This window comes from Capnocytophaga sp. G2 (genome assembly GCF_035282625.1).
In the GTDB taxonomy this organism is placed as follows: domain Bacteria; phylum Bacteroidota; class Bacteroidia; order Flavobacteriales; family Flavobacteriaceae; genus Capnocytophaga.
In genome coordinates, this window is record NZ_JAYKBU010000012.1 from 1 (window position 1) to 57,671 (window position 57,671).

The following is a 57,671-nucleotide window of genomic DNA, read 5'->3' on the forward strand; positions in this document are numbered from 1 at the left end:
TAAACCTTTTAGCGCAGATGGTACTGCAATATGTGGGAGAGTATGTCGCCGCCTTCTTTACAAGAACCGAATTATTCTTTTGAATAGTTCGGTTTTTTTATTAGTCATTATTAACTATGAATGAAATTCTTAAAGAAATTATCACTACTCCTATGCCTTATGGTAAGTACAGAGGAACTATGATTGCTGATCTTCCCTTATATTACTTGGAGTGGTTTAGCTCGCAAGGCTTCCCTAAAGGAAAGCTTGGCATGCTTTTGTCTACGACTTTTGAGATAAAAACTAATGGACTTCAGGAAATTATAGACAAACTTAAAACACTATGAAATATACCTTTTCCTTCTTTTTTATTTCTTTGCTGATAGCTTGTAATTCTACTTTTGAAAAGACTGAAGAGGTAAAGACTCAAGAACTACAAGAAAGCAAAAAAGATACCCTTGAAAATCCTTATTTCCAAATAAGGATTGCTGATAGTCTTCTTAAGGATAAGACTAAAAAGGAAGTACTTCTTGAGGTAGTAAAACGCTTTAAAGGAGAGGACTTGGATTTTGGTTATGTAATAGATGAGAGTAATACTTCCTATTTAAGTGCTACTGTGAAGGTAGGAAAATTCTTTGATGATGAGGCTTATTATGCCATTATTTATACGAATATGCAAGGAAATACTGACATAGATGTCTATAAATTAGAAAATTGCGTTGTAGAACATAAGATGGCAGCGAGGGATTATTATTTCCTTACGGATACGATTTTTGATGTCAATGGTGATGGAACTAAGGATTTTCTGGTAGAATACTATCCACTTTCAGGTTGTTGTAGGAGGGAGAGTTATGATATCTATTTATCTCCAGTAGCTAAGAAGAAACTTGTAACAAGCTATATTGTACTGATAAATCCTACTTTTTATCCTCAAGAAAAACTTGTTAGGGGTGTGGAATATGGGCATCCTGGTTGGGCAGGGTTATATAAATATTGTTGGCGCGGGGAGAAATTAGATACTCTGGAGTATATTTATCCCGACCCTATCAGTAAGGGACGAACTTTTATCAAAACTCAAATGTCGCATGATTCTTCTCAAAAAAGAAAGAGGATTTGCTTGCCATCACTCCCTGAAGAATACAAAACGGTAAAGGACTTAGACTGGTTTCTCCTTTATGACGAAGGGACATTTGATAGTGAGCAATGACGAATTATTAATTAACAGATGATTGGTAAAGGATAATTAACAATTGAATTTAGAAAAAATATTTAATTTTTTTGTATATTTGCCCTTGTTTAAAACTTTAGATAATGAAGCTGTTTAAACTTTTTTAGAGAAGTAAAAGTTCCCGAAAATTAGTAATTTTGTGTTTGAGAAAAAATACCAAAATTCAGGAACTTTGGGCAAAGATACAATAAATAAATAGATTATTTCCTTTTTAAGTGTAGGAAAAAGAGGATTTAAAAGTAATTTTGATTTAGCTTCAATATTTTTATTGATTCTCAAGAGATTAAAAACAGGGGTACAATGGAGAGAACTTCCAATTGAAAGCTATTTTGAAAAAGGTGAAATCTCTTGGCAAAATGTCTATTACTACTTCAATAAATGGAGTAAAGATGGTAGTTTTCAGCGAGTATGGTTGAATCTATTAAGTAAGAAGAAAAGAAAGTTAGATATGTCTTGCGTTCAATTGGATGGTACTCATACACATTGTCGGCAAAAAGGAGAATCTATAGGCTATCAAGCAAGAAAAAAAATCCGTAACCACAAATAGTATTTTTTTGTGTGATAATAAAGGGCAAATGATAGCAATGAGGAGTCCTAAAGCTGTAAATCACAATGACTTATATGAAATAGAAGAAGTACTAAAAGAAATCTTAGCTTTATTAGAAGAAGCAGGAATAGAGTACAAAGGTCTGTTTCTCAATGCTGATGCAGGATTTGATAGCAAATCTCTTAGAGATTTTTTAGAAAGCAAAGAAATTATAGCAAATATTAAACCTAATCCCCGAAATGGAAAGCAACCAGATGTTTATTTTGATGAAGAATTGTACAAAAATAGGTTTAAGATTGAACAAGCAAATGGTTGGCTTGACGGATATAAAGGTTTGATAATGAGATATGAGTATCTTGATGTAACTTGGATTGGAATGCTTTTATTAGGGTTTATCTCCAAGTTCCTCAAAAAAGTTTAAACACGTTTATTATTCACCGTTATTCCCTTAGCTATTGCTTTTTTGATAGTATTGGAAGGGTAGTAAGTAGTAGGCGTATAGCCATTGTCAAGGATTGCATATCGCTTGATAAGGCTATTTTTTATATCAAAAAGGTAGATATAGTATTCGTTAAGTGTAGCCTCTGAATAGCCAACAATAGCAAAGACATCGTTATCTTTCCAAAATACATCATGAGATACCTCAAGGGAACCTAAAAAGAGGATCATGGTGTGGTGGCGGAGCCTTCGATCGGTAAGGTTGATATTTTGGCTGTCATCCATGTTAAAAGAAAGTTCACCATCGGAGATCTCACACCCTTTGTACTCATTGACATAGCGCATCTTATCAGGAGAATAGAGGTTACAGATATCATCACCTACATCATCTGCTGCCTCAAAAGGGTGGTAATAGAGACTCTCCTTATCTTGCCCTGCATTGATAAGGGCATGCGCTTCTGTACGAGTAAGTCGCGCCTCATGAAGGTCAATGTGATAGAAGTCCAACCATGGCTTGATAAAGGATTGCAAAAGAGCTATATCCTGCTCATCAATTAAGGGAGCCTCATAAAAAGATCTCAAAAACTTTGCCTTTTCCTCTTTCCAAAAAGCCTTTAAGTAGCGTTCCCTCCAAAAGTCACTATCTCCCAGCCTGCTAAAAAGAGTAGGCTCCTCATTGACAGGCGCCTCCCTTTCAGGTCTACAACTGCTCAAAAGCACAAACAGTAATAGTATGAAGGACAATAGTTTTTTCATTCTTTACTTTTTACTTTTTAACGGGTTCTCCGTATAGGTCAAAATCGGTAGCCTCTGTAATTAAGATGTCGGCAAAGTCACCTATTTTCACATAATGCTTAGCAGCATCTATAAGGACTTCGTTATCCACATCGGGGGAGTCGTACTCGGTACGACCTACAAAGTACTGCCCCTCTTTGCGGTCAATAAGGCAACGGAAAGTCTTACCCACCTTGGCTTGGTTCAGCTCCCAAGAGATTTGGGACTGTATCTCCATAATCTCAGCGGCACGGCGTTGCTTTACCTCTTCAGGGACATTATCCTCTAACTCATAAGCGGCTGTATTTTCCTCATGGCTATAGGTAAAACAGCCCAAGCGTTCAAAACGCATCTGGCGGACAAACTCCTTAAGCAATTCAAAATCTTCTTCTGTTTCATTTGGATAACCCACGATGAGGGTAGTGCGGAGGGCAATTTCAGGTATTGCTTTGCGGAAATCCTGTAACAGGCGAGTAGTTCTCGCTTGGGTGGTGCCTCGCTTCATACTCTTAAGGATAGGGTCAGCGATGTGCTGAAGAGGAATATCCAAGTATTTGCATATTTTAGATTCCTCTTTCATCACCTCAAGTACATCTTTAGGAAAGCCTGTTGGGAAGGCGTAATGAATACGTATCCACTCAATACCTTCTACCTTTGCTAAGGCGCGCAATAAGTTAGCCAGCGTACGTTTGCCATAGAGGTCTAAGCCATAATAAGTGATATCTTGAGCTATGAGGATCAGCTCCTTTACTCCTTTCTTGGCAAGTTTTTCGGCTTCTATGATCAAGTCCTCTATGGGGGTACTTTTGTGCCTACCACGCATCAGAGGAATCGCACAGAAGCTACAAAGGCGATCACATCCCTCAGAGACCTTTAGATAAGCATAATTCTTTGGAGTAGTGGTCAGACGCTCACCTATAAGTTCATGCTTATAGTCGGCTCCTAATACCTTTAAAAGGACAGGGAGTTCAGTAGTACCGAAGTACTGATCTACATTTGGAATTTCCTTTTGCAAGTCAGGCTTATAACGTTCTGAGAGGCAACCCATCACGAAAACCTTATCTACAAGCCCTTCTTCTTTTTTTTGGATATATTCTAAAATAGTGTTAATACTTTCTTCTTTAGCATTATTGATAAAACCACAGGTATTAATCACTACGATATTTCCGGTTTCCTCATGTACTACTTCCTTGCCACTGGCTTTGAGTTGTCCCATAAGTACCTCACTATCATATATATTTTTGGAACATCCTAAGGTAACTACATTGATTCTATTTTGTTTAATGGATTTTGTCCGCATGATGGTTGTTGTCTGTTTTTAGGGTGCAAAAATACATCTTTTAAAAGAATAAAAGAAATATTTTGTTTGTAAGAGAAAAAAATCATACTTTTGCGTGTTTATACTTAAAAAATAAATATTATGAAAGTAGCCGTAGTAGGAGCCACGGGGCTCGTAGGTAATGTAATGCTGGAGGTTTTAGCAGAACGCAATTTTCCAGTAACAGAATTGATTCCTGTAGCTTCAGAAAAATCAGTAGGAAAGACAATCACTTTTAAAGGGAAAGATTATAAAGTAGTGGGGATGACTCAAGCCATCTCTCTCAAACCTGATGTAGCTCTGTTCTCTGCTGGAGGAGATACCTCTAAGGAATGGGCTCCTAAATTTGCTCAAGTGGGTACTGTTGTGGTGGATAACTCCTCCGCTTGGCGTATGGATCCTACCAAGAAATTGGTGATTCCAGAGATTAATGCTGATGTACTTACCCCTGAGGATAAGATTATCGCAAATCCAAATTGTTCTACTATTCAGATGCTTGTAGCTCTGTCACCCTTGCGCAAATATGGTATCAAACGTATTGTAGTCTCTACCTACCAATCCATCACAGGAACTGGTGTAAAAGCAGTTAACCAGTTGGAAAATGAATACAAGGGAATTCAAGGGGAGATGGCATATCATTATCCTATCCACCGCAACGCCATCCCTCACTGCGATGTATTCGAGGAGAATGGCTACACCAAAGAAGAAATGAAACTCGTGCGGGAAACTAAGAAAATTTTTGGAGATGATTCCATACGAGTCACTGCTACTGCCGTACGTATTCCTGTAGTAGGAGGTCATAGTGAGTCCATAAATGTAGAATTCGAACAAGAATATGACCTTTCCGAGGTACGTAAGCTCCTTAGTCAAGCCCCTGGAGTGGTCTTGCAGGACAATACCGATACCAACACCTACCCAATGCCTATCTATGCCCATGGCAAGGACGAGGTCTTTGTAGGTCGTGTGCGTCGTGATGAATCCCAACCTAAGACCCTTAACCTCTGGGTGGTTGCCGATAACCTTCGTAAAGGTGCCGCTACCAATACCATCCAGATTGCTGAGACACTCATCAAAAAGGGAATCCTTAAGTAATGCTCCCCTAACCCACAGAGGAGCGGATTTTAAATAATGAGCAATATTTGTAGGGGCGAATTGCTATTTGCCTTTACTTTCATCCTTTATTATTCAATCTATGAAACATATCTTCCTATTACTCTCCTTTTTTTTCTATATAGATATTGCAACGGCACAAATGGAGGTAGCAGCCGCTACTGTGTCTGATACAATTCCTGTGGATGAAAATTGGGTACCTAAGGATATCGAACAATCTTACCAAATAGAACCTGATCTTTATTTTACCTATCAAAAACCAAAGTTCTGGGATATTATCAATAAGGCACCACGCAATACACTTAATACACTGAAGGACTTTGTGGCTAAACCTTATTATCCGTATGGAATAGGTGCTTTAGCTGCTACAGGAGCTCTGATTCCTGCTGATCCGTGGCTGATTCGGGAAAGTCGTAGTTTGGGAGAGCGTATAGGATTGAATGAAGCACATACCTATAAGAAATTGGGCTTCCTCAAGATCATCCCTGCCGATGTGAATTCTGCTTTGTATTTTGTAGGCAATGGAACAACTTTTATTCTTATTAGTGGAGGTCTGGCTACTTATGGACTTATCACCAATGATTACAGGGCAAAGAGTACCGCTATGCAACTGATTGAGAGTATCCTTATTACAGGTGTTTTTGTGCAACCTCTTAAGCGACTTACCGGTAGGGAGAGTCCTTTTATTACTGCTAAGAATGGAAATTGGCATAGTTCTTGGACATTTGCTCCGAGTTTTGCTGCTTACCAAAAAGACACTCCTTGTTATGATGCTATGCCCTCTGGTCATCTTACGACCGCTATGGCAGCGATAACTGTATTGGCAGAGAATTATAAGGATTATAAGTGGATAAAACCTGTGAGTTATACGGCTCTTGCGCTGATGTCCTTTGAGATGATGCAGAGTAAGGTGCATTGGGCTTCAGATTATCCTTTAGCTATCTTTATGGGATACTTGATAGGAAAGAATATCGCTAAAACACGTATCTATGAATCGGACTACCGAAAGATGACCACCCAAAAATACCAATGGCGTTTTTCTAGTTCTACTTCTTGGGAGGGAACTCAACTTTATGGAGTAACTCTAACATGGTAAACTGTTGAAAAATAAAATTTCACGGAATTATAAAAAGCATTAATTTTGCACCCGCAAATTTGTAGATTAAATTTATTAATTAATGAAGAAGTATTTATTACCTTTATTAGTAGTTGCTCTTACGGCAACCCATTGTACAAAGGAAGGTGAAAAAGTGGTTGTACAAGAGAAAGTTACTCATGGTAGCACTATCCTTTCAGGTAACGGAACTCCGAGCACTTCTCAAGGAGAAAAGGGAGATTATTATTTAGACCTTAAGACTGCCAATCTCTATGGTCCTAAAACAACAGACTGGGGTAGCCCTGTACTGAATCTTAAGGGAATTGCTGGAAAAGATGGAAAAGACGGGCAGAATGGACAGCCTGGGACTAATGGAAAAGATGCTCCAGTTCCTCATATAAAAGATGGTTATTGGTATGTGGGAGATCAATCTACTGGTATAAAGGCACAAGGAGAGAAAGGACAGGAGGGGCGCCCAGGTCGTGATGGACAACCAGGAGCCAAAGGAAATGATGGGCAAAATGGACAGCCTGGGACTAATGGAAAAGATGCTCCAGTTCCTCATATAAAAGATGGTTATTGGTATGTGGGAGACCAACCTACTGGTATAAAGGCACAAGGAGAGAAAGGACAGGAGGGGCGCCCAGGTCGTGATGGACAACCGGGGCAACCAGGTACTAATGGACGTGATGGACAACCAGGGCAGGATGGATCTAAGATATTAGCCGGGGACCGTGCTCCTCAAGCTACTGATGGGGCGGTAGGAGATTATTTTATAGATAAAGCCGCTAAGATATTCTATGGACCCAAAACGACCTCAGGATGGCCTTCTACAGGGATTTCTTTGGTAGCTAACCAAGTTACTACAGCAGATTATGAACTTAGCAATAATGGAAAAACTTTGGTAAAATGGCTCAATGAAAAGACCCGTGTGATTGATATGAATACTGATCCTAAACTTAAAAATGTAGAGAAAATAGAGGCTAATGCTTTTAATGCTCAAACGAATAATTTGACATACCAACTTACAACAATTATCATAGGGGAACGTGTTCGAGAAATAGGAATGTATGCCTTTAGCCTTTGTAGGAAATTAAAGGAAGTAGAGTTTCCAGAAGGGATTACCAAAATTAATAGTGGTACTTTTGCAGAATGTTATAACTTATTCTCTATTACCCTTCCCGAGAGTCTTATAGAAATAGGTAATGGGGCTTTTTCTAGTTGTATCAAGCTCCCTACTATCATTTTTCCTAAAAAAGTTAATAAAATAGGGAATAATGCTTTCAAAAATTGTCCTAACTTACATTCAATTATTTTAGAGAATAGAACAGCTTTTGAGATTAAGCCTTTACAATTTGGGAATTCAGATACCTTACAAAATATCTTTGTTCCTAAAGGTACTGAAACTGCTTATAAAAATTCTATAGCAGATGCTAATTACAAAGCTAAAGTAAAAGGAATAGGAATATAGAACATAAGTTTTATAAAGTTTTAAATAGAAGAGGCTGTCTGAAAAACTTTCGGACAGCCTCTCTTACTATTTAAAAAATCCAAAAAAATGAAAAAGATTTACTCTTGCATACCTGCTTGTATGGCAGTGATAAGTACAGTATTGTAAATATCGGGTACAGTAGCCCCGCGGCTAAGGTCGTTTACAGGTTTTTTCAATCCTTGCAACATAGGTCCTATAGCAATAGAGTGTGTTTCTCTTTGTACGGCTTTGTAAGTGATATTTCCTGCGTTAAGGTCAGGGAAGATAAGTACAGTAGCTTGGCCAGCAACAGGTGAATCTGGCATCTTTTGTTTGGCAACGGTAGCATCTACTGCAGCATCGTATTGGATAGGGCCTTCTACGAGTAGGTCAGGGCGTTGTGCCTTTACCATTTCGGTGGCTTCACGGACTTTATCTACTTCTTCACCACTTCCTGAAGTACCAGAGGAATAGGATAGAAGGGCTACTTTAGGCTCTATACCGAAAGCCTTGGCGGAGTCAGCAGAGGTGATAGCGATTTCGGCTAATTGTTCCGCAGTAGGTTTAGGGACTACTGCACAGTCACCATAAACCAATACACGATCTGGTAAAATCATGAAAAATACAGAAGAGACTGTTTTTACGCCTTTCTTAGTCTTTACAAATTGTAAAGAAGGGCGAATAGTATGTGCGGTAGAGTTCACTGCACCGGAGACCATTCCGTCGGCTTCTCCCATGAATACCATCATAGTACCATAGTAGGAAGCATCAAGCATAAGTTCTTTAGCTTGTTCCTCTGTCATCCCTTTTTCCTTACGGATTTCATATAATTTTTTCCAATAGGACTCATAGTTAGGACTGTGTTTAGGAGAAACGATTTTGATACGGTTGGTATCCCATTTAAGTCCTAATTCTTTTACATGAGCGAGTACTTTGTCTTCATCTCCCAAAATAGTGAGAGTGGCGAGCCCATCTTGGGCAAGTTCAGCAGCGGCGCGGAGGATTCTCGCTTCCTCTCCTTCGGGAAGGACAATATGTTTTTGTAGCTTCCTAGCTGTTTCTACCATGTAATTTTGAAACTTCCTTGAAGCCTCTGAGGTTACATCTGTTTTGTTCATTTGGATAGTATTTTATTAAACTTTTTACTCCACAAAGTTACGAATTATATTTTGAAAAGGGTATCTTTTTCAAAGATTTTTAAATAAAGAAGAGGCTGTCCAAAAAAGGACAGCCTCTTTCTATATAGTGAAAATTTTATTTATCCTCGAGAAGTTTTATTTTTCTTAGCTTTAGAACCTACGCGGCTCATAGCACAACGGAATCCTATATAATCGGTGGCACTATACTGAGGTAAGAATCTACGTTGTGCGGGGTCAATCCAATAAGCACGGTCTCTCCAAGAACCACCTTTGATTACGCGTGCTTCATCATCAATAAGGGTAGTACGGTCATTGGAGGGGTCATATCTCTTTATAATTCCTCCATGTCCATCACTTAAAATCTTTTGATCAGGAGAGTTATACATAGTACGTGAAACGTTTGCTCTTTGGCTTGCATTAAGAGAATCTAAGCTACGTTCTCCTTTTTCAAGGGTAAGTTTCACATAATCTTTACTAGAAGCCCTATCTCCGTCGCGATAATTACGATTATCTGCATTCTGGAAGTTATAACGCAAGTAGGTCTCATTACCGTCAACAGGTACTTTAGCCAGTTGTCCTGGTAGGTTTCTCGCTACAATGCGTCCATTACTAAGAGTGTCATAAGTAATAGTTTGTGCATCTACCACTACGAGTTTTCCATCTTCACCTATCTTGTTTTTCATATAGACATTACCACGATAGTAGTTAAAGTCACTCATCTCGTCATCCACACGGGGACGATACACATCAGCTACCCATTCTGCCACATTTCCAGCCATATCATAGAGTCCGAAATCATTAGCAGGGAATGTTTTTACAGCAGTGGTGATATCACCTTTATCATCAGACCATCCAGCAAGTCCCCCGTAATCACCTTGTCCTTGTTTGAAGTTAGCTAACTGATCACCCATTACAGCACGTTTCCCCGTACGGGTATAGCGACCTGCCCAAGGATATTTTTTACGACCACGAATACTGTTATATTCACGGATACCACTTAAGGACTTAGCCGCATATTCCCATTCTGCTTCTGTAGGGAGTCGGTATTCAGGGAGCAATATACCTGAAGTTTGCTTTGCATAAGTAGTATTTCCTTCCTTGTCGGTAGCTTTCTTACCAGCAAATTCGGTTACTTTTCTACCATAGGAGTTTTCAGGAGTATTAAGGTAAGTGTCTGTGCTGAAGGTACTTTCAGCATCTACTTGGTAGCGAGATCCTTGTTGAATAAAACCATCTTTTTCAAGAATGGCTTCGTTTACACGGTTGGTACGCCAAGAACTGAATTGTGTTGCCTGTACCCAGTTCACTCCTACTACAGGATAATCGGCATAAGCAGGATGGCGAAGGTATTCGCTTACCATAGTTTCATTAGCACTTAGAGGGCTTCTCCATACTAAAGTATCAGGGAGAGCTCCTAAGTAAATATTCTTATAGTGACCTTCTTTGTCTTCAGGAGGAAATACTCGTTTAAGCCAATCAAGATACTCCATATACATCTTATTGGTAACTTCAGTTTCGTCCATATAGAAAGACTGTATGTGCTGTTGGCTTGGGGTATTATTCCAATCATGCATCACATCATCTTGTACTTTACCCATAGTGAAAGTACCTCCTTCAATGAATACCAATCCAGGACCTGTTACCTGTTCTTTAAAGTCAGTATTATATTGGAAACCACCTTCTTTAGAGTTGATTTTCCATCCGGTAGCACTGGAAGTATTCTTGTCTGTACCTTTCTTTCCACAACCTACTAGAAATGTTGCTACTAAGAGAGTGGCTAACATAGGTTTTTTAAAACTTCGTATATCCATTTCTAAATAAAATTTTCTAATTGTTCAATTTTGGCGCAAGTTACTACTTTTTTTTGATACAAAAAGTTTTTTTTAATTTTTTTTTCATTTGTTGATAACTTCTTTTTAAGTAGTCTTTTTTTTTGACAAACAATAATTTATGAAGAAATGTAAAATAAACAGCATAGAGATATTCTGTTTATATTAACACGAATTAACTTTTTATAACAAATTTTGAAATGTTAATTTTTCTTTTTTTAGGAAAAAAACAACTTTTTTCTTTAAAAATCTTTGCACCAAAAGGAGAAAATTAATTTTTTTCGGTAGTTCTTTTTTCTTCAGGAGGGTATTGTTTTAGGATTTCAGAAACAAACTTATGTATTTGTTCATCTTTATTGGCTCTTTCAGAGAGAATTCCTGCTCCTTTTCCTTGCCAGATAAGGTCTTTTTTCTTACCATCAATGATGTCAATAAGGAGCACACCTTCAGTAACAGCAGGTGATACTTGTACAGAATTCCCCCATACAGGTCCCCACCCCCATCCGATGCCTACACTTTGGTAGAGGTCTTGGCGTTCTCTTTCTCGAGTGAAGAAATTGATAAAGATATCTGGGTTCTCAGAAAGTGTATAGCCTTTTTTAATCATTTCAGCTTCAATACTTCTTAAGATACGTTTCTTATCCAAATCAGATATTTCAGCTTTATCGATTCCCTCTTTCAGGAAAGCAAAAGTTTTGTATTGGGGGAAGGAAGCCCTACTATCATAATCAGAACTTACCTGAACTCCTGCACAGGAGAAGAGAAGGAGGCTTATTAAGGTAATGCTTAAAATAGATTTCATTTTACAAAAATTTAGTTCCTCTAATAGCAACAAAAAACATACCAAAAGAGTTGTTTGTCAAAAAATGTTAATAATTATTTTATATAAAAAAGAAGCTTTCTGAATACTTCAGAAAGCCTCTCATAAATTTATGGGAAAAATACTATTTTATTTTGTTAGCATACTTATCATAATAGAAAACAGGAAGTGCTTTGCCATTGAACTTGAGTTGTTTTAGTTCTTTTTCGAACTCACTTGCCTTTCCTACAATGATAAATCGTAAGTTATTATATTTGATGTATTTGTTAGCGACACGCTTCACATCAGCAATTGTTACAGCCTCTATATTCTTGATATAGTTACTGTAGAAGTCAGCAGGGAGCTTCTGTGTTTCTCTTGTTACCGCTAAGTTAGCAATAGTGGAGGGGTATTGGGTGGACATAACAAAACGTCCGACTAATTGTCCTTTTACTTCTTCGAGTTTTTGAGCGGTAACATCCTCATTCTGAATACGTTTGATTTCTTTGAGGATCTCTACTACGGATTTAGCAGCGACTTCATTACGAACTCTTACTGAGACAAAGAAATTAGCTAAAGTGAATCGGTTAGTACCCATATAAGAGCGTGCTCCATAAGTATATCCATGCTGTTCACGTAAATTTATGTTAATATAACTACCATAGTCTCCTCCAAGAATATAGTTCATTACTTTTACAGCGAAGAAATCCTTATCACTCATTTTAAGAGGATAGAGGTTAAAGGCGCTAATTTCAGTTTGTACGGCACTGGGGACATCTACCAAGTTCACCTGAGTGTATTGTACATTATTAGGAGTAGGAGTAGTCATCTGCAAGGACTTAGCAGGAAGCCAATCGTGGAAATTTTTTATCACCAATTTTTCTACTTCATCTGTATTAACATCACCAACGACAACCATATAAGCACTCGAAGGAGAGAAATATGTTTTATAGAAGTTAGTAATATCTTTTAGAGTGATACTCTTAAGAGATTTCTCAGTGTAGAAACTTCCATAAGGATGTTTTTTACCATAAGTGAGAGCACTATTAAGGCGATAAATAATGCTTTGAGCACTATTTTCCTCTGCTTTTAGGGAAGCAATTGCTTTATCACGAGCCTTGTCTAATTCTGCTTGAGTAAAATTTGGATGGATAGCAGCATCTGCAAAGAGTTCCAATACACGAGGGAAATAGCGGGTTAGAGAATAAGTAGATCCTCCATCCATAGAGATATATACAGTGGCCCCTAAGCGATCGGTTTCCTCTACAAAGGCTTCCTTAGAAATATTCTTACTTCCTCCTCCCATAAGTTCAGAGGTAAGGTAGTACATACCTGGCTTGTTAGTTTCATCAATAGGAGGTCTGTCCAAGGTAAGACTTACAGAAACACGAGGAAGTTTGTGATCTTCCACTATCATAAGAGTAAGTCCATTAGGAAGTTTCTTGATATAAGGATCCCCTAAGTTGAAGGTAGGCATCTGAGTAGGTTCAGGCATTTTGTCACGGTCAATTTGAGCAGACAAAAGGAAAGGAATAAGCAAAGAAATGCTTGCTATAAGTATTTTTTTCATGGATATTATTTTTTAGTTTGACTTTTCTCAGGGAGATAATCGATCTCCAAACGTTGGTTAGGATTAAGATATTTCTGAGCCACGCGGCGAATATCTTCACGAGTTACTTTACGATATAAATCTAGCTCTTTATTGATAAGATTGGTATCTTTAAAAAAGGTATAATCTATAGCTAAAGAATAAGCAATACCTTGTACATTGGAGTTAGTAGCTATAAAGTTTGTCTCAAATTGGTTAAGGAGTTTTTCGTATTCCTTTTCTGAGATAAGTTCTGTTTGTAAGCGTTTGATTTCGTCATCCATGTCTTTGGTAAGTTGTTCCAAAGGAGCGTTCTGAGCTACAGCGGCAATCATTAGAATACCAATATCCTCATAATTGCAAGTATAGGAGATAAATTGGAGAACTTCTTTCTTTTCTTCTACCATTTTTTTATAGAGGCGAGCACTTTCTCCATTGGCGAGGAGGGCTTGGATAAAATCCATTACACGAGCATCCTGTTCAGTCATTTTAGGGGTACGCCAAGCTAATACTTTCGCAGGGGCAGTGATATTCGCATCATAATCGGTTACCTTTTTAGTCTGAGTGATGGGAGCATCCATAGGATAGTTACGCACAGGTTTCTCTACATGGTTCTGAATAGGAGCAAAATAGGTTTCTATCCAGTGTTTAGCTTGTTCTTTTTGGAAATCTCCAGCTACAACTAATACAGCATTGTTAGGGTTGTAATAGCGTTGGTTATAACGGATAAAATCATCTAACTTTGCAGAATTTAAATCCTCCATACTACCAATGGTAGGATGCTTATAGGGATGCTTATCAAAGAGGTGATTTTGTACTACAGGCATATAGATAATCTTCCCATAGGGTACATTGTCAGTGCCTTCACGTTTTTCTTCTTTCACTACTTCTTTTTGAGTATTTACCCCTATTTGGTTGATGACAGGATGTAGTAAGCGTTCAGATTCCATCCATAGGGCAAGTTGTAGATTATTGGAAGGAAGGGTCTCATAATAGTAGGTTTTGTCCACATCGGTAAAGGCATTGTTATCTCCTCCATGGGCGGAGACAATATCAAACCATTTGCTTCGTGGAATGTTTTTTGTTCCTTCAAAAAGAAGATGCTCGAAGAAGTGAGCAAAACCAGACTTTCCTGGTAGGTCGTCCTTAGCTCCCACATGATACATTACAGTAGTGGTGACCACTGGAGCAGAGTTGTCTTGATGTAAGATTACATGTAACCCATTGGGTAGATTGTATTCTTCAAAATTGATTTTTTGTGCTATAGTTACTCCTGTGGAGAGTAGTATTGCATTGAGTGTTATAAAATATTTTTTCATAAATGAAAGTGATAAAAAGTTACTGCAAAAGTAGGTTTTTTTCTTGATAAAAAGAACTTTTTTTCAAAAAAATTCTATATAATTATTGTATAGTAAAAATAAAAAAGGTCGCCCAACTGGGCGACCTTTTTTATTTCAGAACTCAAAATTATTTTATCAAATTGATTTCAACACGTCTGTTAAGTTCTCTACCTTTCTTAGTTTTGTTAGAAGCGATTGGTTTGTCTTGTCCGTAGCCTACGGATTCTAAACGATTAGCATCTATACCCCCTTGGATTAAGTATACCTTAACAGCATAGGCTCTGTTTTGAGAAAGTACTTGGTTCTTAGCTTTCTTACCAGTGCTATCAGTGTGCCCTTCTATACGGAAACGACTCTTAGGGAATTTGTTAAGAACACTAATAATTTGGTTCAATACATCAGCAGATTGGAACTTAATAGTAGCCTTACCAGTGTCAAACAAGATAGTCTTAGCATATTGGTTCAAGCGTTTTTGGTCATCATCGTTAGGTTCGGGACAACCATTGTTGCTTGCAGGACCAGCTTCGTTAGGACATTGGTCATCTTTGTCAAGTACACCGTCGCCATCGGTATCAGGCCAAGGACATCCACCGTTTTCAGCAGGACCAGCTACATCTGGACATTTGTCATCTTTATCAGGAACGCCATCACCATCAGTATCAGGACATCCGTTGAATTCTTTAAGACCAGGTACATCTGGACAAGCATCGTCCTTATCAGGAATACCATCCCCATCGGTATCAGGACATCCGTTGAATTCTTTAAGACCTTTCACTTCAGGACAAGCATCGTCTTTGTCAGGAATACCATCTCCATCGGTATCAGGACATCCGTTGAATTCTTTAAGACCTTTCACTTCAGGACAAGCATCCTTGTTATCAGGAATACCATCCTTATCAGTATCTTTGGCACCGAATTTGATAACGATACCAGCAGAATGTTGGAAGTAGTCAGTACCATCTTGTTGGAATCCGTGGTGGTAACCTGTTTGAAGGTTTACACCAAGATGTTCAGTGAACCAGAAGTTAATACCACCTCCAGCAAGAAGCTTAAGACCTCCGTCCTTGTCAGAAAAGTCACTTTCATAAGAGAAATAACCTCCACCTACTTTGATGTAAGGGTCAAACCAACCAGATTCAGTAGTGAAAAGTCTTCTAAGAGCATACTTAGCTTGTAGGTTAGCAGCCCAGAAGGATTTATCCTCACTTACTCCGTTAAATCCAGTTTTGATTTTGTTTAAGGAACCATCAATCTCAGCAGAAAATCCAGCACCAATGTAGCGAGCTACAGAAAGCTTAGAAATTGCAGGAAGGATGTTTAAGTCATTAGTACCTCCCCAATCTTTAAGAAAATCCCCAAATTCGTGAGGAGAACGAATATCAACAGAATTCACTCCAAACCCTATTGACCATTTGTTGTTTTCATCTTGCGCTTGCACTGAACTTACTGCAGAGATCAATGCTAAGGACGCTAATGAAATTTTAATTCTTTTCATACGTTTGAAATTTAATTTATATTTATAATCTTTTTAAAATTCGGGGCTAAGATACAATTTTTTTTGCTTTATACAAAATAAAAATCAAAACAAGTAAAAATTTAACAATTTAGAAACTCTTATTCTGATTTTTTAATATAAAACTCTACTTCTTTTAAAAATAATAAAGCTACTCTCTTTTCCTTAGAGAGGAACTTAAAAGAAAGTGCAAAGATATAGAAATATTTGCAATAATGAAAGGTAAAATAAATTTTTTTTTAAAGATAATACGTCATATTTGTAAGTGTTTGATTATTATGTAATTATATATTTGTAGTGTTTTTTGAGTAGTAGAAAAAATTATGAAAAATATAAATTTGTATACTTATAAAAAAAGATGTACTTTTGCGAGAAATTCTGTTAATTATTCATTTGCATGAAATTATCCCCTCTTGTAGAAAAACAATATACCAAGGAACAACTTTCGGCAAGCAGAGCACAGCGCTTAGCTCATGAACTTGCCTTTGCTCCTGTAGCCTTTCAGGTATCTCGGCTCATGGTGAAGTTTGGCATCTTAAAAGCCTTATCAGAACATACCGAAGGACTGACACAACAGGAACTCGCTCAACAAACACAGCTAAGTGGCTATGCCATACAGGTACTGTTGGAAGCATCCCTTTCTATAGGAACGGTAATTGTACAAGAAGATAAGTTCTTCCTTACTAAGGCAGGTTGGTTTCTTTTGAAGGATGAGGCAGTACGTATCAATATGGAATTCATTCATCAGGTATGTTATCAAGGGCTTTTCTATATGGAGGAAACCCTGCTGACAGGTAAGCCAGAAGGCTTAAAGGTATTTGGCGATTGGGATACTATTTACGAAGGACTTTCTCAGCTTCCGCAGGAAGCTAAGGAAAAGTGGTTTGCCTTTGACCATTATTACTCCGATAACTCTTTTAAGGAGGCATTAAAAATTGTTTTTTCTACTCCTGTTAAAAAGCTATTGGATGTGGGAGGGAATACCGGACGCTGGGCTCTTCAGTGTGTAGGGTATAACCCTGAAGTAGAGGTTACTATTATGGATTTACCTCAACAGCTTTCCCTTATGCGTGTAGCGACAAAAGGTAAAAAAGGAGCAGAGCGCATTAAGGAATACCCTGCTAATCTGTTAGATAAGAAAGAGGTTTTTCCCAAAGGATTTGAGGTGATATGGATGAGCCAATTTCTGGATTGTTTCTCCCCGGATGAAGCTACTAATATTCTTGAGCGTGCCTGCCATGCTATGACCGAGGATACTCGGTTATATATACTGGAGAGCTATTGGGATAGGCAACAGCATGAAACCGGAGCATACTGCCTTACTCAAATTAGCCTCTATTTCTCCGTAATGGCAAATGGAAATAGTAAGATGTACTATTCACAAGATATGATAGAATGTATAGAAAAAGCCGGTTTGAAAGTAGAGAAAATATATGACCACTTAGGAAAGGGGCATAGTATCTTTGTTTGTAAAAAGAACTAAAAATAATATTCAGGGACAGGAAAGGGGGATACTTGTTTGAAGTGTCCCCCTTTCTTGACTGAGGACTTTAGCTTATCTTTTCTCTTTTATAGGTATTAATATTCAGAAGTCTATAAATAGGAGAGAAATTTAGCATAATAGTAACAATTAGAACAATAGAAATTGCTCCTAATACGGAAGCTATAATATCATTGGAGATTACCTTAAATTCCCCTAAAATAGCTACAATAAGCACGAATAACAAGCGTACTCGCTTATCAGTTTTCCCTATATTCCTGTCCATAAGAAAAGCTGTTTTTATTTGAAAGGCAAAGATATGAAAAAACTTTATATAAAAAAATTATTCCTCCCAATCTATAGAAAGAATTTCTCCTGAGAGGGCAAATTGTACAGAGATGACTTCCTCTTCTTCGACATCTTCTCCATAATAAGGTGCAAAGTACATATCTACATCAGCCTCTTCCTCTTTGGGATACCAAAAATCAATAATATCTAACTCTAATTCACCAACGAAAGTTTCGATATCACAAGGAGTCTTTTTTGTTTTTTCCTTAAAGTGATTGAAATAGTCTGGGTGCTCTTTCAGATATTGTATAAGGGCTTTTCGTGCTTGCTCTTCTCTCTTGGGTAGGTTCTTTATAAAAGATTCAAAAGCATCTAAGCGCTCTTTTAAGAGGTTATCTCCTTTGTAAAACCAGAAAGATACCCAGATAATACTGTCTTTGTAAGGAATCTCTTGTTCCCAAAGAACATCATAAGAATCATCTTGGCTTACACCTTCCACAGAGCAAGTGTCTAAGGTACCGAAATAGGGGTGTATCAGTTTTGTTGTCATAGGATTACGTATTAGTTCATATCGCTATACCCCACCGCTTCCCCTATGAGAGTGGTGGAGGTACAATTGGTTATTTTTACATTGACAAAATCGCCTACCTTATATTGTTCCTTCGGGAATACGACCACTGTATTCTGGGTGTTGCGCCCCATCCACTCTTGGTCGGATTTCTTGGAATTGCCCTCTATGAGCACCTCTACGGTTTTGCCCACTTGGGCTTGGGTACGGTAGTGGCTGTGTTTTTGTTGGAGGTCAATAATTTCTGCAAGGCGACGTTTTTTTACTTCTTCGGGTACATCGTCCAGGATTTTACGGGCTGCCAAGGTGCCAGGGCGTTCGGAGTAGGCAAACATAAATCCAAAATCATATTTGACATACTCCATCAGGGAAAGAGTATCTTGATGATCTTCTTCGGTCTCGGTGGGAAATCCAGTAATCATATCCTGAGAGATAGCACAATCAGGAATGCGCTCACGAATTCCATCAATAAGAGCAAAATATTCCTCACGAGTATGTAAGCGGTTCATTGCCTTGAGAATACGATTGCTGCCACTCTGTACAGGTAGGTGTATATACTTACAGATATTGTGATGCTTTGCCATAGTATCAATTACGTCCAAAGTCATATCTTGAGGATTGGAAGTGGAAAAGCGGATACGCATTTTGGGAAATTCAGAAGCAACTATATCCAAGAGTTTAGCAAAATTCACAGCAGTAACTTTTTGGATGTCAGAAGCCTTTTCAAAATCTTTCTTTAGTCCACCCCCATACCATAGGTAGCTATCCACATTTTGTCCAAGCAAAGTAATTTCTTTATAACCACGCTGTTGTAATTCAGCTATTTCATTAATGATTGAATGAGGGTCTCGGCTACGCTCTCTACCACGGGTAAAAGGAACAATACAGAAAGTACACATATTATCACAACCCCTAGTAATGGAGACAAAAGCGGTTACTCCATTGCTATTGAGGCGAATAGGGGAAATGTCTGCATACGTTTCATCCTTAGAGAGCTGCACATTTACTGCATCACGACCATTGTCTACTTCTGTCAGGAGGTTAGGTAAATCCTTATAAGCGTCAGGTCCTACTACTAAGTCCACAATATGTTCCTCTTCCAAGAACTTATGTTTGAGTCGTTCAGCCATGCATCCTAGTACTCCAACCCTCATAGCAGGCTTATGTCGTTTTACAGTATTGAACTGCTCAAGGCGCTTACGGATGGTTTGTTCTGCTTTCTCCCTGACCGAACAGGTATTAATCAGTATTAAATCCGCTTCATGGAGCTTATCAGTAGTATTGAACCCTTCCTTGTGAAGAATAGAGGCAACGATTTCACTATCAGAGAAATTCATCTGACAGCCATAGCTTTCTATATAGAGCTTACGTGTATTTTTAGTATCGCTTTCAAGGGTAAGGGGAGCACCCTGCCGTGTTTCATCGATTACTTTTTCCATCAATCAGTCATTGTTTAAGGGTGCAAAAATAAGTTTTTTTTCGTTTAAAAATGAGTTTTTGGTTTGCTTTTTTCTTATATATTCTTTGTCCTTTGTCTCAATGGGTTTCTTAAGTTTAAGGCAGCATAAAATAGTAAGATAATATAAGAATTTGTACCGATCTCTACCGCGTATGTAAAATTCTCGTCAGCTAATAGGAGAGGATAATTTCTCATAATGAATTAATCTTTGAAAAGATCTCTTTCTATATCCTCCATTTCAATGATGTCCAAAGCTTCCTGTAGGGTAGGGCAGGCGACAAGTTCCTCAGGAAAGGTATCAGGGTCATAAAGAGGGGAGACCACTACAAAGGAGTGTTCTGTTTCGCTCCGGAACATTTCACTGAGGTAGAAAAGAGCATCAAGTTCTTCTTCTTCCAAGTGTTCTACCTCACTGAGGTTGATAACGATGTGGTAAGGACGCAAGGTAGGATCCTTTAGTAGGAGGTTGGCAGTTTCCAAGTTAATCTCCTCTCCACTAAGGCGAATGGTAGCGATAAGGTCTTTTTTGTGGATATGCATAAAAGTATATTTATTTGTTACCAATAATTCTGAGAATATCTCCAAACACACCGCGAGCAGTAACGGCAGCACCAGCACCTGCTCCTTGTATTACAATGGGGTTTTCTCCATAGGATTCAGTATAGATTTCAAAGATAGAATCGGCTCCTTTGACCTGCCCTAAGGCGCTGTTTTCGGGAACAGAAACCAACTGTACATTAAGGTGAGCTGTTTGGGTCTGTGAAAGATCTCCATGAAGATCTCCAACATAACGTAAGACAGTACCTTTGGGAGCATTGTCCTTAATTTTTTGATAGATAGGGTCAAATTCCTGTAAGCGAGAGAGGAACTCCTCACGACTTCCTGAGCGAAGTGTCTCAGGGATAAGATTCTCAATAGAGACCTCAGAGAATTCATTCTCCAAATCCAATTCACGAGCTAAAATCAAAAGCTTACGACCGACATCGTTACCACAGAGGTCTTCCCGAGGATCAGGTTCAGTATAACCACTGTCAATAGCTCTTTGGAGAATCTGGCTAAAAGGAGCATTACTTGCAGAATAGGTATTGAACAGGAAACTTAAAGTACCAGAGAAAATACCTTTTATACGGGTGATATTCTCTCCAGAATGATGAAGGAGCTTAATGGTATCAATAAGAGGTAACCCAGCGCCCACATTAGTTTCATATAGGTACTGTTTCTTGTATTGGGCAAGGGTTTCTCGTAGCTTTTTATAGAAAGTGTAATCAATAGTATTTGCAATTTTGTTGGCAGAGACTAAATCAAAGCCATTTTTCACTAAGGATAGATAGTGCTCCACGAATGTTTTGCTGGCAGTTACATCAATGGCAATAAGGTTTTCTAAATGATGTTGCTGAACCAAAGTGATGAATTGATTGAAAGCATACGGGTGTGCTTGTTCTGTGAAAAAGGCGTATTGCTTTGGAGTTATTCCTCTGTGATTAAATAAGAGCTCCTTGGAGCTGGCTATAGCAATGATTTGTAGATTGATATTTCTACGCTTGAGGATATCGGTACGCGCCTCAAATATCTGTTCAATAAGAGTATTCCCTACTGTTCCACGTCCGAAAATAGCTAAATTAATGCGTTTGGAGATTTCAAAGATTTCTCCGTGAATGACATTTACCGCTTTAGGTAAGTCCTTCTTGTAAATAACTACACTTACATTTTTCCCCGTAGCAGAATTATTAATCAAAAGAGGGGTTATTTGGTTGCGAATGAGAGCATTATAAGGTTTGTCAAAATCGGCTAAGTTCTGTCCTACAATGGAAATAACTCCTACATCTTCCACCACACGAACCTTACTAACATCCTGGTTATATACATCGGTCTCGAACTCTTTTTCAAGAGCTTGTTTTGCTTTTTGTGCCTCCTTATTGGCAACTAAAAAACCAATACCTCGCTCAGAAGAACCTTGAGAGATAATGCTTACACTAATTTTTGCTTCGGCAAGAGAGCGGAAGATACGAGCATCTACCCCTACCTTACCCAGGAGTCCTCGTCCTTCTAAGATCACCAAGGCATAATCTTCCAATACGGAAATAGCGCGAATTCCCCCTGTGGAAGTGCCCTCCTCGCAAATAAGGGTTCCTTGTTCCTGAGCTTTAAAGGTATTGAGAATACGCAGGGGAATCTTCTTCTCTAGGAGAGGAATGATGGTTTTGGCATGTAGGATTGAGGTGCCAAAGTTAGCCAATTCATTAGCTTCCTCAAAGGAGAGTTGTTGGATAATTTTAGCATCAGGAACCAATTCAGGATTAGCCGTGAAGATACCATCCACATGGGTATAGTTCTGTAGCTCCTCAGCATCCAAAAAATTAGCAAGTAGGGAAGCAGAATAATTACTACCATTACGTCCAAGAGTCGTAGTCTGACCATGTACATTGGCAGCAATAAAACCAGTTACTATAGGCACTACCTCTGAGGAGATTTGAGTGAAATACTGGATGGTATTCCTACGGGAGGTGTCCTCAATGAGTTGGGCATTGCCAAAGAAGCTATCGGTAGTATAGAAATACCTACTATCTACAAACTCTGCCTTAATACCTTGCTTTGTAAGGAGGTGGGTGATGAACTTAGCGGAAAGGACTTCACCTTGTGCTAAAGTATTATCTTTTATTTTCTCATTATAATCCCCAAGAAGGAAAACACCGTCAAAGATCTTTTGGAGAATAGAAAATTCCTCAGAGAAGTCAATATCCTCCCCAGCAGTCTGGTACTCTTTGAAAGCTTGAAAATCAGCAGATATGTCCCCTCCTTGGCTTGCTTTTTCTAGCATAGCCTCTAACTGGTCGGTAGCTTTATCACGTGCAGAAACAACCACTGCAATAGGTTGTCTTTGACCTACTTTTCCAGTGATGATAGAGAGTACAGTTCTGAGCCCTTCTCCATTAGCGAGGGATTTTCCTCCGAATTTGAGTATTTGCATAAACTTAGTTTTTCAGGATTATAAAGTGATAATAAAGTTTTATGTTTTTTTACTTTGTTTAAAGGTGCAAATATACAAAATTCTTTCATTTGCAAATAAAAAAGAAATAAATTTTTAGATAATAAATTTTTACAGATATTTTTTAGTTACTTGTTTATTTTCATTTTTTACTCAGCAAAAGTACAACATTTTAAAAGTGTTGTCAAGGAAAATAGTGATGAGAAGTGTCCATACCCTTAAAAAGGTATTATTTGGTAGGGGTAATTTCGTAATTCTTCTCTTTGAAAGCTTTTATGAGTCTTTGTACATGAGCGGATCCATTTGTTTCCACTGTAACAAGTACTTCTATATCACGGAATCTGGAAAGATTTTTGAATTGGTTATGAGCCAGTTTTACTATATTGGCACCTTCTTGGGCAATAATTTGAGTAATTTTGGTCAATTCACCAGGTCTGTCCTGAATACCTACGGAGAAGTTAAAGATTCTATCTCGGCTAACAAGTCCTTTGTTAATCATGGAAGAAATCATAAGCACATCTATATTACCACCGCTTACTACAGGGACTACTTTTTTATTTTTTTGATGTAATTTTTTAAGAGCTGCTACGGGTAAAATACCGGAATTTTCAGCAATGATTTTATGTTTTTCCACCAATAGGAGAAAGGCTTCCATCAACTCATAATCGGATATGGTAATAATCTCATCAATATATTCTTTGATATATTCAAAATTAATATCTCCAATTCTTTTTACAGCAGTACCATCAGCGATGGTATTGGCTTCAGGGAGCTCTACTACTTTATTTTCTTTAATTGCCTCTAAGGCAGAAGCTGCTCCACTAGGTTCCACCCCTATGATTCGGATAGAGGGTTTTATGAGTTTAGCAGCACAAGCTATACCAGAGATAAGCCCCCCTCCTCCTATGGGCACTAGGATAATATCAGTATCAGGAGCCTCTTCTAAGATTTCTAAGGCAATAGTTCCCTGCCCCTCTAATACATCTTCATCATTAAAAGGATGTACAAAAACATAGCCCTTTTGTGCTTCTAATTCTTTGGCTTTTTTATAAGCATCATCATAGACATCTCCGTATAGGACTACTTCAGCGCCATATTTTTTGGTAGATTCTACCTTTATAAGGGGAGTGGTTTGAGGCATAACGATAACAGCCTTTATACCTAGTTCTTTAGCAGCATAAGCTACTCCTTGTGCATGATTTCCTGCAGAAGAAGCGATGACCCCTCTTTTTTTCTCCTCTGGAGTAAGTTTTAGAATTTTGTTGTAGGCACCTCGTATTTTGAAAGAGCCTGTTTTTTGTAGATTCTCAGGCTTTATGAATACTTTATTTCCGGATTCTTCCGAAAAAATAGGACTGTAAATGAGCTTGGTGTTCAAAAGAACTTGTGACAAATGTTCTCTTGCAGAGATGAAATCTTCTAAAGTATGCATATATGAATTTTTAAAAGTATTTTTACAAAAAAGATAGGAAAAAACCCTTGCAAAGATACGAAAAATAATGATTAATTATTGATAATTAATCATTTTATATAAGAAGAATTAGATTTTTAAAAAAAGCATTTTTAAAAGATATTCATTGGTTTTTTTGTAGATATTTTTACTTCAAAATTGGATTTAAATAGTTATTAAAATAGTTAGAAAATAATTGTTAAGGAGTGTAATTTGTTCAGATATGAGTAATCAGTGGGAAATCCAAAATAAAATAATAAAAAAAAGACTATAAATAGAGGGAGCTTTCATCAAATAATTCCAAAGTGTAAGAGGTCATTTTTGTGAATTTTTCAAGAATATTTTTAACCCATTCTTGTTATTGAAATGTATTATTGTGATTTTCTTAAAAGTTCTTCTATAACAGCTATTTCATGAGATTCAAAGGCTTGGAATGTTCCACCCTGTAGCAGATATATTCTCTCACAATTTCGTAGGGTTTCCAATAGGTGAGATGCTACAAATACAATGTGGGTTTGTGCTAAAGTATAGAGTAACTGTTTGATATGTAGGGCAGATATTACATCCAAACCATTAAAGGGTTCATCAAAGATATAAAGAATATAAGGCTTTTGTAGTAGAGCATTGTAATACACCTTCTTGCGCATACCTGTGGATAGATTCTTGATAATCATATTTTTATCTATATCAAAGACATACTCTTTAGCTGGGGATATTCCTAAGAGCTTACTGTAAAAAGTATAAAACTCCCCTACAGTGAGATAATCATACAAGTAGGGTTCTGTAGGAGAGAAAGCAACTTGGTCAGAAGAAAGTACCTTTTCATTATAGAAGGTAGTTCCCTTATAAGGTTCCAACCCACTAAGACACTTGAAAAAGGTTGTTTTCCCTGCACCATTAGCTCCGACTACGCCATAGAGCCCTACTTTACTCAAGGAGAGCTGGATACAACCAAGAACTTGCTTATTTTGGTATTTCTTTTCCTGAAGATTTATCTGTAACATACTGATAGCTTTGAATATTCTGGATGGCTTTGTAATAAAGGTAAGGAAGGACTAACAAGGGGAGGATATACAGTACCCCAAAGAAGATGGTTACCATGGCAAGGGATTGAGCGAGAGGATGAGTAAAAAAAGCATATTTGGTGATGCCACCCACTATAGGAAACCCTAAGCATATAGGAAGTACCATAACATTATCTGTACCAAAAGCAATAAGATAAGTTAGCCAGATAGGGCAAAAGAATAGTATCGCATTTTTACTTCCTGTTATCAATTGATAGTGTAGATAATCTCCTCCTCGCTGGGCAGCTATACTCATATGGGCAGGGTATTCTCTCTCAAAGTAAGGTACACAGCATACGAAACCTGTAGCAATTAAGGCAAAAAGAGCTAAATTGGGATTTTTGTATACCGATGCAATAATAATAAGCCCTATAATGATAGGAAGAAAGAATAAGAGTTTGTATTTACGAAAAGTGCTATGCCACAGAGGATCAGCAAGAGAGAAAGGATAGGACAAAGTAAGGCTTCTCTGAGGGAGAAAGGCGATAACAATGATTCCGAAAAGATAGCCTGCTGCCACAAGAAAATCACTCTTATACACTGGGAGAAGTATAAAAGGTAGATTTTCTATAAGATACTCTCCTATAAGAATCCTTCTATACTGAGGATGACGCTTTAGTAAGAGCAGGTCTTCCCTGCTATTGTGATGGGAAAAGGTGGAGAGGAGGAAAAGAGCTAATACCCAACTCCATGAATTATAGTGCTGATATAAAGTATAAAGGGATCCTCCCAGAATCACTACGAGGATGGTTATAGTTAGGATGTCTCCTTTAGCGAAAAGTCTTCGGTAATAGATATAGACTAAATAGAGCGACATAATGATTAAGGTTAATAGATAAAGAGGACAGTTGACAGTTAAGGAGAAATAAGATTGGTAAAAAGAGTCTCACTATCTCTCTGTCTTTGTAAACTATTTTCTTGTCCACAATACAGGGCAAATATACATCATTATTCCCTAAATATGAAAATATTTGTAAAATTACTTCAGATTAGGATTTAGTCAGTTATCAGCGTAATCGAAAAACAACTACCTTAAGAGGTTCCTCTTCAAAGGGGCGCCTATAAGCAAGTAAGGAGAAAGCGAAGTAGTATTTAATGTTATAATATGTTAAAAAGTAGATTCTTTAAGAAAGAAACTGTACTTTTGCCCCAAATTACTTTGTAAAGGGGTCGACTGGTTTTGACAGCAAGCCTAAGCATGAAGTAAGCACGTCGAGCTATGAGACTAATGCTCGTTAATCTCTGTTTCAACACTTTAAATGGCGAAGATAACTACGCTCTTGCTGCCTAATCTGAATGATAGTAGGATTTCTGGCTAAGTCCCTACTAAGTAGGGAAGCGAGATGTCTCTGAAAGCCCTTGTTGATGGCTCGTCACTTAAGAGGCACCATTAAAATCAACATGGGACTTACCAATGGCTTCTTTTGGTAGGTTCAGCTCTTATAGAAGATAAGGAGATTGTGGGGTGTTTCCGCTCAGCAATATCACGAAAATCAAATGGAAACTAAGCGTGTAGAAAGCCTTGTGGTTACTTGTTTGGACGAGAGTTCGAATCTCTCCGACTCCACAGATTAAAATAAAAACCGTCCTACATAAGGGGCGGTTTCTATTTTTTTACACCAATATAGCTGAAGCACCAATACGGCTTACTCCAAGAGCTATATACTGTAAGGCTGTTTCTCTGTCACGAATACCTCCAGAGGCTTTCACTTTAGCACTTTCTCCAACGACTTCCTTCATAAGTCGTACATCACTTAGGGTAGCCCCTCCTGAGCCAAATCCCGTAGAGGTTTTTACAAAATCAGCTCCTGCTTCTATGGAGAGTTGGCAGGCAATGCGCTTTTCCTCATCAGTGAGGTAGCAGGTCTCTAAGATAACCTTCAGCACACGCTCTCCTACTTCCTGTTTTAGCTGGCGAATCTCCTCCAATACTTTCCCCTGTTGCCCAGACTTGAAATAGCCAATATTCATGACCATATCTATCTCATCCGCCCCTTCTTTTAGGGCTTGTGAGGTTTCATATAATTTTGCAGGAGTACTCATTGCTCCTAAAGGGAAACCTACTACGGTACATACTTTTATATCAGTATCTTTTAACAGTTCCTTAGCGAAGGGAACATAACCACTATTAACACATACAGAAAAGAATCCATAATGCTTAGCCTCTTGGCAGAGTTTTTCAATATCTGAAAAGGTGGCAGTTGCTTTTAGTAGTGTATAATCAATGTATTTTACAATATCCATAATGTTTGTGATTTCTTGAAGAAAAAGAAAGGTAATTTCACTGGCTGAAATTACCTTCTAATAAATTAAAATTTTACAAAAGAGAGTCCAAAGCATCGGTATAGGTTTTCTTAGGAGCGACCCCCACTTGGCGCCCTACTACTTCTCCATTCTTGAATACCAATACAGTAGGAATATTTCTCACCCCATATTTGGCAGCAAACTCTTGGTTGCTATCCACATCTATCTTACCTACAACTACTTTTCCTTCATATTCCTTGGCAACCTCTTCTATCACAGGACCAAGCATACGGCAAGGACCACACCAAGTAGCCCAAAAATCCACTAATACAGGTTTGTCACTCTTTAAAACTACTTCGTCAAAAGAAGCGTCAGTTATTTGTAATGCCATATCTTTATAACTTTTAAGATTAATGACTGCAAAGGTACAAAAATAATTGAAAGAATAATGTTTTTTTTGATAGATTTTTTCTATAGGAGTACAGGATTTTTTCAATGCTGATTGAGAACAAATTTTGCCATCTAAAGAAATTGATTTACCTTTGCACACTGATAAATAATTATGATACGGTCACTATTTCAAAAATATAATGTCCCTGGTCCGCGTTATACCAGTTATCCCACAGTTCCCTATTGGGAGAATTCTTCTTTTTCTTACGAGAAATGGGTTGCTTCTGTACAAACTTCTTTTTCTCAGAGCAATGCCTCTCAGGGAATTAGCTTATATATTCACCTGCCTTTTTGTGAGAGTCTTTGTACCTTCTGTGGTTGTCATAAACATATTACTAAGCGTCATGAAATGGAAGTTCCTTATATTGAAAATATACTTAAGGAATGGCAACTGTATTTGAATATTTTCCCTGGTAAGCCTCTTGTTAAGGAAATTCACTTAGGAGGGGGGACACCTACTTTCTTTTCTGCTGAACACTTACAATATCTTATTGAAAAAATCTTTGAAAAAGCTACCAGAACCTCTGACTTTCAGTTTAGTTTTGAAGGGCACCCTAATAATACTACCTACCAGCATTTGGAGACGCTTTACCGCTTAGGTTTTACTCGAGTAAGCTATGGGGTGCAGGATTATTCTCCTATAGTGCAAAGAGCTATCCACCGAATCCAACCTTTTGAGAATGTGGAACGTGTAACGCTTCAGGCACGAGCATTAGGTTATACTTCCATTAGCCATGACCTTATTTTTGGGCTTCCTTTCCAAGAAGAAACAGATGTGCGTCATACAATTGAATGTACAAATCGCCTGCGCCCTGATCGTATTTCTTTCTATAGCTATGCTCATGTGCCTTGGATAAAAGGAACAGGACAGCGTGGCTTTGATGAGAATGATCTGCCTACAGCTGACCAAAAACGACATTTATATGAGATTGGCAAAGAACAACTCTTGGACAATGGCTATATAGAGATTGGTATGGATCATTTCGCCTTGCCCTCAGACCAGATGTATGAATCCTTTGTCAATGGAACCTTACATCGTAACTTCATGGGGTATACTGCCTCCAAAACTCAGTTAATGATAGGATTAGGAATCTCTGCCATCAGTGATAGTTGGTATGGCTTTTCTCAAAATGTGAAGACTATAAAAGAATATGAACAGGTACTTACTCAGGATAGAATACCTGTTTATCGTGGACATATCCTCTCCGAGGAGGATCTTATTCTACGACGACACATCCTCAACCTTATGTGTCAGTTCTATACTTCATGGGAGGACAAATCTTTGCAATTTCCAGAGGCAGAAGAAGTAAAAGACCGTCTTCTTGAGATGGAAAAAGACGGACTTATTCATATCCTTGATAATGCTATAGAGATTACAGATGCAGGCAAACCTTTTGTTAGGAATATCTGCATGGCATTTGATTTGCGCTTACAGCGTAATGTGCCCACTACCCGTATTTTCAGTATGACTATCTAAATAATTCTTTGGCATCTACTGCAGTGCGTTGCTTTGCAGTGGCATATTGCCATTGATACTTAGAAAATCCAAAAATAGCAGCTATTACATTGGACGGGAAAGTGACCATAGCATCATTATAATCCGTAATAGATGCACTTAGGTAACGCCTGCCTGCGGAGAGTTGTTCCTCACACTCAGTGAAGGCTCGTTGTAGTTGGACAAATTGTGCACTTGCCTTTAGTTCAGGATAGGATTCTGCTCGTGCCATAATGTTCATAAGGGTTTTATCTCCCTCTTCTGATTGTAAGTAGGGATTCTCCTTATCTGTTACTACAGGTGTACGCAATTGGGTGATTTGAGCTATTGTCTCCTGTTCGTAGTTCATATACTCCTTAGTGGTAGTGATAAGGTTAGGAATTAGATCTGCTCGTTGGATAAAGAGTGAATCTAAAGAAGAAATAGCATTCTCTATCTGGTTACGACGCTTGGAGAGCCTATTGAAAGCTATTACTATATAAATGAGCAAGAGTATACTCACAGCTACTAAAATATATGTTATCATTGTTTTTACGATTTATTTTCTGTTTAATTCAAGGGTATCTATCATCTGTAACTGTTCTATAAGTTCTTCATATACATCTTCTACAAAAGTAAGGTCTATCTTTTGGAAGAGCATTGCTGCGGGAGAATAGTTTGCTTTGGAGAGTATATTTCCTCGATTGGTAGCAATGACTATATTATCGGAATTAATAGCGATATATACTTGCCCTTTATAACGCTCATTAAGTTTTTTGAGGCGTTCCATGAATGCAGGTGTTAGCACATAACGAGCTGTGATCTGATCGTCGCAGTATACCTCGAATAGTTTTTGAAACTCAGGGTCTTCCAAGCGAATTCTCTCTCCTCCTTGATTGAGATAAGTCCTAATTTCATTATCATTGATAGTTCCAAAAAAGCTTTTTACAGGATGAATTATAATCGGGTGTTCAAAGGTTTTGGGTGAACGTGCTACAAAGTAATTCCCATAGAAAGCTACATCATCAGGTTCTTTCTCTCCACGTATGGTAGGACGAAAAGTGACAGTAAGGTTACAGGATTGAAAAGGAATTCCATTATACCAACCTACAATTTGATCTCCTCCTGTTACGTTATATCGTTCTTGACGAAAAAGATAGGAGGATAGTAGGTCTCCTATCCCTATATGCCCATTCTCTATATACTGAAAATCAGGACTAATATAATGTACCAATTTTCCAAAAATATTCTTTTTTAATTGGGTATAGTCCTCAGTTCCTTCTAGTTTTTTCTTAGCATAACGGGACATCCCGAAGCTATATAGGAAGGTAATGATCACGAATCCTAATACAAAGTAGAGTACACTTTGTCCATTAGAGAAGCTTAACCTGCCAGTAATTCCTAAGAAAATCATTACAGCAATGAAAGCAAAAGCGATAATCACCTGTACTACAAACATATTCTTATTAGTGCTACGTCCTTTTTCCATGGAAGTGAGCATTGTTCCGAATGTGTCCTTAGCATAGGTACGGAACTCGGAGATAGGTTTAAGGATAATTGTTTCCTGGGTTGATATCTTTGGATTCTCTATACCAAAGGATTCATCCTTGTGATAGAGTTCATGCATAACCTCTTTGTATGCTCCCTCATCCGCTCCTGTAATTACTCGCTTGAGTTCAGCACTACCTGAACGATAATGCATAGGAAGGACGTATGTTTTGTTCTTAACAACAATATTTAAGTATGCAATAGGGTCAAGGTTTAACCGAGAACGTTTCCCAAAAGGAATTACAGTAAGGTAGTCATCTGCTTCATTAATAATACGGCATTCCTCTCCTTGTCCAATAAGGGAAAAGGCTTCCTCTATCTGTTCTTTTCTTTTGAGAATTTTCCAAACTTTTATAAGAGGGTAGCTTACCGAAATTAGTAATGCAATGGGGAGGAGCCATTTCACATACGAAGGGGCTTCACTCGCTTGCTGAGAGAGTAAAGGTAGTAGATATTTCACAACTAAGCATATAGCAACGATCAATAAAATAATCACTATAATAAGGTTGCGTAGGGTGATTCTTTTTTCTCTGCTTGCTTCATAGAGTACATATTCTTTAGCTTCTGTTAGGGTCATAATGATTGTTTTTAAAAATATAAAGATGAATCAAAACTTTGGTTTAAGGCTATATTTTAGGTAGAATTTCTCTATGATTTCCTCTACCTCATCGGTGGTATCTACTACTTTGAATATATCTATATCCTTAGCAGAAATATTGCCAAACTTATCTAAGAGTACTTCTTTAATCCAATTGATGAGTCCATTCCAAAATTCTGAACCTACTAAGATGATAGGGAAAGGCTCTATTTTGGTAGTCTGGATAAGGGTAATTGCTTCGAAAAGTTCATCCATAGTGCCGAAACCACCGGGAAAAACTACAAAAGCTTGGGAGTAGCGGACAAACATTACTTTACGGGCAAAGAAATAGTTAAATCGCAAGTTCTTATCTCGATCTATGTAAGGATTATCATGTTGTTCGAAGGGAAGTTCTATGTTAATCCCCACTGAAGCTCCTTCTCCTTGATAAGCTCCTTTATTAGCAGCTTCCATAATTCCAGGGCCTCCTCCAGTAATAATTCCAAACCCCATTTCCACAATACGCTGTGCTATTTCTGTTGCTAAATTATAGTACTTACTATCAGGCTTTATACGTGCTGAACCAAATACTGATACACAGGGACCTATCTCACTTAATCGTTCATAACCAGTTACAAACTCACTCATTATTTTAAAGATTCCCCAGGAATCATGTTGCTTAAGTGCTTGATTTTCTTGAAATTCTCTTCTTTTTGTCATTTCCTTTTCTTAAGAATTGTATAGGATACAAATTTATAACATTTTTTCTTAACAACCTGCTTTCTTTTCAATTATTTTTTACGTACATTTGCACTTGTTTTATTTTTGTACTTAATATATGGCTGTTATTGTTGAGAACTTGACAAAGAGTTACCCTCCACAGAAGGTAGTGGATCATATCTCCTTTGAACTTCATAAAGGAGAAGTAACAGGATTCTTAGGATTGAATGGAGCTGGTAAAACCACTACTATGAAAATGATGACAGGAGCACTTCTGCCTGATGAAGGAACTGTAAATATATTAGGATACTCTATTCTTACCCAGCGAGAACAAGCACAGAAACATATTGGTTACTTGCCAGAACATAATCCTTTGTACTTAGATATGTATATAAAGGAGTATTTGCAATATGTAGCGGATATTTATCATGCTCCCAAATCACGCATTGAGGATTGTATCGCACTTACTTCTTTAGAGAGTCATGCACATAAGAAAATATATACCCTTTCCAAAGGATATCGCCAACGTGTGGGCTTAGCCTCCACCTTATTACATGATCCAGATATATTAATCTTAGACGAACCTACCAATGGACTTGACCCTCAGCAGATTCTTGAAATACGACAGATTATTAAGGATTTAGGGAAAGATAAAGTGGTACTTCTCTCCTCTCACATTATGCAGGAAATACAGGCAGTATGCCAACGAGTACTTATTCTTCATAAAGGAAAAATTATCCTTGATGAGCAGATGAAGCATTTGCAGGACAAGGAACAAACTATCGAAATTCTCTTTGACTATCGTGTGGAAGAACAACTCCTACGCCGGATACCTCATATAAAAACAATTACCAATAATGAGGGATTTTTCTTTACGCTAACTTTTGATACACAGGAGGATATGAGGTCTAAACTCTTTGATTTTGCTTTAGAAAATGGATTAAAAATCCTACAAATGAACCATAAGCATACTGATTTGGAACAACTTTTTACGGAACTTACCAAAAACGATTAAAACATGCAGGATATCCTTCTTAAAATAGATGGTTTAACAAAAAATTACGGAAAACAGGTAGCTCTTTCTCAAGTGTCTTTAGAGGTGCCCCGGGGAAGTATCTTCGGGCTGTTAGGTCCCAATGGAGCAGGGAAAACAACTCTTATCCGTATGATTAATCAAATTATCTTTCCCGATAAGGGAGAGATCTTTATAGAAGGAGAACCCCTGACTCCTGCTCATATCAGTCAAATAGGTTATATGCCTGAGGAGAGAGGATTGTATAGAAATATGAATGTGGGTGAACAACTCCTCTATTTAGGGCAGCTCAAAGGACTTAGCAAATCGCAGGCAAATAAGCAATTGGATTTTTGGCTTAACCGCTTGGAGATCCCTCACTGGAAACATAAAAAGCTCCAAGAACTCTCTAAAGGAATGGCTCAAAAAGTACAGTTTATAGCCACTGTAATACATCAGCCTAAATTATTGATTTTTGATGAGGTTTTTAGTGGATTGGATCCCATCAATGCTGAGATTATTAAGGAGCAAGTGCTTTATTTACGACAGGAAGGAAGTACCATTCTTTTCTCCACCCATCGCATGGAATCAGTGGAAAGTCTCTGTGATTACATTGCCTTACTGAATCGCTCTAAGCTCCTTCTAAGCGGTGAACTTAGAAATATTAAAAGACAATTTCAAGAGGACAAATATGAAGTAGGTATTATCTCTAATCAAGGAAGTTCCTTTGAGGAATTAAGTCATTTGTATAAGATTTCTGCTGCACAATTTCCTTCCATTCATAATGAAAAAAAATGGCTCGTAGAACTCTCTACACAGCAAAACTCGAATGACTTACTTTATTATCTTTCCCAGAGAGGGAAAATAACTCACTTTAAACAACAAATTCCTTCTGTAGGTGATATTTTTATACAGACTATACAAAAAGAAAATAATAAATCCTAAGTATAATGAAATATAAATCTGTTAAGGTCATTTTATTACTATTCTCTTTAAGTATCCTTTTATTTAATTGTCAGTTCTTCAAGAACAAAGAGCAAAAAGAAGAGTTAACTACTTCTGAACATGTAGAAGATGAGAAAGAGGAAATCTTTACTGAAATTAGAAAGCATGTATATATAATCAAAAAGGAAGTTCATTATTATAAAGATCCTAAAGGAGAAACAGAAAAGGAATGGGTATATTATCTCGGAGATCGGTTGAATGTAACCGCTCAGTCAGCACACTTTTATAAAGTGGAGGATAATGAGACTCGCTTTGTCCGCAAGGAGGATACTGGAAATTATGAAGATATCATTTTAACAAAAAAAGAATTAGAAGCCTCAAGTACTTTTCTTATAGAAAATGATAAAGATGCTATGGATAAAGAAGTTACCAATTTCTCCCGATACTTCTCTGTCTCTCTTATCTCCCATGAAGAATATTTAACAGAATTAAAAAACAAATACGTATTCCTTACGGAGGATACCCTTGCCATTACTAAAAAAGATAAGATGCTTATTCTTCCTTGTAAAGATACATTGGTGAAACTTAAGGATATTGATCCTCAGGATGAATCCGTAGAGGATGATATGGATATGGCTATTTATGATTATATAGGAAAGGTGGACCTGCTTAACCAATATGTGATTCGTGGCTCTTATTTTGAAGCAGGAGATTATTTCTTCATAGATAAGGATACAGGAAAGAAAACTTCCTTAATAGGCAAACCTTTTCTCTCTCCTGATGGTAAGCATATTGTGTGTCTTAATATGGAAGAAATGGATGGGGTAGGTTATATATCTCTCTATGAGATGGTAGGTAAAACGACTTTCAAATTAAAAACTAAAGTAGAAGCGATTATCTCCTATTGGTTACCCTACGACTGGGGAAAAGAACCTATATTCTTTAGTAAAAAAGGCTATCTTTATGCTTCTATGAATCCTAGTGGATGTTATTATGACTCAGAAGGGGCAAATTCACAACGGAAGTATGTAAAAATAAGAATTAAGTAAGGGATATCTTCTATTTTTTATGAATTTATTCCAGTATCCCTTAGGATGAAGGAGAACCTCTCAGAATGGTTATATCTAAGAAATTAGGTGTAAAATGAAAAAATGTTGGAGGTATGAGTTCGGACACTTTTAATTTTCATCTTCAGTAATATATTCAAAATCCTCCCAGAAATTAGGATAGGACTTTTCTACTACTTTTGTTTCTGTAATGGTGATCGGTGCCTTTAGGCATAGAGGAGCAAAAGCCATTGCCATACGGTGGTCATTATGGGGGTTGATAGCTATATTGGGAGTTATCTCAGTACAGGGAGCTACCCAGATCTCACTATCAGAAATTTGCACTTCCCCTGAGAGTTTAGTAAGTTCTTCCTTAAGAGCTACTAAGCGGTTTGTCTCCTTGATATTAAGAGTTTTCAGCCCACTTAAGAAACATTCTACACCTAATCCAAAACAAGTAACAGCGATTGTCTGTGCAATATCTGGAGTGTCTATAAGATTATAGGAGAATATAGGAGGAATTTCTGTTTTCTTCTTAACAAGTTGGATTCTATCTTCAAGGAATAGGGTCTTTACGCCAAAAGTCTCATAAATATCTGCTAGAATACGATCGCCCTGAAGGCTGTCTTGCTTATAATGGAGTAGAGAAAGAGTCGTGCCTACTTCACTAAGGGCTATCAAGCTATAGAAATAGGAAGCTGAGCTCCAATCAGGTTCCACTATAATAGTTTTGGGGCTGATGGTAGGAGTATAAGGAACCTCAAGAGTATGTTCCTCAAAAGTTGCCTCTATCCCTAATTCATTGAGTAGAGAAAGGGTCATTCTAAGGTATGGAAAGGAGGTAATCTCTCCTTCCAAATGTAAGGAGAGTCCTTTAACAAAGGTAGGAGCAATCATAAGTAAAGCTGAGATAAATTGGCTGCTTATATCGGCTCTTATAGTAAGAGTTCCTCCTAATAAGGGTTTCCCTTCAATGCGTAGAGGAGGGTAACCTTCTCTCGCTAAGTAAGTAATAGAAGCTCCCAATTGGCGAAGAGCATCTACTAATATACCTATAGGACGTTCTTGCATACGTTCAGAGCCTGTGAGCGTTACCTTGCGCTTTGAAATAGCATAATAGGCAGTTAGAAAACGCATTACAGTACCTGCATCACCTATGTTTATAATCTCCTTTGAACTATGTAGACCTTCATACATAAGGGAAGAATCCTTAGAAAAGGAAGCGTTTTCTACTTGTAAAGAAGGTAAGATGCATTGGAGTAAAAGCAAGCGATTGGTCTCACTTTTTGAGCCTCCAATATTTAAAGTAAGATGATTCTTTATGTGTCTTTTTTTTAGAAAAAGATTCATGTATTGTGTTTTATATTTTAGAAAGTGCAAAAATACGAAAGTATCCTTAAATATTTTCTTAAGAATAATATTATTTGTGCAAATTCTGACTTTATTGTAAAGATATATCTTGTTTTTAAAAATCATAAAATAAAAATAAGTGAATATGTTCTCTCATTTCAGTATTTTTTTTTATCTTTACACCCACATAAGTAATACAAGAATAAGCATTAATGAAGTGGCTTGAAAAACTCTTTAAAGGCACTCCTAAGGGACAGGAAATGTCTTCTGGTAGAAAAGAAAAATATTCTAAACTTCCTATAGATGAAGCATTTGTGATGAACTTTAAGGAGAAGGGGGGAATTTTTCTCTATATAGATTCCATAGAAGAATTGGAAGAAGTTTTTCAAAAAATTCTTTTGGAGAATAATGCCAATGCTACTATTTTTACTCATAATGAAGATTTAGAAGAACTCTTTTATTCACAATATCCTTCCTATTTTACAGGAGATAGCCAGCAAGCAACACTTTTTTTAACAGATTGTGAATATCTGGTAGCCGATGAAGGCTCTGTATTATTCTCCTCAAGACAATTGGGACAAAAGCGGTTAGATGAACTTCCTCCGTCCCTTATTATTATTGCTAAGACTAGTCAAATTGTAGGTTCTCTTATTGATGCTATGGGGGGGCTTAATAGGAAAACTCATAGAGATCGACCTAATAACATTCGGTCGCTTCGTAGCTTTACTAAGCCCAAGGAGAAGGACTCTATTTTTTATGAAAATTGTTACAGAACTACTTACTTACTCCTCTTAGAGGATTTAAATCCTAACGAATGAATGAATTATTAAAGCGAAGTATTACAGGGATCCTTTATGTCTTTCTACTGCTTACAGCTATTATGCTTTCTAATGCAGAGGCTTTTGGTTTCCTGTTTCTTATTTTTGGGCTTATTTGCTTGTATGAATTCAAGAGGCTTATACGCCTTAGAGGGAGTGCTATTTTTTTAGTGTTCTTAGCACTATGGTGGTGCTTTAATTATTTGATCTCCAATAATGAATTCAATGGGAATTTCTTTATCTATCTACTCCTTTTAGCAGTAATTGCTACGGATATATATTTGGTATTCTATTTATATAAAAAAGAAGCTATTAGCTATAATGATACCCAAAAATTCTTTCTATCCCTATTGTACGTAGGAGGGGGATGTCTCTTTATTTCGTTAATTTACAAAATGGAAATTCATAACTATGAAGCATCAGTTTCCTCTTCTACATTTACTTTTTGGGAGATCTCACAATGGCAATTCTCTGAAGCTTTCTCTGAAGCACAGCATACCATGATTGCAATATTAGCTATTATATGGGCAAGTGATAGCTTTGCCTATCTTTCAGGACGGTTTTTGGGACGCACTAAACTTTTCCCCTCTGTCTCACCTAAGAAGACAGTAGAAGGATTTGTAGGAGGATTTATAGGGGCTTTGCTTGTAGCCACATGGCTTTCTCTCTATAGTAATAAAGATTTGTGGAAATGGCTTATAGTCGCTAGTGTACTTGTAATCACAGGTACTTTAGGTGATTTAGTAGAATCCAAATTCAAACGAGTAGCAGGCAAAAAGGACAGTGGCACTATCCTTCCTGGGCATGGAGGGTTACTGGATAGGTTAGATAGTCTCATTTTTGCTTCTCCTTTCGCTTATCTTGTTTTAGAGTTGGTCTTTTATGTCTAAGTTGAAGGAATTTTGTCATGGAGACTTTTAAAGGAATATTCTCTCACTATTATAATACAGATATAGGGTTGAATTTTTATTAGTTAGAACTATAAAAAGAGAAAAATAGACTCTTTTTTATTTGTGTATTTGAATATAAATGATTACCTTTGTAGGGTATTTGCAATACATTCAACGAATGTATAATAAGAATGATAATTAAATAGTTACAAAGATATTAAATTTATTGTTTATTACTATGGACGTAAAGAAAATTATGACCTCTTTGGAGGCGAAACACCCTGGGGAAAAAGAGTACCTACAGGCTGTACATGAAGTGTTGGAATCCGTACAGGAGGTCTATAACCAACACCCTGAATTTGCTAAGGCAAAAATCATTGAACGTATTGTAGAACCTGACCGTATTCATACTTTCCGTGTGGATTGGGTGGATGATAAAGGAGAAGTACAATCCAACCTTGGCTACCGTGTACAATTCAATGCTGCTATAGGACCTTACAAAGGAGGTATTCGCTTCCATAAGGCAGTGAACCCTTCTATGCTTAAGTTCTTGGGCTTTGAACAAACATTTAAGAATGCTCTTACTACACTTCCTATGGGAGGGGCTAAAGGAGGCTCTGACTTTGATCCAACAGGCAAGTCTGATGCTGAAATTATGCGCTTTTGCCAAGCATTTATGCTTGAATTATGGAAATATATAGGACCTGATACTGATGTGCCTGCAGGGGATGTGGGTGTTGGTGGTCGTGAAATAGGCTATATGTATGGTATATACAAAAAATTGGCACATGAGTACAATACAGGAGTGCTTACTGGTAAAGGTATCAATTGGGGAGGTTCTTTAATTCGTCCTGAAGCAACGGGTTATGGTGCTCTTTATTTTGTTGACCACATGCTTAAAAAACTTAAAAAATCTATTAAAGGGCAGCGCGTAGTAGTTTCTGGGTTTGGTAACGTAGCGTGGGGAGCTTCTCAAAAGGCAACTCAATTGGGAGCTAAGGTAATTGGACTCTCCGGCCCTGATGGCTGTGTGGAAGTACCTAATGGAATGACTCAGGAAATGATAAATTATCTATTGGAACTTCGTGCTTCTAATAAGAATATTGTAGAACCTTTCGCTAAAAAATTCTCTAAAGAAAGTAAGTTTACCAAAGGTAAAAAGGCATGGGTTATCCCTTGTGATATAGCTCTTCCTTGTGCTTTCCAAAATGAATTGGATGAAAATGATGCTAAGACTCTTATTAAGAATGGAGTGCAGTTGGTAGCAGAAGTATCCAATATGGGATGTACTCCTGAAGCTATTAAGACTTTCCAAGACGCTAAATTGCCTTTTGCTCCTGGTAAAGCTGTCAATGCAGGGGGGGTAGCCACTTCAGGATTGGAAATGACCCAAAATGCAGCACATCTCGCTTGGACTTCTGAGGAAGTAGATGCAAAACTACACCAAATCATGGAATCTATCCATAATGCATGTCTTAAATATGGTCAAGAAAAGGGCTATATTAATTATGTAAAAGGAGCGAATATTGCTGGATTTATGAAAGTAGCCACTGCAATGCTTGAACAAGGAATCATTTAATATGATTAGTGATTTTAATGGTTAATAAAAAGAGGCTCTCCGAAAAAGGAGAGCCTCTTTTCATAATGTCCAAAAGACAAAAGAGAGTTTTACAATCATTAATCCTATCTTGTCATTGACTATCTCATCGTACTAAGTATGGCAAGTGCTGCCTGTGCGTTGCCTTCGTCAAAGCGCCGTGCCCAAAAGGTATAAACCCAACGGACATACCCATCACTGGGGCTATTGCTATCGGCTAAGTCTCTTTCAAACTCGGGGATATCGTATTCCTTGAATACCTTTTTAAGCCCCTTTATATGGTCTTCTATATAGGAGGACTGGTTCATCACCTCAAGAATATCCTCATAGAGCTGTTTATTGTCCCCTTGTAACTCATAGACATTCAATAGGTCAGCTATTTGGCCATTGAGCGTACGGTGCATATAGGTATTTTCTCCTAACTGGCCGTTTTGATACATCGTCTCCATCACACTATCACCGAAGTAGTGCCAAAAGGTTAATAACTTTTGGTTGTCTCTGCCTATGTAGCGCTGGAGGTGACAGAGTGTAGGATGCTTTCTGCATAGGTTATCCTCACCATAGGATTCTATGGGGTAGAGATCGCTTCCCTCTTTGAGGAATCCCTGAAGATCATCTACTCTTTTGTAGATTTTATTTTTGAGTATTTTCTGCAAGGAATCCTGATTGAAAGCCGCAAAATCCCACTCAGGGGCTTTTCCTTCTTCGGGAGTGGTTTCAGAAGGCTTGTATTTGTGTTCTTCACGTGCATAGTCAATAATATCTTGGTCATAATTACTCTTATCAACCACTTGGGCTGAGGAGCGGTACAGGATATCATAATAGTCATAATCAGTATTAAGTTCTCCCTTGAAATAGAGATAGATACTCACCCCCAGTCCGTAAGATAAGGCAATGCCAAAGAGACCTAAGAGGCTCATACCCAAGAGCCGATGCCCTTTTCTGCTGAGAAAGCGCCCTAAGAGGAACAGTAGGACAGTTATGGGTAGCAAGGCAAAGAACATATAACTGGAATTGTCCCTGTCTCGGGCATCATCAAAAGAGGTAAAGAGCATCCAAAAGAGTGCCCCTATAGCCAAGACGCCTAAGAAAACTCCCTCAAAGAGGAGGATATCCTTCATCCATGGAGCTAAGGGCAATGGTTTTCTCCTGAGTAGTTGACATATTCCAGCCACAGCAGCCCCTATGAGCATACTTATTCCTATGAGCAATACTCCTGTGAGGAAGGCCGCAATGATGGAATAGTGGAAGCGATGACCAATGCATTCGTCTAAGAAGGAGAAAAAAGGCGGGTTCACAACCTTAGTTACAGCTGTAAACGGCTCTACACGCAATACTCCCCAAAGGAAAGAATCAAGCCAATAGACCCCTACTACAAGTAACAAAGTAACGATCAAAACTGTAATCTGCACCCAGATTACAGAAGGTAAGAAGTACTTTTTCATGAATGTTTAATTTTTAATCTTAAGTTGATGGGCGACTATTTTCTAATAACTGTGCTTATGAGTTCTTCCCATTCCTTTCCTTTCTTTCGCATAAGTATATTTTTTATAGGAGTTCCATTATTATCTAGCAGATTTATATTTGCTCCTGCTTCTAATAACAATTTTGCTATTTGAAAATTATTATTCTCAATGGCAATTAGTAAGGGAATTTCTTTGTAATCTGTTAGGGAACTTTGCATGCCATCTACATAAGCCCCTTTTTTCAACAAATAAGAAATGATTTTTTCATTATTCATCCTACAAGCCAATGCAAGAGGAGTAAGTAAGTCTTCTGTATATGGTTTGTTGATTTCTGCATTATTTTCCACTAAATAGGACACTATAGGGAGATGGTTGTTCTCAATGGCAACAAAAAGTGCATCATATATTAGATATTCATCCTGTTTTACTTCTTCTTTATTTGCCCCTTGCAAGAGAAGTTGTTTTACTTTCTCTAAGTTTCCCTCTTTGCAAGCTATGCCAAGCGAAGTATATTTGTATATTCCCTCTGTAAAATAAAAATCATTTATAGAGTGATTTTCCTTTTTCACATTTTGAGTGTCTATCTGAGTTGCTTTTTTTTCTGCATCTTGTGATTTTGGGCAAGCAGTAAGAAGTAATGAAAAACCTAAAAGAAAAAATTTTGTAATCATTGCTTTTTGGATGTTTATATAGGCTTTATAATCTGTATTGTATGCTTTTTACTTGTATTCAATAGGTAACTGTTTTGTTAAACAGATTAGCTTCTAAGGGAAAAACGGTATTTGTATTATGTATTAGTGATGATTTGTTCATTTCACTTAATATAATAATTCTGCCACAAAAATAATGCCATTAATGATTAGGGAAGCTAATATTTATTAGACAGCCTCTCTATTCTTTTTTATAGTTCTTTATCTTAGAATGTCCTAATAAGATCTAATGCTTTCTCTACACGGTCAATGAGATCAACCCCTTTGGAAGTTTGAGGAATAATTTCAGTATGAATTACTTCTTCGTTTTTTGTAAATACTAATGTATTATTCGTGTTTTTAAGAGCAAACCCTCCTTTCAAGGCAAGTGGTTTTCCCCAGCTATCTAAAGATAATCCATCTTCATCTGATGATTCCTTATAAATAGCTATCAAGATAGCATTCCAATGAAACCCTCTGAAAGAGTTCTTTCGCAACACTTCTATATCATAGGGTTGTAATCATTGTTCTTCTTGGTAATATAAGCCATTCTCAGCATACCAAAGAATAGATCCATATTTGATAAAATAGTAGCGCCAGTCCTTAGGTGTGCTCTCATTATTTAGAAAGGATTGAATACAATTCTCGAGATTTTCTATGCTAATATCACCATTAAGTTCTGCTAACAATTGTGCTATTATATCTTTAGTTTTCTCAAACTCTTTCCTATGTTGAGAAGGGTGTAGCATTTCTTGCCAAGTCCTATAGTTATGACTTGCTATAAGCCTATAGCGTTTGTCATTATATGTTTGACTATAATCTCCATAAGTGAGTAATGCTTTACTTACTAAAAGTAAATCTTTATCAAAAAGAGCTATAAATCTATTAAAATTTTCAGGTTTTTCTAAGCCAACTGCGGCTATAGAGCCAAACAAAGTCCAATGATCTTCTAGCTCAAAAAGCTTCTCTGTGAGTTGAGGATTTTCATTATACCATGCTATTTTCTCAATTTCTTCTCGTTTTTGTCGTGCATTGAAATCTTTGTCTTCTTCTGTTGGAGTACCTTTTAGGACAATTCTTTCCACTTCTTCCAAAAGAGCTTTCATACGATCCAAACGTATTTCGTCAGTAGAGTTCCATACCAAATTACGTATGATACGGATACGTCTTACAAAATCTATATCATTGATATCAGTACCTTTTGTTCTCCAAACTATAAAAGCATATAACATCAACATCTTATTGAACCCAAAATTGCCACGTGTACCTACTCCTGTATAATTCTGACAACAATCTTTAAAAAGGTTACATTTCCAATCATATACCTTCACTCTATTTGGCTGATAGTCTCTAGCAGACAGATAAGAGTTAAAGAATTCATCAATATCTATATCCTTCCAACAATCAAAGGCTCTTTCTAAAAAATCAATATTGTTTTTATTATCTCTATAGAAAGGAATCATCTCAAAGTAATCCTTTTGATTGCTCATATCATCATCACTCTTTATACGAATGAGGTCGGTAAGATAGTGGAAGTAATTAAGGAACTCCTCATCAATGATATTATTGCTACCCCTATAAAGCCAAAGCAGATTTGTCCAATCGATATCTATCTTACGATTAAAATTCTTATCTCCAATAGCCTCCATAAATTCTGCCTTGAAGTGTTCAAAATCAGTGAGTAGTTTGCCTCGTGAGTTCATTTTGATATAAATATCATCTGTAACTCCCATATCCTCTAATTCCTTAAAATAGAATGTAATTTTTCTATCTACTACAAGAGCTTTCCACAGATGAGGATAGTCCTTAAAAGTAAAATGTATGGCATCAAGCATTCGTAACATAGCATCAACAGTTGGATCATTATCCCAAGCGATGGCATACCATACTTCATTGCGTATTTGTTCAGACAAATACCTTTCTGTTGTAAAATCAGGAACAAAGACTAATAGCTGTTCACAAAATCGTCGAGCACTAATACGTGTTGCATAGCTAAACTTTCTCAAGGCTTCCCACTGATCGGGAGTAATATTCTCATGTTTGGCAGCATACCAGTGCAAAAGGAACAGAGTCGTAAGCCGTTGTTGCCCATCCAATGGTATCAATTTTTTCTTTTTATCTTCCTCTCCTGCTTCACTACCATAGATAAAATCTAAGTTAATCCCCTCAGAGTTTACCGCTTTGTATAAATCATCAAGAAAACGATTACGCTTCTTCTCTTCCCTTTCACGACCTTGTGCATAATCGCGCTGGATAATAGGAATTTCAATACCATCAAAGTCCTGCTGACAAATGTCTATAAAAGTATATTTTTGTTCCATTATGCTTGAGAATTTTTAGTATTTAGATAAGGAGTAAGCATTTTCCTAATTGCTTTCTCATAAGCCTTACGATCATCAGCCCCCCAAAAGTGCATATTAGTAGGATTTTCAGTATAGTATTTTAGGAAAACCATTCGGGTACAGTAAGGAATATAAGCTCCTTCCTTGTCCATTTCTATAATCTTACGACGTTTTACTTCAAAAACAGAGCTGTTCAATGCGGCATTATTGTTTGTATTTAGAAGGGCCATGTTAGAAAGGCTATCTAAATAATTGTCATTTTCTTTAGTTGATAGGAGCGTAAAGATCTCTTTTTGGAGTCTGTCAAACTGCACTCCTTCTATAGGATTTTTAGCTTCTAATTCTTCTATCCTATTTATAATCTGTCCTTCCTTTCCTATATTTGAAAGGGCTTCTTTGTGTATTTTTAGCCATTCTTTGCGTTTTTCAGTAGTATTGAGAGACACAGCATTTTGAGCATGAATGTGCTCTAAACTCCAAGTAATGTTTTTATCTTTGTATTTATCAAAGGGAAAACGCAGACTCTTATCTTTATTTTCCATTACAGAAAGTACATTGAACAATAATAAAACACGTTGTATAGGGGTTTTATCTTGATAAGAAAGAGTGTCCAAATCCGTATCTTTCAAGGTTTCTGTTATCTGAGAGTCAAGATAAGCTAACAATTCATCTTTTTTCTTTTCTTCCGTTTCTTTTAGCAAATGAATAAGTGTTTTGTCATTATTTTTATCTATCTTATCAGCGACTAAGAAGCCTACCTTATGAAAGATTTCTCGGTTCTCATACCACTCTCTAAGTCGTGAAAAGTAAGCGACAATTTCTTTCCATAATTCTTGTTTCTTTTCTCCTTGTTTTATTTTGTTATTAAAAAAGAAAAAGGTAGCATAATTATCTTTACTTTTACCTCCTGCCATTAGGTCGAAAAGCAAATCGATGCGATTGGGGTAATCTTCTGACTGATAATTGGTAAGGAAAGCCCAAAAAGAGGGTTGATGTAGTTCTTTTTGTATGTTATCCCATTCCGCGGCAATTTCTAATTGTTCTGCTGGGGTAAGGTTACTATTGCGACTGAGAAAGAGTGCACGTACTAACTCGGAATTGGTAAGAGGAATACGTCCAATATTAAGACGGGTAAAGAGTCCTACTCCACTAATATCTTCATCCACTTCGTACCATATCACTTTTACAAAGTTCTTTAACTGCCGATAGAAATCTATAGCTGTTCCCATTGAATCCTTTTCTGAATCATCAACCTTAAACCACTGACGAATTGTAGTATAGGCGTTGGCAATAAAAAAGAAATCAATATTTTCATTCTTTCTACCTAAATCAATTTCACGAAGAAAATCATAGGTTTCCTGTCGGGTTTCATAAGTAATCTGGTAGTTAATGGGAGTTTTGGGCAATATTTCTTTGATACAACTAAGTATCAAATAGATTGTTGTAAGTCGTTGCTGCCCATCTATGAGTTCGTAATTCCCTCCTTTTCTTCTCACTACAATAGGTTGAAGATAATAATTTTTTTCTCCATTTTCATAGATATCATCAAGCAGTTGTTTAACCTCTTCCTCTCTCCAACGATATCCTCGCTGGTAGTCAGGGACAAAAAAACAACCCTTAATATCTAATACTCCTTTGATATTAAATTCCATATTGTTATAAGTAATTAAAAAAGATAAAGACAAAAATACAAAAAAAATAAAATTTCCTTAATATATTTTCAATTATCAATCCACTGCCAGTTCAATCATCTAAGTTGCAAATAGTATCTAAGGCAGTTTACTTGCCTTCCTTTGCTTATGCCACAGGCTTATGGAAAAACTATAAACTCAGAGGGCTTATCTCCTTAGGGTTACCCATAATGCCTCATACTCGCTGACCACTAATTACCTGTATGGCTCGCTCCTAGCTTGTCTTCTTATAATTCCAAATAGCCCAACTATTAAGTAACACAGCGAATCCTACAAGATACAAAAGCTCTATGTGTAACTGCTCAAAACTACTGCCTTTGAGCACAATTAAGCGGACAGCATTCACAAAATGGGTTACCGGAATAGCATTACTCACCTGTCGGCTCCACGCGGGCATACTGTCTACACTGGTGAGGAAACCGCTCATCAGTAGGAATATCATTATAAAGAAATAGGCGATGAACATAGCCTGTAACTGTGAATCGGCATAGGTGGAGACCAGAAGTCCGAAGCCGAGAATCGCAATGAGATACATTGTGGCAAAGGCATACAAGGTGAGTAGATTTCCTGCTGGGAAGATGCCATAGACTACATACATCACCGTAAGCCCCAAGGTGAAGAGGATTAACCCTACTACCAAAAAGGGAATGAGCTTGCCTAAGATAAACTGCCACTTCTTGATAGGTGTTACATTTATCTGCTCGATAGTGCCTATCTCCTTTTCTTTGACTACATTGAGTGCTGAAAGAAAGCCCCCGATAATGGTGAGCAATATAGCCAAAATGCCCGGGACAATGTAGCGCGTGTATTGCATATAGGGGTTGTACCAATGGGTACTCTCCACCCCGATTTTGGCTACATTACCTATGCGCTGAGGTGTTTTTACATTTACATCGAGCTGAGTGTTGAAGTCGCGTATTACCGAAAGCAAATACGCCCCTCCTAACGACGACTTGCTCCCATTAATCGCATCGATAGAGACACCGAGAGGTTGCTTTCCTTCGCGTACGAGGTTGCGCTCAAAACCTTCGGGGACTTCTAAAACTACATCAGCTTTGCCGTCTTCTATCAGGGCGATACCTTCTTTGTAAGAGAAAGGAGCCTCTACGAGTTTAAAGTACCCTGAGGAAGTAATCTTCTGTATCAGTTGGTGAGAATAGGTACTTTGGTCGTGGTCGATATAAACGAGGTTAATGTTCTTCACATCAAAATTGGCAACTAAGGGCAATATAATGAGTTGGAAGATAGGTGCCACAAACATCATTGCCAAGATCGTCTTATCTCGGAATATCTGCTTAAATTCTTTTTGGAGTATAAAGCTTAATACTTTCATTTCTTCTTTATTGTAATCTAATTTTAAACTTCTTCATTGCAAGGCTTAAGAAAACTACTGCCATTGCGATGAGAATGAGCGTTTCTTTCCATACGTAAGTAAAATCCAACCCTTTGAGCATTACTTTCTTCACGATAGCATAGTAATAACTTGAGGGGAAGACTTTGGATATTCCCTGAAAGATAAGAGGCATATTCTCTATGGGGAACATAAAGCCGGTAAAGAAAGCCGTGGGGAGCATCATTCCCATCATAGCGATGAGCATAGCCGTTTGCTGTGAAGCAGTAACGGTGGATATGAGTAGCCCCAACGACAAACAGATGATGATAAACAAGGTGCTTTCGGCGTATAGCAACAGCAGATTGCCACGTATCGGGACATCGAGCATATAGACCGATAGCAGGAGTATCACGGTGAAGTTGATGAGCGAGAGAATAAGATAAGGCACGGCTTTGGCAATGAGTATCATTATAGGTTTGAAAGGCGATACCAAGAGGATTTCCATAGTACCTAACTCTTTTTCACGCACGACCGCTACCGAGGTGAGGGCAGTGCTCACTATCATAAAGACGAGCGCAATCACCCCAGGGACGAAGTTCATAGAGCCATTTTGCTCCTCGTTGTACAGCGTTCGGTTTTCAACGGTTATCTGGTAGGGTAGTTGCATAGTAGGGTTCAGCTCTTGCTGATAGCTCGCTACCATAGTTGAGAAGTAGTTTTGCACCGTTTTAGCCGTATTGGGGTCGCTGCCATCGGTGATGAGTTGTAGGGGGGTACCACTGGAGGTGTAGAGATCTTTGCCGAAATCGGGAGGGAAGATGAGCGCCGCTTTTATGCTGCCACGCTTGAATTGGTCTTCTACTTGATTGTAATGGTATAGAGGGTCTTTTAGCTTAAAATACGGACTTGCCTGCAAGCGGTGTGTGATTTCTTGACTATAAGTGTTGTTTGCCTCATCTAATACAGCGATACCGATATTCTTGACCTCGCTGCTGAGGGCTTGACCGAAAAGGATAATCTGCGCTATGGGGATACCAAAGAGTATCAATAGCGTGCGACGGTCGCGGAATACGTGATAGAATTCCTTGCGTATAAAGGCGATGAGCTGTTTCATATTAATAGGTGGGCGAATTGCCATTCGCCCCTACGGGGGTTATTCATTACGTTTTGCTTTACGGGCGAGTTGGTAGAACACCTCGTCCATTGAATGAGTGTTAAACTGTGATTTAAGTCGGGTGGGCGTATCCATTGCTTCCACTTTGCCGTCTACCATTATGCTGATGCGGTGACAGTATTCGGCTTCGTCCATATAGTGGGTGGTAACGAATACAGTAATGCCCTGCGCTGAGGCTTCGTATATCATATCCCAGAACTGACGGCGCGTTATGGGGTCTACGCCACCGGTAGGCTCATCGAGGAATACGATTTCGGGACGGTGGAAGATAGCGACCGAAAAGGCGAGCTTCTGCTTCCAGCCCAGCGGTAGCGAACCTACGAGTTTGTTGGCTTCTGCCTCCAAGCCTAGCTTGGCGATAAGCTGGGTACTGCGGGTTTTGATTTCCTTGCGACTCAAGCCATAGACACCTCCGTAGAAGGTGATGTTTTCCTGCACGGTGAGGTTGTCATACAACGAAAACTTCTGACTCATATAACCGATGTGCTTTTTTATCTGCTCTTGCTCTCGATAGACATCGAAGCCTGCTACTTGTGCCTCGCCTGAGGTGGGATAGGAGAGTCCACAGAAGATGCGTATAGCGGTGGTTTTCCCCGCGCCATTGGCACCGAGGAAGCCGAAGATTTCGCCTTTTTCAACGGTAAGGGAAATGTTGTTCACGGCTTTGAAATCGCCGAACTGTTTTGTTAGGTTATGACAGTGGATTGCGTTCATAGTGTTCCTCTCCCCCTGCCCCTCTCCCAAGGAGAGGGGAGCGCATGCCGCAAAAGCGATTTGCATTGCTTCTTAGGGGTGTTTATTTATTGAATTATTATGCTTTAATTTTCTTCCATTAGACGTATGAAACTGTCCTCGATGGTGGGGGTAATGGCTTCCCATTCGAGGTGGGGGAAGGTGGTTTTCAGCTGTTGCTCGAATATGGGAATGTTAGTATTTTCCTTGAGAGTAAGGTGTAGGTACTCGCCAAAGGGGTAACAGCTATCAATGTTGGGATGCTCGCGTAGGTGCTGGAGCAGAGCGTATAGGTCGGTAGCCTTGATAGCATAGAGTGCGGTGGGGTACTGGGCGATGATTTGCTCGGGGGTGCTGGTGGAAAGCACCTTGCCTGATTGTATTAAGGCTATGCGATCGCATAGGCTGGCTTCGTCCATATAAGGGGTGGAAACGAGTATGCTGATGCCTTGCTCCTTTAGTTTCCTCAGCATTTCCCAGAACTCTTTGCGTGAAACCACATCTACCCCCGTGGTGGGCTCGTCTAACAAAAGGACTTTGGGCTTGTGAATGAGGGCACAACATAGAGCTAACTTCTGTTTCATACCCCCTGAGAGCTTGCCCGCGCGACGGTTGCTGAACGGCTTTATCTGCTCATAAATATCTTTGATAAGGTCGTAATTCTCGGCGATAGTCGTACCAAAAACGGTAGCGAAGAAGGTGAGGTTCTCCTCGACAGTGAGATCTTGGTATAGAGAGAAGCGCCCAGGCATATAGCCCACGTGCTTGCGGATTTCTTTATAATCCTTGACGATATCCCAGCCCTCGATGCTTGCTGTGCCCTCATCAGGTAATAGGAGGGTAGTGAGCATACGAAAGACGGTGGTTTTGCCTGCCCCATCGGGACCTATGAGCCCAAAGAGTTCGCCTTTCTCGACTCCTAAAGAAAGGTACTGCACAGCTTGGGTATCGCCGTAGGACTTGCTGAGATTATGTATACTTATGCTTGTCATTTTATTAATTAGGTGTGAGCCACACAGGCTGTTTTGTTTTCTATTGTTAAAAAAGGTTGTACTTTTGCTACGAATTTAGATACTATACTTATATGCATTACTTATATCTCACTTTAGCGATTGTTTTAGAGGTCTTAGCTACTGCTCTTTTAGGTAAATCGGAAGGATTTTCCAAGTGGTTATTTGCCGTAGGCTCACTGTTGTCTTATGGCATTTGTTTTTATTTTTTATCCTTAGCCCTCAAGAATATTCCGCTGGGGGTAGCCTACGCTATCTGGTCGGGAGTAGGAATTGTACTGACAGCCATCGTGAGTATTCTTGTTTTCAAAAATAAAATAGACTTGCCTTTTGTATTGGGTTCCCTGCTTATCATCGCTGGCGTAGTGGTAATTAACCTCTTTTCAAAGGCAAATGGACACTGATTTTCCCCTTATTTTTTCTCTTTTCTTCTTGTTATCAAAATAAATACTACGCATATTACCAGTCCTACAAGAGCGGGTTTGGCTACTGACCAACCGCTTGCACCACTGCTTACTACGCTCCATAACAGTTTTAAAAGCGCTGCTAACACTATGGTGTAGAGCAATAAGCGCCATTTTCTCTTCCACGCTGAGACTATCAGCAGATAGAAAAAGAGCGGTATTGTTAGCGAGAAAAGTATCTTTTTTGCGTCCCACGCACCTTTGAGGTAGTCCATTTCGTAAGCTAAGAAGCTGAGCACCTTAGGATCGGTTTGTTGTGGAACGGAGAACCAAAACATACTGGTAAATAGGCAAAAGATACTCAATGACACTCCTGCATACGATTTTCTCAAAGCAAAATACACCATAGGCACGATAAAGAGCGGGCGCATATACCAGCTCAATATATTGTGATGTCGCACAAAAGTCCACTCAAAAAAGGAGTCATTAGTGAGAAAGACTACTATAAAAACTATGGTAAGCAGGGCGAAAATCGTTGCTATTACTTTGTCGTATTTCTTTAACATAGGGTTGTATTTGTTAGTAAGCTACAAAAAATGTGCTAAGAGTATGAGCTACAAGCTCTATTCTTGATAGACACGAGCCACAGGCTCGCGCCAGTGGGGGAGATTCTTTATACTTATCATATACTTAATATGCTAATAAAGTTAGCTCTTAATATTCCTCTGTTTCATCACAATCCGAGAGTTCATACGTGTAAACCCAGTAATCGGCTATCTGGTGAAACAGTTTATCATTTGTTTTGTCCCTTAATTGCATAAGTGCTTCGGCTACATCTTTCAGCTTCCAACCCTTGCTGTTTAGGGTAAACCACTCTTCTTTTAGCTTGTTTTGGGATAGATAATTATAGAACAATGCTTTTTTATCGGTATCTTCTCTAAGCCAATTGGGTATATTTTTAAGGTCTGTTATACGATTTATATCCTCTATTTCAAAGTTACAAGCATTATAACACAGCGCTGTATCGATATGATTCATAGAGGCAGGAAAGTCTCCTTCATATCCACTTCTTTCTATATCACCGAAAGGTATTATAGTTTCTCTATCGGTAAAATATACCAGTGGACTTGTGTGTTCCTTGCCATAACCGTATTCGTCCCAATAAGTAACTATCTTTTGTAAATCATCTTCACTGTAATGAATGTCTTTGCAAAATTGTTCAATTTCCTCAGTAAGCTCTTCTTCAATTTCTAACATATCCAAAATCATCAAAGTAACAAATTGTTTTTCATTGCTCGCCCTCTCGCTAAAATAACTCCATTCCAGCGACTCATCTACAAATATTTGTTTTCTGTCGCAAAAAAAATGGTGTAACAAGCCGGTATATTCTGCTCCTGTACCTAAGAACAAAGGTATTAAACAAGGCGGGTGAGGATACCAATATTCCCAAACAGGATTATAAGTATCTAAGATAGGTATCTTAATTTGATGAAGAATCAATTTCTGAAAGTCTTCTGTAAAATTTAATTCTTTTATTACTTGTTTTAGTGCATTCATCTTTTTTACTATTATAATGATGCTGTTTGCAGGTTAGTTTATGAGATTGCTTTTGAGGCAAAAGCAGAGGTCTTTGCCTTCGGGGTCTTTTTCTATGTAACAATCTTTTCGCAAGGGATAGTCCCACTCGCCGTTAAGGGTTTTTACTTTTTGGAAAGGGGGGACATATACCGTGCCTTTGTCCCAGAGGATTTGAATATATAGTACTCCGTTGCAATAAGCATAAGGCCCAGAAGGGTTTATTTCCTTTGAGGAATAACACATCTGAAAGTTCTTACGACCGTCGTAATCGCGTAGAGCTTGCGACCCCATAAACTTCTGAGTAAAGCATTCGTTATCCTCACCGAGCTCGTTTTTGTACAATTCGTAGAATGCAGGGCGATCTTCTTCGAACAAAGCATAATCGTCGGCACTTATGCGGTAATAGCGTTCATAGCCTGCTACCCAACTTACAAGTACTTTCATCAAATGGGTTTCGATCGCTTCGCAATAGCCCACAGAGAAAAAGTGTTCTCGGTCTACGAGCTCTTTGGTAAGCTTTATGTGTTCTATGAGTTTTAATTTCATCTTGTAGGTATAATTAGTTTTTCTTACTGATTTTGTGTGTTACTTAATTTTTATTGAATTACTTATAATAACGCTCCAATGCCTCTTTTGCCACTTCTACAATCTTATCGTTTACATCTTTTGCAAAATAGATAATACGACAGGGAACAAATACCATTATGAGTTTTTCTTCATACCAAAACATATAACAAACGTGCGACATTTCCATTATGGGGTCGAATACTATATAATCTTTATCCTTTAGAGAGTGTACAAACTTCATTAACGACTTATTGACAGATGAGAACGAAGATAATACATACACGTTGATGATGTGATCGAAAAAAAGTTCCGTATTGGTATACACATAAAGATTTGTCAGGCAATAATCCGCTTGTGGGTTGCGAACCAATATTTTATTCTGAGATAATACCGACGAGAGTGACCACATCAAAAGTCTATGTGTGGCCACAGCTTCTCCCTTCTCTCCTTTTTCTATGGTAAAGTGTCGCGAAGAATGGCAAAACTTCTGATGCGCTACGATATTTTGGATGGCAAGACTGTCTTTTGCCAAATGGGTATATTTTTCAAACTTGTCAAATTCTTGTATATTTCTAATACTGTCTACAGTTTGTGCTATCCCGCATACAGAGACAAAGAAGATGACAATACATATATAATAACGTTTCATATTGCTTGATATTTTAATTATGATTATGACAGAGTAAGGGATTGAATTCTTCTCGAGTAGATACTTTTATTCATCATCTAAAATAATTAACATTAAATGTGAGAGGAGTTAGCTCCGAACTTGCTCGCCCGACCTTTTAGCTTCGAAATTCAACCTCTGAGCTCCAATGTTTAACCTCCGAACTTATATCGGTTCATAGAACTCCAACCAATGTCCGTCCGGGTCTTCGAAGGTAAGCAATTTGCCGTAGGGTTCTTCCCTTATAGCTCCGATGAGCTTTACGCCTCTTTGTTTCAATGTATCGAAGAGTAGTTCTATGTCATCGGTTTCGAACATTATCCTTGTTTTCTGTGGGAGCACTTCACCTTTGCTTTCAGGTCTTTTCAATATGGCAAAAGACGTTTCGCCTACCTCAAACTCTACCCAATCGCCGTCGGTAAGTTTTATCCAGAAACCTATGTTGCGATAGAATTCTATCGACCGTTGCAAGTCGCTGACATAAATCCAACAAGCATATATCTTTTTGATTTTCATCGTAAGCGTTTTTAAATTACTCTTTTGTTTTCTGTGCCATTACTTTGGCAATCACGTACCATTTGCCCGATGCGTTTTTGAGCTCTTTTCGCCATTTGAAGGAAGTAGATGTTATCTCGGAGAATACATATCTCATCTCTTCGGTGGTATTTTCTGTCAGAATAATCTCATCGTCTGCCCTGCGAGCTGTCAGACGGATAGCCTCGCCCCTGCAACCGTAGAAAATGTCCCACGTCGAGCTTCGGGGGTTGAATATACGTAGCGTGGTGCCGTACTCGGCATCGGGCTGTTTGTTTTGCAAACGCTCCGAGCGTGAGGGGACAATAAAAACATCTTGTATCGCCGTACCTTCCAACACCCAAGAGAAAATCCATTCGCCTTTTACGCGTCTGGGTTCGTCGGCTTCCAGATGGTCTACCCATTCGATATTCCACTCGCCCACCAAAGCACCGAAAAAATCGTATTCTTCCGGTATGCGAGGGTCTTTTTTGTCATAATGTAATGCTTTGATAAATTCGTTCATAATTTATTGATAAATATGTGTTTTTCCAATACAAATAATAAAATGATTACTCACTCGTGTTAGCTCTGAACTAAACTAATTCACTTCTGAACTCACTCGTGTTAGCTTTTTACTGACTGATATTACCTATGAACTTACATTAGTTACCTTTTTACTAACAGATGTTACCTTCGAGCTCACTTGTGTTAGCTTTGAGGTAACTACTGTTACCTTCCAATCTAGAAAAGTGAGCTATAAACTAACTAAACTGAGTTTATAGCTCACATCTGTCAGTTGCCTACGGAGTGGGTGTAGACTCATTAGAGGCGGGGTTAGTGCCTTTGGAGCGTCTGCCTTGTAGTGCGAACCGTTTACCCAAATCTTCCTGAATGGATTTGGCATCTTGGTCGCCGAGTTTGGCAGCCATTTTAACACTCGCATAGTAGAGCAACGCCTGTGCATAAGCCTCGTGTCCTGAGAGCATCAGTGTGTCCGACAGGTTGTCGACCAACTGCTTGAGGCTGTTGTACACAGGTTGTAACGATTGGTTGAGGGTGAAATCCTTACCTAATTCCTCAGCTTCCATCATCGGGGGGATAAGTTTAGGATTAGATTTCACATACTCTGCCGTTTTGGAAACAAATGCCAATGTTTTGTCGCTCATCTTAGGCAGGCTCTTGCGGTCTTCCAACGTAAGGGTAACCAAATACGGAGCCAATAGCTCGCGAAGTTCTTTTAGCTTCTCTTGAAGCTTAGTGAGGGTCTCAGCAGGAACCTCCATACTAATCAAATTCTTCGGCATAACTTCAAAAATTAAAAATTATAGGACAAATGTAGGGATTTTTTGCGAATACTGTGTGCTTTTACAAAAGATTTTTAATACTGAATACTCAAGAAGACATTTTCGAATATAAAATATCTCTTTTAGGGACAATAAATAGCATTTCTTACTAATTAATCATTGAACAGCACTTCACCGTACATTCCTATCTTGAGATAGCTGTCGTTTTTAACCTTTATCTTGATGGCGTATACGAGGTTGGCGCGTTCGGATTTGGTTTGTATCGTTTTGGGGGTGAACTCGCTCTTTTGGGATATCCAGATTATTTCGCCTTGATAGGTGCGGTATTCGCCTTTTCCGGCATCGGTGCGCACGGTAACTTGCTGTCCTAACTTGATTTGGGATAGTTGGTCGCCGGTGATGTAGGCTTTTAGGGTTAGTACATCGGTATTAGCAATCTTATAGAGTGGCTTCCCGAACGTCTGCATTTCTCCTTTTAGGGCGTAGTTAGTAAGCACAGTGCCCGCAATGGGGTTGATAATTTCACCCTGATTAATTTGCTCTTGAACGGCTTCGGCATTCTTTTGCAGAGGAGCTTCTTGGCTGAGCACGTTGCGGTTCTGCGTGTTGATGTTGGTGAGACTGACCTTGAGTTGGTTTTCGGTTACGGCTATCTGCTTGCGAAGCTGGTCTACTAAAGCGGTGAGGTCGTCCAATTGCTTTTGTGTGGCAGCCCCACCACGTACTAAGTTTTGTGTACGCGTAAGCTCACGTTCCTGTTGGGCGAGTTGTGCGCGTTGTACTTCGAGTTGGCTCCGAATGAGTGCCACCTGGTCGGCAGGGTTTTGGGTTTTCTCTTTGAGTGAGGCAATAGTGGCTTCCACCTGTTCTTTCTGTATCTTGAGAAGGGCGACGTTTATCTGACCGACCTTTTGACCTTCGGTAAGAGTTTTGCCTTCTTCTACATCGTAGTCGATGAGTTGCCCCGTCTGTTGGGCAGAAACAATGACTTCGTCGGCTTCGAAGTTGCCAGAAGCGTCGAATTGGTTTTTATTATTGCAAGCTATTAAAGCTATCAATGTGGTAATAAGTGCTATCTTTTTCATTTTCCTATAATTAATTGATGATTTTCTTGAGCTTGGAGGAGTTGTATTTGGTGCAGGATAAGAGTTTGCTGGGCAAGATGCCAAGCATTGACTTTCTGCAAGTATTCGTGAGTGGTGATAACCCCGTTGTCTAACTGGACTTCAGCAGATTTAGCGACAGAGTGGCGCAAAGTTACCGATGCTTCATCTTGTTCTATCAGCTTTTGTAACTTTTTGAGTTGCTGGGACTGCTGAGTGAGTTCGAGTTTGGTGTTGAGTAAGAAGGCTTTACGGTCGGTTGCGAGACTCTCGCGGTTCAGACGCAAAATGTGTCTCTTGCTTGAAAGGTTGTATAGCGGACTTAGATTCCACTGCAAACGAAGCCCCGTGATGTAGTAGAAATCCGCTTGGTTGCTGAGCATATTGAGCGTGGGACGCCCGTAACCGCCTTGAAAAAAGGCACTGAGCTTGGGTAGAAACTCGGTGTTGAGCTGTTTTTCTTGTGCTTTGAACAATGATTCCTGTAGCTGAAATCCTTTGAGTTCAGGACGAAAAATTTCGGTGGATAGGGTTTGAGGCTGGGACTGGGGCGCAGGCTGTACTAGCTGGGAAGCGTTGGTGAGCTCTTTGCCTATGAAAGTAGACAGCATTTGCAAGTAGGTAGCTTGTGCGGCTTCGTACTCGGTGGTTTGCATTGTCACGCGGAGGATTTCGGCTTTCAGCTCGTTGACATTGCTGGGGAGGGTCGTGCCGTTTTTTAGGGCTACTTCTGCCTTCTTAAGTTGTGACTCTAGCGTTTCGATATTAAGGCGATTTTGAGATAGCTGCGCATTGATGAGGAGCACCCCAAAATATAGGTTGCTCACGCGTTGTTTTAGGGTGTACAATTGGGTTTCGACCGCTTGCATTTGGACAGCACTCTGGGCTTTGGCAATAGCCTTCTGACTGTGAATCGCACCACCCCCATAGAGCAGTTGGCTTACCTCGCCCACGACCTTG

General features: G+C 38.4%; 55 protein-coding genes, 1 other RNA gene and 1 pseudogene (1 of these 57 running past the window's edge). 17 read left to right on the forward strand and 40 right to left on the reverse strand.

The window, feature by feature from the left end; translation table 11 throughout:
- The first annotated feature begins 116 nt into the window (after positions 1–116).
- The 4 genes from VJJ03_RS07830 to VJJ03_RS07845 all read left to right on the forward strand — a co-directional run bounded on the left by VJJ03_RS07830 (position 117) and on the right by VJJ03_RS07845 (position 2,175).
- Complete coding sequence (locus tag VJJ03_RS07830) at positions 117–326, forward strand: DUF3820 family protein (protein WP_323974830.1); 210 nt, start codon at positions 117–119, stop codon at positions 324–326.
- Positions 323–1,186: a hypothetical protein gene (locus VJJ03_RS07835; protein ID WP_009401524.1), complete on the forward strand. Its 864-nt coding sequence runs from the start codon at positions 323–325 to the stop codon at positions 1,184–1,186. Before VJJ03_RS07830 ends, VJJ03_RS07835 begins: the two co-directional genes overlap by 4 nt.
- Before the next feature lie 289 nt (positions 1,187–1,475).
- The gene (locus VJJ03_RS07840; RefSeq protein ID WP_323974835.1) at positions 1,476–1,754 is read left to right on the forward strand and encodes a transposase; all 279 of its coding nucleotides are present in this window, start codon (positions 1,476–1,478) and stop codon (positions 1,752–1,754) included.
- Positions 1,755–1,782: 28 nt separating this feature from the next.
- On the forward strand, positions 1,783–2,175 hold the full coding sequence (locus VJJ03_RS07845; RefSeq protein ID WP_323974837.1) for a transposase: 393 nt from the start codon (positions 1,783–1,785) through the stop codon (positions 2,173–2,175).
- Here VJJ03_RS07845 and VJJ03_RS07850 read toward each other — a convergent pair.
- Together VJJ03_RS07850 and rimO are read right to left on the reverse strand one after the other, a co-directional pair.
- The gene (locus VJJ03_RS07850) at positions 2,172–2,948 is read right to left on the reverse strand and encodes a hypothetical protein (protein ID WP_009744607.1); all 777 of its coding nucleotides are present in this window, start codon (positions 2,946–2,948) and stop codon (positions 2,172–2,174) included. The two genes, VJJ03_RS07845 and VJJ03_RS07850, sit on opposite strands and share 4 nt — an antisense overlap.
- 10 nt (positions 2,949–2,958) lie before the next feature.
- A complete protein-coding gene (gene rimO / locus VJJ03_RS07855; protein ID WP_323974841.1) occupies positions 2,959–4,266 on the reverse strand; it encodes a 30S ribosomal protein S12 methylthiotransferase RimO in 1,308 nt (435 codons plus the stop codon).
- Between the two features lie 120 nt (positions 4,267–4,386).
- Here rimO and VJJ03_RS07860 point away from each other — a divergent pair, with 120 nt between their 5' ends.
- The 3 genes from VJJ03_RS07860 (at position 4,387) to VJJ03_RS07870 (ending at position 7,961) form a co-directional block, all read left to right on the forward strand.
- The gene (locus tag VJJ03_RS07860; protein WP_009744605.1) at positions 4,387–5,376 is read left to right on the forward strand and encodes an aspartate-semialdehyde dehydrogenase; all 990 of its coding nucleotides are present in this window, start codon (positions 4,387–4,389) and stop codon (positions 5,374–5,376) included.
- Between the two features lie 100 nt (positions 5,377–5,476).
- Entirely contained in the window at positions 5,477–6,490 is a 1,014-nt protein-coding gene (locus tag VJJ03_RS07865; protein ID WP_323974843.1) for a phosphatase PAP2 family protein, read from the forward strand.
- 82 nt (positions 6,491–6,572) lie between these two features.
- Positions 6,573–7,961, forward strand: a complete 1,389-nt coding sequence (locus tag VJJ03_RS07870) for a leucine-rich repeat protein (protein ID WP_323974845.1) — start codon at positions 6,573–6,575, stop codon at positions 7,959–7,961.
- A gap of 98 nt (positions 7,962–8,059) precedes the next feature.
- Here VJJ03_RS07870 and pta read toward each other — a convergent pair.
- From pta to VJJ03_RS07900, 6 genes and pseudogenes are all read right to left on the reverse strand, one after another.
- Positions 8,060–9,046, reverse strand: a pseudogene (pta, locus tag VJJ03_RS07875) (phosphate acetyltransferase); the annotation flags it as partial.
- A 173-nt stretch (positions 9,047–9,219) separates the two neighbouring features.
- Positions 9,220–10,884, reverse strand: a complete 1,665-nt coding sequence (gene gldJ / locus VJJ03_RS07880) for a gliding motility lipoprotein GldJ (protein WP_040358134.1) — start codon at positions 10,882–10,884, stop codon at positions 9,220–9,222.
- Between the two features lie 316 nt (positions 10,885–11,200).
- On the reverse strand, positions 11,201–11,731 hold the full coding sequence (locus tag VJJ03_RS07885) for a DUF4136 domain-containing protein (RefSeq protein ID WP_040357876.1): 531 nt from the start codon (positions 11,729–11,731) through the stop codon (positions 11,201–11,203).
- A 142-nt stretch (positions 11,732–11,873) separates the two neighbouring features.
- Positions 11,874–13,298, reverse strand: coding sequence for a pitrilysin family protein (locus VJJ03_RS07890; RefSeq protein WP_323974847.1), 1,425 nt, complete (start codon positions 13,296–13,298; stop codon positions 11,874–11,876).
- 5 nt (positions 13,299–13,303) lie between these two features.
- Positions 13,304–14,635: a pitrilysin family protein gene (locus VJJ03_RS07895; RefSeq protein WP_323974848.1), complete on the reverse strand. Its 1,332-nt coding sequence runs from the start codon at positions 14,633–14,635 to the stop codon at positions 13,304–13,306.
- Between the two features lie 148 nt (positions 14,636–14,783).
- Positions 14,784–16,151 carry an OmpA family protein gene (locus VJJ03_RS07900; RefSeq protein WP_323974851.1) on the reverse strand — a complete coding sequence of 456 codons (1,368 nt, stop codon included), beginning with the start codon at positions 16,149–16,151 and terminating at the stop codon, positions 14,784–14,786.
- Between the two features lie 415 nt (positions 16,152–16,566).
- Here VJJ03_RS07900 and VJJ03_RS07905 point away from each other — a divergent pair, with 415 nt between their 5' ends.
- Positions 16,567–17,652, forward strand: a complete 1,086-nt coding sequence (locus VJJ03_RS07905; protein WP_009744596.1) for a methyltransferase — start codon at positions 16,567–16,569, stop codon at positions 17,650–17,652.
- A gap of 67 nt (positions 17,653–17,719) precedes the next feature.
- Here VJJ03_RS07905 and VJJ03_RS07910 read toward each other — a convergent pair whose 3' ends face one another.
- The 8 genes from VJJ03_RS07910 to VJJ03_RS07945 form a co-directional block, all read right to left on the reverse strand.
- Entirely contained in the window at positions 17,720–17,935 is a 216-nt protein-coding gene (locus VJJ03_RS07910; RefSeq protein ID WP_009744595.1) for a DUF2892 domain-containing protein, read from the reverse strand.
- A 57-nt stretch (positions 17,936–17,992) separates the two neighbouring features.
- Positions 17,993–18,487, reverse strand: a complete 495-nt coding sequence (locus VJJ03_RS07915) for a hypothetical protein (protein ID WP_323974853.1) — start codon at positions 18,485–18,487, stop codon at positions 17,993–17,995.
- Between the two features lie 11 nt (positions 18,488–18,498).
- Positions 18,499–19,944, reverse strand: a complete 1,446-nt coding sequence (gene miaB / locus VJJ03_RS07920; protein ID WP_009744593.1) for a tRNA (N6-isopentenyl adenosine(37)-C2)-methylthiotransferase MiaB — start codon at positions 19,942–19,944, stop codon at positions 18,499–18,501.
- A gap of 221 nt (positions 19,945–20,165) precedes the next feature.
- Positions 20,166–20,504 carry a hypothetical protein gene (locus tag VJJ03_RS07925; protein WP_009744592.1) on the reverse strand — a complete coding sequence of 113 codons (339 nt, stop codon included), beginning with the start codon at positions 20,502–20,504 and terminating at the stop codon, positions 20,166–20,168.
- A 10-nt stretch (positions 20,505–20,514) separates the two neighbouring features.
- Entirely contained in the window at positions 20,515–22,932 is a 2,418-nt protein-coding gene (gene thrA, locus VJJ03_RS07930; RefSeq protein ID WP_323974857.1) for a bifunctional aspartate kinase/homoserine dehydrogenase I, read from the reverse strand.
- 247 nt (positions 22,933–23,179) lie between these two features.
- Positions 23,180–24,382 (reverse strand): threonine ammonia-lyase, encoded by a 1,203-nt coding sequence (gene ilvA / locus VJJ03_RS07935; RefSeq protein ID WP_009744590.1) that lies wholly within the window; start codon positions 24,380–24,382, stop codon positions 23,180–23,182.
- 389 nt (positions 24,383–24,771) lie between these two features.
- Positions 24,772–25,404, reverse strand: coding sequence for an ABC transporter ATP-binding protein (locus VJJ03_RS07940; protein WP_009744589.1), 633 nt, complete (start codon positions 25,402–25,404; stop codon positions 24,772–24,774).
- Positions 25,364–26,281: a hypothetical protein gene (locus VJJ03_RS07945; protein WP_009744588.1), complete on the reverse strand. Its 918-nt coding sequence runs from the start codon at positions 26,279–26,281 to the stop codon at positions 25,364–25,366. The genes VJJ03_RS07940 and VJJ03_RS07945 overlap by 41 nt, the downstream gene beginning before the upstream one ends.
- A 349-nt stretch (positions 26,282–26,630) precedes the next feature.
- On the opposite strand from VJJ03_RS07945, the gene ssrA reads away from it, so the two are divergent.
- Positions 26,631–27,034: a transfer-messenger RNA gene (gene ssrA, locus VJJ03_RS07950) on the forward strand.
- 44 nt (positions 27,035–27,078) lie between these two features.
- Here the strand turns inward: ssrA and deoC are convergent.
- On the reverse strand, positions 27,079–27,708 hold the full coding sequence (gene deoC, locus VJJ03_RS07955; RefSeq protein WP_323974859.1) for a deoxyribose-phosphate aldolase: 630 nt from the start codon (positions 27,706–27,708) through the stop codon (positions 27,079–27,081).
- Between the two features lie 73 nt (positions 27,709–27,781).
- Positions 27,782–28,099 (reverse strand): thioredoxin, encoded by a 318-nt coding sequence (gene trxA, locus VJJ03_RS07960; protein WP_323974861.1) that lies wholly within the window; start codon positions 28,097–28,099, stop codon positions 27,782–27,784.
- A gap of 171 nt (positions 28,100–28,270) precedes the next feature.
- Here trxA and hemN point away from each other — a divergent pair, with 171 nt between their 5' ends.
- Positions 28,271–29,635: an oxygen-independent coproporphyrinogen III oxidase gene (gene hemN, locus VJJ03_RS07965; RefSeq protein ID WP_323974863.1), complete on the forward strand. Its 1,365-nt coding sequence runs from the start codon at positions 28,271–28,273 to the stop codon at positions 29,633–29,635.
- On the opposite strand, the gene VJJ03_RS07970 is transcribed toward hemN, so the two are convergent.
- From VJJ03_RS07970 to VJJ03_RS07980, 3 genes are read right to left on the reverse strand one after another with little or no spacing between them, the layout of a single operon-like run.
- Complete coding sequence (locus VJJ03_RS07970) at positions 29,628–30,179, reverse strand: LemA family protein (protein WP_323974865.1); 552 nt, start codon at positions 30,177–30,179, stop codon at positions 29,628–29,630. The two genes, hemN and VJJ03_RS07970, sit on opposite strands and share 8 nt — an antisense overlap.
- A gap of 12 nt (positions 30,180–30,191) precedes the next feature.
- Positions 30,192–31,757, reverse strand: a complete 1,566-nt coding sequence (locus VJJ03_RS07975; protein ID WP_323974867.1) for a DUF3137 domain-containing protein — start codon at positions 31,755–31,757, stop codon at positions 30,192–30,194.
- A 30-nt stretch (positions 31,758–31,787) separates the two neighbouring features.
- Positions 31,788–32,477 carry a TIGR00730 family Rossman fold protein gene (locus VJJ03_RS07980; protein WP_009744582.1) on the reverse strand — a complete coding sequence of 230 codons (690 nt, stop codon included), beginning with the start codon at positions 32,475–32,477 and terminating at the stop codon, positions 31,788–31,790.
- A 118-nt stretch (positions 32,478–32,595) separates the two neighbouring features.
- On the opposite strand from VJJ03_RS07980, the gene VJJ03_RS07985 reads away from it, so the two are divergent.
- From VJJ03_RS07985 to VJJ03_RS07995, 3 genes are read left to right on the forward strand one after another with little or no spacing between them, the layout of a single operon-like run.
- On the forward strand, positions 32,596–33,492 hold the full coding sequence (locus tag VJJ03_RS07985) for an ATP-binding cassette domain-containing protein (protein WP_009744581.1): 897 nt from the start codon (positions 32,596–32,598) through the stop codon (positions 33,490–33,492).
- 3 nt (positions 33,493–33,495) lie between these two features.
- The gene (locus VJJ03_RS07990; protein ID WP_323974871.1) at positions 33,496–34,434 is read left to right on the forward strand and encodes an ATP-binding cassette domain-containing protein; all 939 of its coding nucleotides are present in this window, start codon (positions 33,496–33,498) and stop codon (positions 34,432–34,434) included.
- 5 nt (positions 34,435–34,439) lie between these two features.
- Positions 34,440–35,483, forward strand: a complete 1,044-nt coding sequence (locus VJJ03_RS07995) for a hypothetical protein (protein WP_323974873.1) — start codon at positions 34,440–34,442, stop codon at positions 35,481–35,483.
- Positions 35,484–35,612: 129 nt separating this feature from the next.
- Here VJJ03_RS07995 and VJJ03_RS08000 read toward each other — a convergent pair whose 3' ends face one another.
- Complete coding sequence (locus tag VJJ03_RS08000) at positions 35,613–36,830, reverse strand: 3-phosphoshikimate 1-carboxyvinyltransferase (RefSeq protein ID WP_323974875.1); 1,218 nt, start codon at positions 36,828–36,830, stop codon at positions 35,613–35,615.
- Between the two features lie 212 nt (positions 36,831–37,042).
- Here VJJ03_RS08000 and VJJ03_RS08005 point away from each other — a divergent pair, with 212 nt between their 5' ends.
- The 3 genes from VJJ03_RS08005 (at position 37,043) to gdhA (ending at position 40,117) form a co-directional block, all read left to right on the forward strand.
- Positions 37,043–37,648, forward strand: a complete 606-nt coding sequence (locus VJJ03_RS08005; protein ID WP_323974877.1) for an LUD domain-containing protein — start codon at positions 37,043–37,045, stop codon at positions 37,646–37,648.
- Positions 37,645–38,538: a phosphatidate cytidylyltransferase gene (locus VJJ03_RS08010; RefSeq protein ID WP_323974879.1), complete on the forward strand. Its 894-nt coding sequence runs from the start codon at positions 37,645–37,647 to the stop codon at positions 38,536–38,538. The genes VJJ03_RS08005 and VJJ03_RS08010 overlap by 4 nt, the downstream gene beginning before the upstream one ends.
- A gap of 238 nt (positions 38,539–38,776) precedes the next feature.
- Entirely contained in the window at positions 38,777–40,117 is a 1,341-nt protein-coding gene (gene gdhA, locus VJJ03_RS08015) for an NADP-specific glutamate dehydrogenase (RefSeq protein ID WP_323974881.1), read from the forward strand.
- Between the two features lie 119 nt (positions 40,118–40,236).
- Here the strand turns inward: gdhA and VJJ03_RS08020 are convergent, their stop codons facing one another.
- From VJJ03_RS08020 to VJJ03_RS08060, 9 genes are all read right to left on the reverse strand, one after another.
- Positions 40,237–41,580: a hypothetical protein gene (locus VJJ03_RS08020; RefSeq protein WP_323974883.1), complete on the reverse strand. Its 1,344-nt coding sequence runs from the start codon at positions 41,578–41,580 to the stop codon at positions 40,237–40,239.
- A gap of 35 nt (positions 41,581–41,615) precedes the next feature.
- Positions 41,616–42,272, reverse strand: a complete 657-nt coding sequence (locus tag VJJ03_RS08025) for an ankyrin repeat domain-containing protein (RefSeq protein WP_009744573.1) — start codon at positions 42,270–42,272, stop codon at positions 41,616–41,618.
- Positions 42,273–42,517: 245 nt separating this feature from the next.
- On the reverse strand, positions 42,518–42,790 hold the full coding sequence (locus tag VJJ03_RS08030; protein WP_009744572.1) for a hypothetical protein: 273 nt from the start codon (positions 42,788–42,790) through the stop codon (positions 42,518–42,520).
- Between the two features lie 21 nt (positions 42,791–42,811).
- On the reverse strand, positions 42,812–44,611 hold the full coding sequence (locus tag VJJ03_RS08035) for a DUF262 domain-containing protein (RefSeq protein ID WP_323974885.1): 1,800 nt from the start codon (positions 44,609–44,611) through the stop codon (positions 42,812–42,814).
- Positions 44,611–46,284 (reverse strand): DUF262 domain-containing protein, encoded by a 1,674-nt coding sequence (locus VJJ03_RS08040; RefSeq protein ID WP_323974887.1) that lies wholly within the window; start codon positions 46,282–46,284, stop codon positions 44,611–44,613. Before VJJ03_RS08040 ends, VJJ03_RS08035 begins: the two co-directional genes overlap by 1 nt.
- Before the next feature lie 253 nt (positions 46,285–46,537).
- Positions 46,538–47,656, reverse strand: coding sequence for an ABC transporter permease (locus VJJ03_RS08045; protein ID WP_323974889.1), 1,119 nt, complete (start codon positions 47,654–47,656; stop codon positions 46,538–46,540).
- Between the two features lie 7 nt (positions 47,657–47,663).
- Positions 47,664–48,794, reverse strand: a complete 1,131-nt coding sequence (locus VJJ03_RS08050; protein WP_323974891.1) for an ABC transporter permease — start codon at positions 48,792–48,794, stop codon at positions 47,664–47,666.
- A gap of 15 nt (positions 48,795–48,809) precedes the next feature.
- The gene (locus tag VJJ03_RS08055) at positions 48,810–49,544 is read right to left on the reverse strand and encodes an ABC transporter ATP-binding protein (protein ID WP_323974893.1); all 735 of its coding nucleotides are present in this window, start codon (positions 49,542–49,544) and stop codon (positions 48,810–48,812) included.
- A gap of 104 nt (positions 49,545–49,648) precedes the next feature.
- Positions 49,649–50,554 carry an ABC transporter ATP-binding protein gene (locus tag VJJ03_RS08060; RefSeq protein ID WP_323974895.1) on the reverse strand — a complete coding sequence of 302 codons (906 nt, stop codon included), beginning with the start codon at positions 50,552–50,554 and terminating at the stop codon, positions 49,649–49,651.
- Positions 50,555–50,646: 92 nt separating this feature from the next.
- Here VJJ03_RS08060 and VJJ03_RS08065 point away from each other — a divergent pair, with 92 nt between their 5' ends.
- Entirely contained in the window at positions 50,647–50,976 is a 330-nt protein-coding gene (locus tag VJJ03_RS08065) for a DMT family transporter (protein ID WP_009744566.1), read from the forward strand.
- Between the two features lie 8 nt (positions 50,977–50,984).
- On the opposite strand, the gene VJJ03_RS08070 is transcribed toward VJJ03_RS08065, so the two are convergent.
- From VJJ03_RS08070 to VJJ03_RS08110, 9 genes are all read right to left on the reverse strand, one after another.
- Complete coding sequence (locus VJJ03_RS08070; protein WP_323974897.1) at positions 50,985–51,542, reverse strand: hypothetical protein; 558 nt, start codon at positions 51,540–51,542, stop codon at positions 50,985–50,987.
- A 148-nt stretch (positions 51,543–51,690) separates the two neighbouring features.
- On the reverse strand, positions 51,691–52,533 hold the full coding sequence (locus tag VJJ03_RS08075) for a hypothetical protein (RefSeq protein ID WP_323974898.1): 843 nt from the start codon (positions 52,531–52,533) through the stop codon (positions 51,691–51,693).
- 33 nt (positions 52,534–52,566) lie between these two features.
- Positions 52,567–53,100 carry a hypothetical protein gene (locus VJJ03_RS08080; protein WP_323974900.1) on the reverse strand — a complete coding sequence of 178 codons (534 nt, stop codon included), beginning with the start codon at positions 53,098–53,100 and terminating at the stop codon, positions 52,567–52,569.
- Between the two features lie 58 nt (positions 53,101–53,158).
- Entirely contained in the window at positions 53,159–53,770 is a 612-nt protein-coding gene (locus tag VJJ03_RS08085) for a hypothetical protein (protein ID WP_323974902.1), read from the reverse strand.
- Between the two features lie 183 nt (positions 53,771–53,953).
- The gene (locus VJJ03_RS08090; protein ID WP_323974904.1) at positions 53,954–54,304 is read right to left on the reverse strand and encodes a VOC family protein; all 351 of its coding nucleotides are present in this window, start codon (positions 54,302–54,304) and stop codon (positions 53,954–53,956) included.
- Between the two features lie 16 nt (positions 54,305–54,320).
- The gene (locus VJJ03_RS08095; protein WP_323974906.1) at positions 54,321–54,827 is read right to left on the reverse strand and encodes a hypothetical protein; all 507 of its coding nucleotides are present in this window, start codon (positions 54,825–54,827) and stop codon (positions 54,321–54,323) included.
- A gap of 277 nt (positions 54,828–55,104) precedes the next feature.
- Positions 55,105–55,608, reverse strand: a complete 504-nt coding sequence (locus VJJ03_RS08100; RefSeq protein WP_323974908.1) for a hypothetical protein — start codon at positions 55,606–55,608, stop codon at positions 55,105–55,107.
- 152 nt (positions 55,609–55,760) lie between these two features.
- Positions 55,761–56,693: an HlyD family secretion protein gene (locus VJJ03_RS08105; protein WP_323974910.1), complete on the reverse strand. Its 933-nt coding sequence runs from the start codon at positions 56,691–56,693 to the stop codon at positions 55,761–55,763.
- Positions 56,690–57,671 carry the 3' portion of a TolC family protein gene (locus VJJ03_RS08110; RefSeq protein WP_323974912.1) on the reverse strand. It continues 311 nt past the right edge of the window, so the window shows 982 of its 1,293 coding nt (coding positions 312–1,293); its start codon lies beyond the right edge, outside the window; it ends in the stop codon at positions 56,690–56,692. The genes VJJ03_RS08105 and VJJ03_RS08110 overlap by 4 nt, the downstream gene beginning before the upstream one ends.

Coding starts and splice junctions, on each gene's coding strand:
- VJJ03_RS08000 (WP_323974875.1), bottom strand. CDS start 36,830: ATGAATCTTTTTCTAAAAAAAAGACACATAAAGAATCATCTTACTTTA.
- VJJ03_RS07885 (WP_040357876.1), bottom strand. CDS start 11,731: ATGAAATCTATTTTAAGCATTACCTTAATAAGCCTCCTTCTCTTCTCC.
- VJJ03_RS07925 (WP_009744592.1), bottom strand. CDS start 20,504: ATGCATATCCACAAAAAAGACCTTATCGCTACCATTCGCCTTAGTGGA.
- VJJ03_RS07830 (WP_323974830.1), top strand. CDS start 117: ATGAATGAAATTCTTAAAGAAATTATCACTACTCCTATGCCTTATGGT.
- VJJ03_RS08090 (WP_323974904.1), bottom strand. CDS start 54,304: ATGAAAATCAAAAAGATATATGCTTGTTGGATTTATGTCAGCGACTTG.
- VJJ03_RS07850 (WP_009744607.1), bottom strand. CDS start 2,948: ATGAAAAAACTATTGTCCTTCATACTATTACTGTTTGTGCTTTTGAGC.
- VJJ03_RS08060 (WP_323974895.1), bottom strand. CDS start 50,554: ATGACAAGCATAAGTATACATAATCTCAGCAAGTCCTACGGCGATACC.
- VJJ03_RS07870 (WP_323974845.1), top strand. CDS start 6,573: ATGAAGAAGTATTTATTACCTTTATTAGTAGTTGCTCTTACGGCAACC.
- VJJ03_RS07845 (WP_323974837.1), top strand. CDS start 1,783: ATGATAGCAATGAGGAGTCCTAAAGCTGTAAATCACAATGACTTATAT.
- VJJ03_RS08045 (WP_323974889.1), bottom strand. CDS start 47,656: ATGAAAGTATTAAGCTTTATACTCCAAAAAGAATTTAAGCAGATATTC.
- VJJ03_RS07990 (WP_323974871.1), top strand. CDS start 33,496: ATGCAGGATATCCTTCTTAAAATAGATGGTTTAACAAAAAATTACGGA.
- VJJ03_RS07970 (WP_323974865.1), bottom strand. CDS start 30,179: ATGATAACATATATTTTAGTAGCTGTGAGTATACTCTTGCTCATTTAT.
- thrA (WP_323974857.1), bottom strand. CDS start 22,932: ATGCAAATACTCAAATTCGGAGGAAAATCCCTCGCTAATGGAGAAGGG.
- VJJ03_RS08055 (WP_323974893.1), bottom strand. CDS start 49,544: ATGAACGCAATCCACTGTCATAACCTAACAAAACAGTTCGGCGATTTC.
- VJJ03_RS08075 (WP_323974898.1), bottom strand. CDS start 52,533: ATGAATGCACTAAAACAAGTAATAAAAGAATTAAATTTTACAGAAGAC.
- VJJ03_RS07945 (WP_009744588.1), bottom strand. CDS start 26,281: ATGTCGCTCTATTTAGTCTATATCTATTACCGAAGACTTTTCGCTAAA.
- VJJ03_RS08010 (WP_323974879.1), top strand. CDS start 37,645: ATGAATGAATTATTAAAGCGAAGTATTACAGGGATCCTTTATGTCTTT.
- VJJ03_RS07895 (WP_323974848.1), bottom strand. CDS start 14,635: ATGAAAAAATATTTTATAACACTCAATGCAATACTACTCTCCACAGGA.
- VJJ03_RS08085 (WP_323974902.1), bottom strand. CDS start 53,770: ATGAAACGTTATTATATATGTATTGTCATCTTCTTTGTCTCTGTATGC.
- deoC (WP_323974859.1), bottom strand. CDS start 27,708: ATGGATATTGTAAAATACATTGATTATACACTACTAAAAGCAACTGCC.
- VJJ03_RS08070 (WP_323974897.1), bottom strand. CDS start 51,542: ATGTTAAAGAAATACGACAAAGTAATAGCAACGATTTTCGCCCTGCTT.
- VJJ03_RS07985 (WP_009744581.1), top strand. CDS start 32,596: ATGGCTGTTATTGTTGAGAACTTGACAAAGAGTTACCCTCCACAGAAG.
- rimO (WP_323974841.1), bottom strand. CDS start 4,266: ATGCGGACAAAATCCATTAAACAAAATAGAATCAATGTAGTTACCTTA.
- ilvA (WP_009744590.1), bottom strand. CDS start 24,382: ATGCATACTTTAGAAGATTTCATCTCTGCAAGAGAACATTTGTCACAA.
- VJJ03_RS07980 (WP_009744582.1), bottom strand. CDS start 32,477: ATGACAAAAAGAAGAGAATTTCAAGAAAATCAAGCACTTAAGCAACAT.
- hemN (WP_323974863.1), top strand. CDS start 28,271: ATGATACGGTCACTATTTCAAAAATATAATGTCCCTGGTCCGCGTTAT.
- gdhA (WP_323974881.1), top strand. CDS start 38,777: ATGGACGTAAAGAAAATTATGACCTCTTTGGAGGCGAAACACCCTGGG.
- VJJ03_RS07915 (WP_323974853.1), bottom strand. CDS start 18,487: ATGACAACAAAACTGATACACCCCTATTTCGGTACCTTAGACACTTGC.
- VJJ03_RS08080 (WP_323974900.1), bottom strand. CDS start 53,100: ATGAAATTAAAACTCATAGAACACATAAAGCTTACCAAAGAGCTCGTA.
- VJJ03_RS08040 (WP_323974887.1), bottom strand. CDS start 46,284: ATGGAATTTAATATCAAAGGAGTATTAGATATTAAGGGTTGTTTTTTT.
- VJJ03_RS08095 (WP_323974906.1), bottom strand. CDS start 54,827: ATGAACGAATTTATCAAAGCATTACATTATGACAAAAAAGACCCTCGC.
- VJJ03_RS07900 (WP_323974851.1), bottom strand. CDS start 16,151: ATGAAAAGAATTAAAATTTCATTAGCGTCCTTAGCATTGATCTCTGCA.
- VJJ03_RS08025 (WP_009744573.1), bottom strand. CDS start 42,272: ATGATTACAAAATTTTTTCTTTTAGGTTTTTCATTACTTCTTACTGCT.
- gldJ (WP_040358134.1), bottom strand. CDS start 10,884: ATGTTAGCCACTCTCTTAGTAGCAACATTTCTAGTAGGTTGTGGAAAG.
- VJJ03_RS07905 (WP_009744596.1), top strand. CDS start 16,567: ATGAAATTATCCCCTCTTGTAGAAAAACAATATACCAAGGAACAACTT.
- VJJ03_RS07890 (WP_323974847.1), bottom strand. CDS start 13,298: ATGAAAAAAATACTTATAGCAAGCATTTCTTTGCTTATTCCTTTCCTT.
- VJJ03_RS08005 (WP_323974877.1), top strand. CDS start 37,043: ATGAAGTGGCTTGAAAAACTCTTTAAAGGCACTCCTAAGGGACAGGAA.
- VJJ03_RS07975 (WP_323974867.1), bottom strand. CDS start 31,757: ATGACCCTAACAGAAGCTAAAGAATATGTACTCTATGAAGCAAGCAGA.
- VJJ03_RS07995 (WP_323974873.1), top strand. CDS start 34,440: ATGAAATATAAATCTGTTAAGGTCATTTTATTACTATTCTCTTTAAGT.
- trxA (WP_323974861.1), bottom strand. CDS start 28,099: ATGGCATTACAAATAACTGACGCTTCTTTTGACGAAGTAGTTTTAAAG.
- VJJ03_RS08100 (WP_323974908.1), bottom strand. CDS start 55,608: ATGCCGAAGAATTTGATTAGTATGGAGGTTCCTGCTGAGACCCTCACT.
- VJJ03_RS08020 (WP_323974883.1), bottom strand. CDS start 41,580: ATGAAAAAGTACTTCTTACCTTCTGTAATCTGGGTGCAGATTACAGTT.
- VJJ03_RS07865 (WP_323974843.1), top strand. CDS start 5,477: ATGAAACATATCTTCCTATTACTCTCCTTTTTTTTCTATATAGATATT.
- VJJ03_RS07835 (WP_009401524.1), top strand. CDS start 323: ATGAAATATACCTTTTCCTTCTTTTTTATTTCTTTGCTGATAGCTTGT.
- VJJ03_RS08065 (WP_009744566.1), top strand. CDS start 50,647: ATGCATTACTTATATCTCACTTTAGCGATTGTTTTAGAGGTCTTAGCT.
- VJJ03_RS08105 (WP_323974910.1), bottom strand. CDS start 56,693: ATGAAAAAGATAGCACTTATTACCACATTGATAGCTTTAATAGCTTGC.
- VJJ03_RS07860 (WP_009744605.1), top strand. CDS start 4,387: ATGAAAGTAGCCGTAGTAGGAGCCACGGGGCTCGTAGGTAATGTAATG.
- miaB (WP_009744593.1), bottom strand. CDS start 19,944: ATGGAAAAAGTAATCGATGAAACACGGCAGGGTGCTCCCCTTACCCTT.
- VJJ03_RS08035 (WP_323974885.1), bottom strand. CDS start 44,611: ATGGAACAAAAATATACTTTTATAGACATTTGTCAGCAGGACTTTGAT.
- VJJ03_RS07910 (WP_009744595.1), bottom strand. CDS start 17,935: ATGGACAGGAATATAGGGAAAACTGATAAGCGAGTACGCTTGTTATTC.
- VJJ03_RS08050 (WP_323974891.1), bottom strand. CDS start 48,794: ATGGCAATTCGCCCACCTATTAATATGAAACAGCTCATCGCCTTTATA.
- VJJ03_RS07940 (WP_009744589.1), bottom strand. CDS start 25,404: ATGTTACAGATAAATCTTCAGGAAAAGAAATACCAAAATAAGCAAGTT.